Here is a 55,827-nt window from a genome sequence, read left to right as displayed (position 1 = left end):
CAGAGCTCCTGGTCCGCAGGCTGCTGCACGCCAAGGGCTACCGCTACCGCCTCCACGGCACCGCCCGGGGCGGCAAGCTCCCGGGCAACCCGGACCTCGTCTTCGCGGGCCGGCGCAAGGTCATCTTCGTCAACGGCTGCTTCTGGCATTTCCACGACTGTCGCGTGGGACAGCACGCGCCCAAGAGCAACGCCGAATTCTGGGACACCAAACGCAGCCGCACAAAGGCCCGCGACGCCGAACAGCGCCAGCGGCTCGAAGAGCTGGGCTGGGAGGTCCTCACCCTCTGGGAGTGCGGCATCAAAGATCTCCCCGCGCTGGAAGCCGAGCTGGAATCCTTCCTCGGCCCGGAAACGGCCGGCACCACAAAGCACCGCGCCCCGTTGCCAACGTGACGCACGACACGCCGTCGAACCCTTCGCGCACCGCCTCCGCGTCCTAGGCCCTACCGGCCGGTAATCTCGGCTTCGCCGGCACTGCCCCAGCGCCGGTTTGCTGCAACCCGCCGTCGTGGATTCGTGACGATTTCGGGGGAACTGATCTGTGCCGGTATGCTCGCGACGGAAATATCTGGGCTATGCCCAGAGACAGTCCTGCGCACCTGGGCTAAACTCGGCATTCGGGGAACTAGGACTCTATCGGTCAGTACGTGGGGGTACTACTCACTCCTCAGGAGAAGCACGATGCCACACCTATTGTTGTCCACCGAGGCCCGCCCGCTGCACGCGGTTCGCAGTCCGGAGGCCGCGTCGGAGCTCGATCCCCTCCGCAGGCAGGTGACCGACATCATCGACGCCATTCTTTCCGACGAGAACCCCGATGAGGCACTCGTCCGCGAACGTCTCCGCCAGCACGTGGCGGACAATCCGGGCCAGCCTGAGAAGGCCCTGCTGAACCACCTGCTCTCGGTTTCCACCACCGTGCAGGACGGCACGGCCTAAGCACAGGCCACCGGCCTAGCGGCTGATGGTTGCCTGACGCACGACTTCGCCCCAGGACTGCTGGGCCAGGTCTGCCACGGAGGCGAGAATCTGCGCCGGCGGCTGGGACAGGTCAAGCGGGAACTCCACGACGTCGATGTCCGTGTTCAGGATCCGACGCAGCTTAATTTCCCCCGACCCGGGGTAGATCAGCCACGCGGTGGGCACCCGCAGGGACGTGCAGTAGGCCAGCATCCGGTAGTGGTCCCCCGAGAGGGACGCGCCAACGTCGGAAGCGGCCTGGTACTTGGCGTCGTACACCATCACGGGGCGGCCGCCGAGCAGGTGCACCGCGCCTGGCTGGACCATGATCCGGTCCGCGTCGTCCACCGCCTCGTTCAGCATGGCGTTGTACCGCAGCCGCATCTCCCCCGGGAATGCACCCATCGCCTCGCGCAGGGCGACGCCCACGAAGTCGGAAAACACCTTGGACATGTCGACGACGAACGACGCCGCCTGCTGCTTTCCGTCGCCGGCCTCGGCCGAGGCGTTGCGCAGGATGAGTTCGGCCAGGCGCAGCGCCGGGTGGTAGCGGACATTCATCCGACTGGCCCGCCACGGCGGCAGCGGCGCCCCGGACTGCAGCCGGGTGACCGCGTCGAGCTTGCCCTTCAACCGCCGCAGCCGGCTCAATACGTCCGCCCGGACCCCCGGCACCTGCGACATCCGCTCCAACGCCGCGCGCAGGATCCGGTTTTCCGGGATGTCCTCGGTGAATTCGTCGTAGGAGACCTCCAGCGGCACCAGCATGCCGGGCCGGCGGGAAATCTGGTCCGAGATCCTGATCCGGCCCTTGACCGTCCGCAGCGATTCGTCCACGTTCAGGTACCCCTGCAGGACACCGCGACTCAACGCCCGGTCGGCGAGCTGGGCCAGGGACTCGGCCAGGGCGCTCCATAGTTCGGCGTCCTCCACCGCGGCGACGGCGTCATCGCGGAAGCCCTGGTTCTCGGTGTAGCCGAGCAGGAACAGCAGCCGGGCCAGGCCGAGGCGCTCCTTGGGCCGGACCTCCAGCTGGACGGTGGGGGTCCGGACCGAGCCGACCTTCCCGACCGGTTCGATCCGGAACAGGCCCATGCCCAGCGGCGACGCCTTGGCCAGGCCGCTGCCGTTGATGTACGCGGCGCTGCCGGGATCGAGGCGCTCCACCACACCCTGGGACAGCTCGTCCATGGCGATGTGCCGGACGGCCGGCTGCCCGGCGGCCAGCCCGGCTCCCGGCTTGGCGTACCCGTCCCGGAGGGCGCTAGACGCGGGCAAGGCGACCCATCAACTGCTCGAGCCCGAACCGCTCCTGCAGCTGGGCGCGGTTCAGCTGACCGTGGTAGTGCTCCTCGAGCAGCGGCATCAGTTCGTACTTCCAGATCCGCCGCAGCCCGGCGGGGGTCTGCGCAGCCTTCTTCATGAAGTAGGACGGCCCGATCATCAGGTCCCGGTCCCACTCGTCGATCGCGTTGTTCAGCTCATCGAGCAGCAGCGCCGGCGTCGTGTCGAGGCCGCGGGCCTGCAGGAACCGCAGCAGCGTCCCCTTCACCGGTTCGGTGCTGGGGTGCAGCTCGATGAAGGAGAACCGGCGCCGGATCGCGGCGTCCATCATGGCGATGGAGCGGTCTGCCGTGTTCATGGTGCCGATGATGTAGAGGTTGTCCGGCAGCGAGAACGGCTCGGTGGGGCTGTACTGCAGGTAGATCCGGTCGTCGCGGTACTCCAGCAGGAAGTACAGCTCGCCGAAGACCTTCGCCAGGTTGGCGCGGTTCATCTCATCGATGATCAGGAAGTAGGGCTTCTTCTCGTTGCCCGGCTTCGCGGCTTCCTCGGCCAGCCGGCGCAGCGGACCGGCCACCAGCTTGAAGGAGACCTGGCCCTCGTCGGTCTTGTCCGGCCGGTAGCCCTCGAAGAAGTCCTCGTAGGCGTAGGAGGGGTGGAACTGCACCAGCTTGACCCGCTCGTCCCCGGTGTCGCCGGCGAGTTCGGCGGCGAGGTGCTTGGCCAGGTAGGTCTTGCCGGTGCCGGGCGGGCCGTACAGCACCAGCTGCCGGTTCTCCTCCAGCATTTCGGCGATTTCCTGGAGCGGCTCCAGGTCCATGTGCAGGGTCGCGGCGAACTCCGGGGTCAGGGGACGGAAGCCCTCGCACGGGGGTTCGACGACGGCGGCCGGCTCGGCGCCGTCTGCGGCATCGCCCTCCGCCTCGGCCGGGAGCAGCGCCTCGAGCGCCTGGATCACGCGGGTGACGTCCACGACAACGCCGGAGCTGGCCAGCTGCCGCTGCACGTGCCGGGGCAGCTCGGCGAGCTGGTGGTCGCCGTCGAACCAGCGGACCTTGCGGCGCAGCCGGCGGTTGTCCTCGTTCTGTTCGGGTTCGCCCAGCACCACGCCCACGCGGACCGCGCCGGCGCTTTGGTAGAGCGTGAGGTCGCCCGGCTTCATGACGGTCAGAAAGGCGAAGACGGCGGTCTTGGTGTCCTCGCGCTCGACGTAGCTCAGGTGCTTGTAGTCCTCGTCAACGGCGTGCTGGACCAGGCCCGCGGTGACGCCCGGGTCGAGCTGGCGGAGGTGTTCGACGTCGAGCGTCACCGCTTCCTCGTCCTGCCACGCGGCGAGCAGCTCGGCATTGTCGTGGTGGCTGCGCAGCAACCAGGCGCGGCGGCCGGGGTCCCCCACCTTGCGCCACTGGCTGACCAGCTGCCGGGAGTACCAGTCGATCCGCTGGCCGGCCTGTTCGTCCAGGTGCAGGCGGATCCGGTGGATGTCGGCGGAAATCTCCTCATCCGTATCGCCCTTCGCGCCGCCGACCAGGGAGGCGAACGCGTCGCGGATCTCCTGGCGTTCGACGTCGGCCACGATCGGTTCGAAGTAGGCCGGCCAGACCAGGAATTCGATGCTGCGGCGAATCGCCGGCTGGTCATCCGGGGTGCCCATGGTCAGCTCGTGGAACGCCAGCGGGTCCTTGATGGCGGCCTGCACGACGCCGGCGGGACGCTGCGCGACGTGGCGGACGAAGCGGCAGAGCCACTTCAGGTGGTCCCAGATGGTCCAGTTGAACTCTGCGGTGCGGTCCCGGATCACACCGTGGTCCGTCATGCCGGCGTAGAGCTCCTCCGGCAGGTCCAGCGGAGGCTCAAGCCAGGACGCGGCCTCGGCCACGCGGGCACGCTTGACCTTGAGGGACTTCACCTCGTGGGCCAGCGGGAGGGACTGAAGGAAGAGCAGTTCGACGGCGAGCTGCTTCGCGCCGCGGGTAGCCCCCTCAAGGTTTTCCCGCAGGTTGGTCATCATGGGTGCCTTGGGGTCCGGGATGCCCCGTTCCAGCCGCTCCAGCAGCTCCGAGGCGGCGGCCACGGACCAGGTCCGGGTGCGGCCATCCAGCGGGGAGGCCTTGCCGAGCAGACCCGGGCCGAGCACAAACCACGCCGCGTCTTCGATTTCCTTGGAGATGCCGAGGGCGCGGTGCATGGCAGGCTTTTTGTGGGGGGTCATGCCCTCCAATTTACAGGCCTAAGCTGAACGCCCGCATCACGGGCCGGCCCGTCGCCGGGCCGTCCGGGGCGTTCTCCAGGCGCCCGGGCGGGCTACTTGCCGCCGGCCCTGCGCTTCACGCCGAAGGTGAAATAGCTGCCGGGTCCGACGAAGTTCACCAGCGTGGCTACCCGCCAGAGCGCCTTGCTGCCGCGGATTTCCTCCGCCGGCCGGCGGGAGATGTCCCGCTGCGCCGCGACCAAAAGGGAAAGCTGCACGAGGGCCGCCGTGACGGTGCCGAACTTCGCCATCGGCGAGAGTTCCTTCCACGTCTTCTTTTTGCCCGCCGCCTTGCTGCGCTTGGCCATGGTCCTGCTCCTCGCTCTGGTCGGTTCTGTGCCGATGCCCGTGGGGCGCGTCCAGTCTAGGGCGGGGCGGGCGGCCGGGGTAAGGGCCTCCCGCCCCATCCCTCTTGGTCAACTGACTCGCAGCCGGGGCCGTTCCGGAGCCTCAAAACGGCCTGAGGTGCGAGTCAGTTGGGGTCCGCGCGGTCAGCGGGCGGTGAACTGCTCCAGCTTGGCCTTCTGCTCCGGGGTCAGCCGCACCACCCGTCCGGTGGCTTCGTCCACGAAGGCCAAGTGGCTGCTGGCCTTGACGCAGTCCTCGCCGGTGACGGGGTCCTGGACCAGGTAATGGATGTCGAAGCTGGCACCCTTGACCGCGCCGATCCAGAGCTGCACGAGGGCCGGGATGTTGCGGTACTCCAGGGTCCGGACGTAGCGGATGCGGTGTTCGACCACCAGCGCCAGGATGCCGGCGGGGACCTCGCTGAAGAGCGGGACCACCGGCTCCAGGCCGGGCAGCCCAGTGCCGCCGGGCGGCCCGAAGGCGGCGATGCGCGCCTCCTCCAGGATCCGGACCAGCTGGACGTTGTTGATATGGCCGTAGGCGTCCATATCGCCCCAGCGCATCGGCACCCGCACCTCCAGCCGGCGCGGCTCCGCTCCCCCGGCCGCCGCGGCGCTCAGCTGCGCACCGGCGTCGGGCCGCCCGCGGCGTCGGCCAGGGCCGCCTCCGCGTCCTCACCGGCGAACTGGGACATGTACAGCCGGTAGTAGGCACCCTGGCTCTCGAGCAGCTCGGCGTGCCGGCCCTGCTCCACGATCCGGCCTGCCTCCATCACCAGGATGGTGTCCGCGTCCCGGATGGTGGAGAGCCGGTGCGCGATGACAAAGCTGGTCCGTTCGGTCCGCAGCGCGGCCATGGCCTTCTGGACCAGGGCCTCCGTTCGGGTGTCCACGGAGCTGGTGGCCTCGTCCAGGATCAGCAGCAACGGGTCGGCCACGAAGGCGCGGGCGATGGTGATCAGCTGCTTCTCGCCGGCGCTGACGTTGTTGCCTTCCTCGTCGATGACCGTGTCGTAGCCGTCCGGCAGCGCCCGGACGAAGCGGTCCACGAAGGTGGCCTTGGCGGCGGCCATAATCTGATCCTCGGTGGCGTCCAGCTTGCCGTAGCGGATGTTCTCGTAGATGGTGCCGCCGAACAGCCAGGCGTCCTGCAGCACCATTCCCACCTTGGAGCGCAGCTCGGCGCGGCTGAGCCGGGTGATGTCCACGCCGTCCAGGGTGATGGTGCCGGCGTTGAGCTCATAAAAGCGCATCACCAGGTTCACCAGCGTGGTCTTGCCGGCGCCGGTTGGTCCGACGATCGCGACGGTGTGGCCGGGTTCGGCGGTGAAGGACAGGTCCTCGATCAGCGGCTTGTCCGGCGTGTAGCTGAAGGTGACGTGGTTGAACTCCACGTGACCGTCGGTCCTGGCCGGCAGCTGGTCTGTGGCGGTCTCCGGATCCTGCTCGTCGGCGTCGAGGAACTCGAACACGCGCTCGGCGGAGGCGACGCCGGACTGCAGCATGTTGGCCATGCCGGCCATCTGCCCCAGCGGCTGGGTGAACTCGCGCGAGTACTGGATGAACGCGGTGGCGTCTCCCAGGCTCATCCCGCCGGAGGCCACGCGCAGGCCGCCGACGACGGCGATGCCCACGTAGCTGAGGTAGGAGACGAACTGCATGACCGGCATGATCATGCCGGAGACGAACTGGGCGCCGAAGCTGGCCTTGTAGAGTTCCTCGTTCCGTTCGTCGAAGCGGGCCAGCATGTCCGCGTCGCGGCCGAAGACCCGGACCAGGTCGTGCCCGGAGAAGGACTCCTCGATCTGGCCGTTGAGTTCGCCGGTGTTCTTCCACTGCGCGGCGAAGAGCTTCTGGCTGCGCGCGCCGATGACACCGGCGGCCACCCCGGAGAGCGGCAGCGCGATGAGGGCGATCAGGGCCAGCTGCCAGGACACGATGAACATCATGATGACGATGCCGATCACGGTCAGTGCCGAGTTCACCAGCTGCGCGAACGCCTGCTGCAGGGCCTGCTGGATGTTGTCGACGTCGTTGGTGACGCGGGAGAGGATGTCGCCCCGCTGGCGGGTGTCGAAGTAGTTCAGCGGCAGCGCGTTGAGTTTCTCCTCGGTGTCATCCCGCAGCCGGCGCACCACCCGCATGACCAGGACGTTGAGGACGTAGCCCTGCAGCCAGAGGAAGATGTTGGCGACGAAGTACATCACCAGCACCACGCTGATGAGGAACGCAAGCTTCTGGAAGTCGATGCCGACGCCGGGGATCACGTCCATCCGGGAGAGCATGTCCGCGAAGTTGTCCTGGCCCTGGGCGCGGAGCCCGGCGATGAACTGGTCCTTGGTGGCCCCGGCCGGCAGTTGCTTGCCGACGACCCCGCCGAAGATCACGTCCATGGCCTGGCCGAGGATCCGGGGTGCGACGACGTTGAGGACGACGGCGACCGTCACCATGGCCAGGACGGCGATGATGCCGGCGCGTTCGGGTTTCAGCAGGCCCATCAGGCGCTTCGCCGAGGGCCAGAAGTGCTGGGCCTTCTTTGCCGGGACCGCGCCGAACATGCCGCCGTCGGCCTCGCCGGGGGTGAATTCCTCCTCGACGAAGTCCTCGTCGGCGGTGTCCGGTGCGTCCTGCGGGCCGGTCACAGCGCCGGCCGTTTCGTCGGGCGCGTTGCGGCCGAGCTTTTCGTTGGTGCTCACGCGATGGCCTCCGCGGTCAGCTGGGATTCGACAATTTCCTGGTAGGTGCTGGAGCTCTCGAGGAGCTCCTCGTGGGTGCCGCGGTCCACGATCCGGCCCTTGTCCAGCACCAGGATCTGGTCCGCGTCGGCGATGGTGGAGACCCGCTGACCGACGATGATGACTGTGGCGTCAGCGGTCTTGGCCTTGAGGGCCTTGCGTAGCCGGGCGTCGGTGGCGACGTCGAGCGCGGAGAACGAGTCGTCGAAGAGGAAGACCTTGGGTTCGGTGACCAAGGCCCGGGCGATGCAGAGCCGCTGGCGCTGGCCGCCGGAGACGTTGGTGCCGCCCTGGGCGATCCGGGCGTCGAGGCCGTTCTTCTTCTCGCGGACGAAGTTGGCTGCCTGCGCCACGGTGAGGGCGTCCCAGAGCTCGGCGTCGGTGGCTTCGGACTTGCCGAACCGCAGGTTGTGCCCGATGGTTCCGGAGAACAGGTAGGGCCGTTGCGGGACCATGGCGACGCGGCTGGTGATCTCGGCCCGGTCCAGGTTGGTGACGGGGACGCCGTCCAGCAGGACCTCGCCCGAGGCGGCGTCGAACAGGCGGGGCAGCAGGGCCAGCAGGGTGCTCTTGCCGGCGCCGGTGGACCCGATGATGGCCACGGTCTGGCCGGGTTCGGCGGTGAAGCTGATGTCGCTGAGCACGGGGGCCTCGGCGCCGGGGTAGGCGAAGGAGACGTTCCGGAATTCCACCCGGCCGGCCCGGGCGGCGGGAGCCACGGGGGTGCCGGGCTCGTGGATGGAGGGTTCGACGTCGAGCACCTCGCCGATGCGGTCCGCGCAGACGGAGGCGCGCGGGATCATCATGGCCATGAAGGTGCCCATCATGACCGCCATCAGGATCTGGAGCAGGTACTGCAGGAACGCGGTCAGCGACCCGACCTGCATCTCCCCCGCGTCCACCCGCTGGCCGCCGAACCAGAGCACGGCCGCGGTGGAGATGTGCAGGATCATGCCGATTGCCGGGAACATCAGGACGAACAGCGAGCCGATCTTGAGCGAGACGTTGGTCAGGTCCTGGTTGGCGGCGCCGAAGCGCTGCTCCTCGTGCGGTTCGCGGACGAAGGCGCGGACCACGCGGATGCCGATGATCTGCTCCCGCAGGACGGCGTTGAGCCGGTCGATCTTGGCCTGCATGGAGCGGAACAGCGGCATCAGCCGGACCACCAGGTAGCCGACCACCACCACCAGCAGCGGGACGGCGACCCACACCAGCCAGGAGAGGTTCAGGTCCTCGCGGAGGGCCATCACGATGCCGCCGATGCACATGATGGGGGTGGCCACCATGAAGTTGAGCGCCATCAGCATCAGCATCTGCACCTGCTGCACGTCATTGGTGCCGCGGGTGATCAGCGACGGCGCCCCGAAGATGTTGACGTCGCGGGCGGAGAAGCTGCTGACCTTGCGGAAGACCCCGCGGCGCAGGTCGCGGCCGAAGGCCATAGCCGCGCGGGAGCCGAAGTAAACGCCGGCGATGGCCGTGACCACCTGGACCAGGGCGACACCGAGCATCAGGGCGCCGGTGCGCCAGATGTAGTCGGTGTCGCCGCGCGAGACGCCCTCATCGATGATCTGCGCATTGAGGCTCGGCAGGTACAGCGCGGCGATGGTGGAGGCCAACTGGAAGACGACGACGGCCGCGATGAACGGCAGGTACGGCCTCGAGTAGCGCCGGATGAGGGTGAGAAGCATGCCCACTGGTCCTTCTGGAAGAAGCGGTTAATCCAAATACATGACAAAAGTAAAGCAGCAGGGGCCGACAGCCTTAGCCGTCCAACTCTACGAGGTCTTGGGCGCCGGCGGAACAGCGTCCGGAAAGGGAGACCAACGGCCCCGCACCTCCCCTCGCGGGAAGGTACGGGGCCGCCGGATCCTGGCTGCGACGCCTGGCGGTGCGCGGGGCTATTCGCCGCGGTGCCGGCCGTGCGTGGCGATGTAGTCCGCGGCGGCGCGCTGCAGCTTCCGTTCCTTGGCCAGCTGGCGGCGGAGCGTGGTGAGCTGCTCGGCCACGCGGGCCTGTTCAGCGGCGATCGCGCGCTGCTCGGCGGCCTGGTCATGCACCGTGCGGAGGGCGTCCGCGAGCTGGACCTGCTGCTCGGCGAGCAGCCGCTGGGTCTGCATGAGCAGCTGCAGCACGTCGGCGTCGTCGGCCTTCGCGTCCGCCACCATGGTCCGGGACCGGAGGCGGGCACCCTCACGCTCCGCGCGGGCGTCGGCGTCGTCGGCCGGGCCCTGCTCGCGGGCCGCGGCGGGGAACCGGGTTCCGCCGTTCCGCTGCCGGCTCAGGACCTCGATGAACTCGCGGTCCAGGTCCACGATCCCGGTGGGGGTGGTGTCCGTGGACGGCTCGCCGGGACCCTGGGCGGAACCCCCGCCGGCAGGACCGTGGGCGGCGACGGCGTGGGCGGCAGCCCCGGCGTCGATGTCCGCACCGGATCCGGTGATGGCTCCGGACGCCGCGGTCTGGGCGGCGGGCTCGGGCTGGACATCCACGGTGCGGCGCAGCGGCTTCTCCTTGATGAACAGGACGGAAACCAGCGCTAGGATGCCCACGATCGCCGAGATCATGAAGATTTCCGCCGTGGCATCACCGTAGGCGGCGCGCATGATGTCGCGGATCTGCGGGGGCAGGTCCTTGAGGTCCAGGCTGCCACCGGAGGAGCCGCCCTGAACGGGGATGCCGGCCGCGGCCAGGCCTTGGGTGGCGAGTTCCTTGACCCGGTTGCCCAGGACGGCGCCGAGGACGGAGACGCCGATCGCGCCGCCGACGGAGCGGAAGAACGCGACCGAGGCGCTGGCGGTGCCGATGTCCGTGGCCCGGACGGTGTTCTGGACGGCGAGGACGAGGTTCTGCATCAGCAGGCCCAGGCCGAGGCCGAGGACCGCGGTGTAGAGGCCGGTGATCCAGAGTTCGGTGGTGTGGTCGATGGTGCCGGCGAGGCCCAGGCCGCCGATCAGCAGGATGGAACCGGCGATCAGGTAGCGCTTCCACTTGCCGGTGCGGCTGATCAGCTGGCCGGAGAGGACCGAGCCGATCAGGTTGCCGGCGATCATCGGCAAGGTCAGCAGGCCGGCCTCGGTGGGGCTAGCGCCGCGGGCCACCTGGTAGTACTGGCCCAGGAACGCGGAGGAACCGAACATCGCGACGCCGACGGCGACGGAGGCCAGGATGGCCAGGGCCGTGGTGCGCTCGGAGATGATCTTGAGCGGGATGACCGGCTGCGCGACGCGGCCTTCGACGAAGACCAGCAGGGCCAGGAGGGCGATGCCGCCGCCGACCATGGCGACCGTCTGCCAGGACCACCAGTCGTAGTAGTCCGGGTTGCCGGCGAAGGAGACCCAGATCAGCAGCAGGCTGACGCCGGAGGTGAGCAGGATCGAGCCCAGCCAGTCGATCTTGGCGGGGCGCTTGACGTGCGGGAGCTTCAGCGTGATCTGCAGCAGGATCAGCGCGATGATGGCGAGCGGGACGCAGACAAAGAAGGTCCAGCGCCAGCCCAGCGGGCTGTCCACGATGAAGCCGCCCAGGAGCGGGCCACCCGCGGTGCCGACGGCCATGACGGCACCCATGTAGCCGGAGTACTTGCCGCGGTCACGCGGCGGGATCATCGAGCCGATGATGGCCTGGGCGAGCGCGGTCAGGCCACCCATGGCGATGCCCTGGATGACGCGGGCTGTGAGCAGGAACGGGATGGTCTGGGAGAAACCCGCCATCACGGAGCCGGCGACGAAGACAACGATGCTCAGCTGGACCAGGAACTTCTTGTCGAAGAGGTCCGCGAGCTTGCCCCAGATGGGGGTGGTGGCCGCGTTGGCCAACAGCGCGGCCGTGATCACCCAGGCGAAGTCGGTCTGGGTGCCCTTGAGCTCCGACATGATGGTCGGCAGGGCGTTGGCGACGATGGTGCTGCTGATGATCGCGGTGAAGAACGCTGCCAGCAGGCCGGTGAGGGCCTCCATGATCTGGCGGTGCGACATCACCACCTGGGGTGCGGGCTGGGGATTCTGCGTGGCTGTCGGGGATGGCCCGGCGGCCGCTGCGTGACTGGCCATATCTTTACTCCTCAACAAAGGTGGTGGTATCGGTGGATCCGGCCGTCTTTGCCCGGGCCGAGTTCCGAAGGGACTCGGCAAGTTTTTTCAGTGAGCGGGCGGTCTCTTCAACGTCGTCCTCGCTCCAGTCCTGCAACAGGGACTGCAGGCTGGCCGCCCGGTGTTCCTCGATGACGCGGAGCTTCTCCACGCCCGCCGGGGACAGCGCCACGAGCTGGGCGCGGCCGTCCTCGGGATCGGGCCGGCGTACGACGTAGCCGTGGTCGACCAGCTCCGAGAGGTGCCGGCTGAGGACCGGGGCGCTGACGCCGAGCCGTTCCGCCAGGTGGGTGGCGCGGGTCTCGCCCTCCCCAACGAAGCGGAGGACGCCCTGAAGCGCGACGCCGGTATCGTCGCCGCGCAGGCTCGCGGCGGCAACGCACCGGACGGCGCGCTGAAGATCAAAAATGTGGTGGACCAACTTGGCTGCAGTGGTCGATGCGACTGACATGTGAGGATGCCCCCTTATTTGCTTGCCCGAAGCAACAATACATGAAAATGATTGCTTTGGGAAACTAAGGGCGTTCGTGATGGGCTTCGCGGACCTGCCATGGGGCTGCCATGAGGGTCCTCCGGAGACGGCGAAAGGCCCCGATCCGGGTGGATCGGGGCCTTTCGTTCTGCTGGTTTTAGACGTCCAAGTGGGTAGGGGCGAACATCTTGAGCAGGGTCTCGACGACGACGACGTTGGGGCCGTCCGCGGCGAAGCCGGCCTTGAGCGCCTCCCCCACGTTCTCGGGGGCCACCCGCACCGCGGGAACGCCGAACGCCTCGGCGAGCTTGACGAAGTCCGGCCGCGCGAGTTCGGTGGCGGTGGCCTTGCCGAAGGCGCCCACCATGTACTCGCGCAGGATGCCATACCCGCCGTCGTCGACGATCAGCCAGGTGACCGGGACGTTGTGCTGCTTGGCCGTGGCGAGCTCGGAGATGGAGTACATTGCCGAGCCGTCGCCGGAGACCGCCAGGACCCTTGCCGAGGCGCCGGACCGCCCTGTCGTCTCGAGGCCCACCGCCCCGCCGATCGCGGCGGGGAAGCCGAAGCCCAGGCCGCCGGCGCCCTGCGCGGAGTGGAACTGGCCCTCGCGGGCGTCCCAGCAGCTCCAGGCCCAGTAGGCGGAGATGGTCATGTCCCAGAAGGTCTGCATGGTGGCGGGGACCGCCTCGCGGATCTCCGCCATGAACTGCAGTTCCTTGCCGAGGTCCTGGGACTCCAGCCGGGCGCGGACCTTGGCGAGGGTGTCCTTGACCAGGGTTTCCGGCGGGGTGCCGTGCCAGTCGGCGCGTTCCCCGTGGGGTTCGGTCAAAGCCTCGTCCAGGGCGGCGAGGGCCTGCCCGGCGTCGGCCCGGATGCCCAGGCCCGGCCGGTTCGACTCGAGCACGCGGGGTTCGGCGTCGATCTGGATGATCCGGCCGCGCGGCTCGAAGGTGAAGTAGTTGGAGGTGACCTCGCCCAGCGAGGAGCCGATGACGATCAGCACGTCGGCGTCCTCGAGCAGCTCGGTCATGTGCTGGTCTTCGATCCAGGACTGCAGCGAGAGTTCATGGGTCCAGGGGAAGGCACCGTTGCCGCCGGGGGTGCAGATCACCGGAGCGCGGAGCTTCTCGGCCAGCGACAGCAGGGACTTCTCCGCGTGGCCGCGGCGGGTGCCGCCGCCGGCGATGATGGCCGGGCGTTTGGCGTCCTCGAGCCACTTCACGGCCTCGCGGACCAACTCCACCCGGGGCGGGTTATCGGCGGCCTCGGCGAGGGCGTCCTCCACCGGGGGCACCATGATCGGGTCCAGCAGCACGTTCTGCGGGATTTCGATCCAAACCGGGCCCTGCGGGGAGGAGATGGCCTCGGTCCAGGCGTCCTGGATGGCGGAAGGAATGCCGGAGGCGTGCTGGATCAGCCGCTGGCTCTTGGTGACGTTGGCGGCGGAGGCCTTCTGGTCATCGAGCTGGTGAAGCATGCCCTTGCGCCGGGCACCGAGTCCCTCCAACGGGATCTGGCTCGCGACCACGACCATCGGCACGCCGGTGGCGTAGGCCTCCTGCAGGCCGGCCAGGGAGGTCAGGGCGCCCGGGCCGGTGGAGAGGAAGAGCACGCCGACCTCGCCGGTGGCGCGGGAGTAGCCGTCCGCGGCGAAGGCGGAGTTGTTTTCCACCCGGGAGGAGACGAACTGGAGGTTGCCGCGGCCCATGGCGTCGAACAGGCCCAGGGCGTGCTGGCCGGGGATGCCGAAGACGGTTTTGGCGCCGAGCGCTTCCAGGGTTTCGACGACGAGGTCGCCGCCGTTGCGGACGCCGCTCATCGGGCCGCCTCCGCGGATGCGGCCGGGGCCTGGGCGGGAGCGGCAGCAAAGCCGGCCGGGCGGCGGTTTTCGCGGCCCAGCGCCTGCGCCCCGTAGCCGTTGCCCGACGTCGGGCCGCCGTCGGCCGCGTTGTCCGCCATCAGGGTCACCAGTTCGTAGGCGACGTGGCTGCCGGCGACGCCGGTGATGTCCGCGTGGTCGTAGGCCGGGGCGACCTCGACGACGTCGGCGCCCACGAGGTTCATGCCGCGGAAACCGCGGATGATCTCGATCAGCTCGCGGCTGGTGAGGCCGCCGGCCTCCGGGGTGCCGGTGCCGGGGGCGTGGGCCGGATCGAGGACGTCGATGTCAACGGAGATGTAGAGCGGGCGGTTGCCGATCCGGTCGCGGACCTTGGCGACGGTTTCCAGCACGCCCTGGTAGTAGACGTCCGCGGAGGTGACGATGCCGAAGCCGAAGCGGTGGTCGTCGTCGAGGTCCTTCTTGCCGTAGAGCGGGCCGCGGGTGCCGATGTGGCTGATCGCCTCGGTGTCGAGGATGCCCTCCTCGACGGCGCGGCGGAAGGGGGTGCCGTGGGTGTACTCGGCGCCGAAGTAGGTGTCCCAGGTGTCCAGGTGGGCGTCGAAGTGCAGCATGGCGACGGGCTGGCCGGAGCGTTCGGCGGCGGCGCGCAGCAGCGGCAGGGCGATGGTGTGGTCCCCGCCGAGGGTCAACAGCTTGCTGCCGGCGGCGGTCAGGTCCAGCGCGTTCTGCTGGATGGACTCGATGGCCTCGTTGATGTTGAACGGGTTGACAGCCATGTCGCCGGCGTCGGCCACCTGGAGGTTCTCGAACGGGCTGACGTCCCAGGCCGGGTTGTAGGGCCGCAGCAGGCGGCTGGCCTCGCGGACGTGGTTGGCGCCGAAGCGGGCGCCGGGCCGGTAGGACACCCCGGAGTCGAAGGGCACGCCCACCACCGTGACGTCCGCCTTGGCCACCTGGTCGAGGCGGGGCAGGCGGGCAAAGGTGGCCGCGCCGGCGTACCGGGGGATGCGGGCGGAATCGATGGGGCCAAGGTTTCCGTTGGCCTCGATGCGCAACTCTTCCAAGCGGGCGTCTCCTTCTGGATACAGGGGTGGATGTGACTGCCATCATACACTCGGAGTTGCCTGCTGCGCACCTGTTGTTTACTTCTGACTGGCTCCGGGTGGCTCCGCGCATCGCACGCTGGACCGGGCGGAGGAGGCCCCGGAGTTGTCCAGATAGGCCCGCTCCCCCTTTCCGGGCTGGCTCGTGGTCCGCGGGAGGCGCGCTCAAACAACGTACGCTCCCGCCCGGTTACCCGCTCCCGCGCCAGAGACCACCCGCGGAGCGGCGGGCGCCACCCATGACCGCCGCCCAACCCCAAACCCGGCCGGGAGGAGGTAACCGGGGAGGAACGTACGGGGAGGGGAGCTACTGGCTGGCGGCAGGGACCAGCACCCAGAGCACCTCGACGGGCTCGTCGGTGGGGTTGATCCAAGTGTGCGGTTCACGGCCCGGGAAGGTGACAGTGTCGCCGGCCGCCAGGTCGAAGGACTCATTGGTCAGGACCAGCCGGATGCTGCCCTTGACCACGTGCAGGACGTCGACGTCGCAGTCCACGGCGTACAGTTCGGACTCTCCGCGGCCGCGGGGTTCGATCACGGCCTGGATGATCTGCAGCCGCCGCTCGGAGCGGGCCGTGAGCAGCCGCTCAACGATTCCCTCGCCGCCGAGGGAGATCCGCGGACCCTCGCCTCGTCGGGTCAGGTGCGTCTCCGGGGCGGCGAAGAGGTCGCCGATGGAGATGGAGAGGACCTGGCAGAGCGTCACGAGGGAGCTCACCGACGGGGAGGTCAGGTCCCGCTCCACCCGGCTCAGGAAGCCCTTGGTCAGGCCGGTGGCGTCGGCGACCTGTTCGATGGTGAGCCGCTGGGACTGCCGCGCGGCGCGGATTCTGGAGCCGATGGCAACCGGAACGTTGCTCGGTTCAACAGGGAGAGCCTTCATTTGGGAACCTTTCACGGCCGGCCGCGCGGCCCCAGCATTGGTGCCAATCCTAGCCGTTGCCCCGAGGCCGTTCCCCGCTGGGACACACGGCGTTCACAGGTTGACTGTAAGCACCATCACAATCTAGCGTTTGGCAACAGGTGTTGCCTATTTGGCAATGAACGTTACACCTCGCACCCTCCGCATGTTCTTCCGTCCAGCAGATCCGGCGGCCGCTTCGCAGTGCCGCGGCCGGCCCGCGGGCTGCCACAACCGCTCCAAGGAGCCTCTATGGATGCACAATTCCTCAACATCGCCATCGTGGTGGTGTATCTGATCGCAATGCTGGCGTTCGGCTGGTGGGGCAAGTCCCGCACCAAAAACAACAGCGACTTCCTCGTAGCCGGCCGCCGGCTCGGACCCTTCCTCTACACCGGCACCATGGCCGCCGTCGTCCTGGGCGGCGCTTCCACCGTCGGCGGCGTCGGCCTCGGCTACAAGTTCGGCATCTCCGGCATGTGGCTGGTGGTGGCGATCGGCGCCGGCGTCCTGCTGCTGAGCCTCCTCTTCGCCGGGACCATCCAGAAGCTGAAGATCTACACCGTCTCCCAGATGCTGACCCTGCGCTACGGCAGCCGCGCCACCCAGGCCTCGGGCATCGTCATGCTGGCCTACACCCTGATGCTCTGCGCCACCTCCACGGGCGCTTACGCCACCATCTTCGTGGTGCTCTTCGGCTGGGACCGGGCGCTCGCGATCGCCGTCGGCGGCGCAATCGTGCTGATCTACTCCACGATCGGCGGCATGTGGTCCATCACTCTGGCGGACCAGGTCCAGTTCGTGATCAAGACGGTCGGCATCTTCCTGCTCATGCTCCCGTTCACCCTCAACGCCGCGGGCGGCCTGGACGGCATCCGCAGCCGCGTGGATGCCAGCTTCTTCCAGATCGACGGCATCGGCGTGCAGACGATCATCACCTACTTCGTCGTCTACACGCTGGGCCTGCTGATCGGCCAGGACATCTGGCAGCGCGTGTTCACGGCCAAGACCCCCTCCGTCGCCCGCTGGGGCGGCGCCACCGCGGGCATCTACTGCATCCTCTACGGTGCCGCCGGCGCCCTGATCGGCCTCGGCGCCCGCGTGGCCCTGCCCGCCATCGACGTGAAGGCGCTCGGCAAGGACGTGGTCTACGCGGAGGTCGCCACCAACCTGCTGCCGATCGGCATCGGTGGCCTGGTGCTCGCCGCCGCCGTCGCCGCCATGATGTCCACCGCTTCCGGCGCCCTGATCGCCGCGGCCACGGTGGCCCGCGCCGACGTCGTGCCCTTCGTCGCCGGCTGGTTCGGCAAGACCGTCAACACTGACGACACGGACAACCCGGAGCACGACGTCAAGGCCAACCGCGTCTGGGTCCTGGGCCTGGGCGTCGTGGCGATCGTCATCGCGATCATCACCAAGGACGTCGTCGCCGCGCTCACCATCGCCTACGACATCCTGGTCGGCGGCTTGCTGGTGGCAATCCTGGGCGGCCTGGTCTGGAAGCGCGGCACCGGGATCGCCGCCGCCGCGTCCATGGCCGTGGGATCGGTCATCACCCTTGGCACCATGATCATCCTCGAGATCAACGCAGAGGTCCCGCTGGACGGCATCTACGCCAACGAACCGATCTACTACGGCCTGATCGCTTCGGCGCTGGTCTACGTGGCGGTCTCGCTGCTGACCAAGCCAACCGACGCCGCCGTGATGCGCTCGTGGCAGCAGCGGGTCGCCGGCGGTTCGGCGGAGCAGGAACCGGACGAGGTCCCGGTTCTCACACACTAAGGGTCCGCGTGCACTAAAACGACGGATTAAGAACGACGGCGGCGCCTCCCGGGGGGGGCGCCGCCGTCGCGCTGTGTGGGGCCGGGGCTACCCGCCGTCCTCCGGGCCGCGGAACTCGTCCGCGTCCGGCGACCCGACGGGCTGGTCCTCACCCAGGAAGTCCTCCGTGTCCAGGGGCAGTCGCTGGTCGGCCTCCTCCAGCAGCTCCTCCTCGACGGTCTCCGAGTCCTCGACCGGTGCGTCGTCGGCGAAGTCGTAGTCGGGGTCGGACTCAACGGAGTCCCTCGACGGCCGGGCGGCCTGTGATCCGGTGTTGTCCATGGTGCGACCTCCGTGCGCTCGGGCTGGCAGCGGTGTGCGGTTGCTCCGCTCACGTTTCCGGGAGCGGCTGGCGGGCCTGCCGGGAATCCCGCCTGGCGTTTTCATTCGAACACCGGCCGCGCTTCCGGTCAAGGAAACGCCGCCGGTGCCGTAGGGGCGCCGGCGGCGGTTCGCGGGACTGCGCGGCTGGCGCCGCCCTCAGGAGACCGGGAGGGCCGACTGCCGGGGAAGGAGCGGGGCGAAGAAGGCGGCGAGTTCCGCCGTCGCCGTCAGCGGCAGCACCGTGGCGACGTACTGGTCCGGCCGGACCACGACGACGGCGCCGTCCCGGCTGATGCCGCGCAGGTCGAAGATGTCCGCGGACGGGTCCGTGCCGTAGACCTTCTCCAGGTAGGTCAGCGCGAAGGGGCCCACCTGTGGCTTGAATACGTCCGGGACGGCGGTGATGTCCACCTCCGTGTGGGGCTGCTGGTAGATGACCTTGACGTCGAACCAGGCATCCCGGTCCAGGCCTTCGGGCGTCGCGGCCACGGGCGATTCCGGGGCCCCGGCCAGCCAGGCCGCCAGGTCCGTGGTGGGCGAGGGGGCGCCGGCCACAGCGGGATCTGCGAAGACGTAGATCCGCCAGCGGCCGTCCGCCGTGGCCTGGTGGCCCAGGTGCAGGGGGTTGGTGTCGCAGACCCGGACGACGGGCGCGGATTTGAAGCGCTTGCCGATCGGGAACCCGGCGGCGAGGTCCTGGTGCACCGGCTCGCCGATCAGGATGGACGGGGCGTACTGGGTCATGAAGCCGGCCGGGAATTCGGCGGTGCTGACGTAGAAGTCCTCCAGCTCGGAGGGGCTGTTGAACTCCTCCGGCTTCTTGGCCATCAGGGTGGACCATTCCTTGTCGAAGTCGATGAGGTTCTTCGCCACCACCTGGCGCTCGGCCGAGTAGGTCGCCAGCAGCTCCTCCGGGCTGCGTCCCTCGAGCACGTGGCCCAGCTTCCAGCCGATGTTGAAGCCGTCCTGCATGGACACGTTCATGCCCTGGCCGGCCTTGGCGCTGTGGGTGTGGCAGGCGTCGCCGGTGATGAACACCCGCGGGGTGCGGGTCCCGCGGTCCGCGGGGACGACGTCGTCGAACCGGTCGGTGAGCCGGTGGCCCACCTCGTAGACGCTGTGCCAGGCGACGTTGCGGACGTCCAGCGTGTAGGGGTGGATGATGGCGTTGGCCTTGGCGATGATCTGCTCGATGCTGGTCTGCCGGACGGCGCCGGCGTCGCCCTCGGGGACCACACCCAGGTCCACATACATGCGGAACAGGTGTCCTCCCTCGCGCGGAATCAACAGGATGCTGCCGCCGGAGCCGGAGGTGATGGCGCACTTGGTGCGGATGTCCGGAAAGTCGGTGTTGGCCAGCACGTCCATGACGCCCCAGGCGTGGTTGGCCTTGTCCCCGGCCATGGTGCAGCCGATCGAGTCGCGGACGCGGCTGCGGGCGCCGTCGGCACCGACGACGTATTTGGCCCGGACGGTGCGCTCGGTGCCGGCGTCGGGCCCGGCGGTGCGGGTGAGGGTGACGGTGACGGGGTAGTCGCCCTCCCCCACCTCGAGGCGGACGAAATCCCAGCCGTAGTCGGGCCGCATCCGGGCCGGGGAGTTAGCCATGAACTCGGCGAAGTAGTCCAGGACGCGGGCCTGGTTGACGATCAGGTGCGGGAATTCGCTGATGCCGGCGGGGTCGTCCAGGGCGCGGGCGGAGCGGACGATCCGGGTGGCGTCGGCCGGGTCCGGCTTCCAGAACGCCATCTCGGTGATCCGGTACGCCTCGGCGATGATCCGCTCGGCGAAGCCGAAGGCCTGGAACGTCTCGACGCTGCGGGCCTGGATGCCGTCGGCCTGGCCGATGGCGAGGCGGCCCGGACGGCGTTCGATGATGCGGGTACTGACGCCGGGGAACTGGGCAAGCTGCGCGGCGGCCAGCATGCCGGCGGGGCCGGTACCGACGATCAGCACGTCCATCCGGTCGGGCAGCTCGTCGGGGCGGTCGAGGCCGACGCCGGCGGCGGGCTGGACCCGCGGGTCACCGGAAACGTATCCGTGGTGGTGGAAATGCACGGGCTGTCCTCACTTCGTTGTGTGGCGTTGGGCTTCGGGCGCCGGCTACGGCTCCACACCCAGGGTGTTCGATAATAGAATTTTGCGTTCGATAATAGAACGCTTCTGTCTGCTCATTGACTGTACGGCAGGTATGACGCAGCTTACAAGTGGCTCGAAATATCCCGCGGTGACGGGGTTGACAGGGCCCCACCCCCAGGGGGACAGTGATCGTATACGATTTCGTACTCGATGAGGAGTAGCTCTTGGAACAGGTCACCGACCACACCCTGGCCGCGGCACGGAAGGTCATTGCGGTCCACCTCAATTACCCCAGCCGGGCCGCCCAGCGCGGCCGCACGCCGGAGCAGCCCTCGTACTTCCTGAAGCCATCGTCCTCCCTGGCCCTCTCCGGCTCAAGCGTCGAACGTCCGGCAGGCTGCGAACTGCTCGGCTTCGAGGGCGAGGTGGCCCTGGTCATCGGCAAGGACGCCCGCCGCATCGGCATCGAGGACGCCTGGAGCTACGTCGCCGCGGTGACCGCCAGCAACGACCTCGGCGTCTACGATCTGCGCTACGCGGACAAGGGCTCCAACGTCCGTTCCAAGGGCGGCGACGGGTTCACCCCGGTGGGCCCGGCCCTGATCCCGGCCGACGCCATCGACCCGGCCGGGCTGCGGATCCGCACCTGGCACAACGGCGAGCTGGTCCAGGACGACACCACCGCGGACCTGCTCTTCCCCTTCGCCCGGCTGGTCGCGGACCTCTCCCAGCTGCTCACGCTGCAGGAGGGTGACATCATCCTCACCGGCACCCCGGCCGGAGCCTCCGTGGCCCGGCCCGGCGACGTCGTCGAGGTCGAAGTCAGCGGCGGCGCGCACAGCACCGGCCGGCTGCGCACCACAGTGACCGAGGGAGCGACGCCGTTCGCCGACTTCGGCGCCGGGCCCAAGGCCGACGACACCCAGCGCGAGGAGGCGTACGGCTCCCGCGCGGCGGCCGGCCTCCCCGAGTCCGGTACCGCCGAAAACACCGCACCTGCCCTGCCCCCGGAGCTGAAGGCGAAACTCGAGAGCGTCTGCACCGCCACCCTGTCCTCGCAGCTGCGCAAGCGTGGCCTGAACAACGTCAGCATCGACGGGCTCCAGTCCACCCGCCCCGGAAAGCGGATCGTGGGCCTGGCCCGGACCCTGCGCTACGTGCCCAACCGGGAGGACCTCTTCAAGACCCACGGCGGCGGCTTCAACGCCCAGAAGCGCGCCATCGACACGGTCAACGACGGCGAGATCCTGGTCATGGAGGCCCGGGGCGAGAAGGGCACCGGCACGGTCGGGGACATCCTGGCCCTCCGCGCCCAGGTCCGCGGCGCGGCCGCCATCATCACCGACGGCGGCGTCCGCGACCTGTCCGCCGTCGCCGCCCTGGAGATGCCCACCTACTTCGCCAACCCGCATCCCGCCGTCCTGGGCCGCCGGCACGTCCCCTGGGACACGGACATCACCATTGCCTGTGGCGGCACCACCGTCCAGCCCGGGGACATCATCGTCGCCGACGCCGACGGCATCCTGGTGATCCCGCCGGCCCTCGCCGAGGAACTGGCCGAGGACTCCATCGCCCAGGAACGCGAGGAGGCCTTCATCGCCGAGATGGTGGCGCAGGGGCACAGCGTGGACGGCCTCTACCCGCTCGACGCCGCCTGGCGCGGGAAGTACGAAGCCTGGGACGCGGAGCAGCCCCGTGACTGAGACCGCCGCTCCAGGCGCCGGAACCACCGCTGCCGCCAGCAAGTCCCAGCTTGCCTACGAGGCGGTCAAGGCCAGGATCGTGGACGGCAGCTACTCCCCCGGCTACCGGCTGGTGCTCGGCGCCATTGCCAAGGACCTGGGCGTCAGCGTGGTCCCGGTCAGGGAGGCGATCCGCCGGCTCGAGGCCGAGGGACTGGTGACGTTCGAGCGGAACATCGGCGCCACCGTCGCCGGGATCGACCCCACCGAGTACCTCTACACGATGCAGACCCTCAGCATCGTCGAGGGTGCCGCGACCGCACTGTCCGCTCCCCTGATCGGCGCCGCGGACGTGGCCCGGGCCCGGGCGGTCAACGCCGAGATGCGCGAGTGCCTGGAGCACTTCGACCCCGTCCGGTTCACCCGGCTGAACCAGGACTTCCACAGCGTCCTGTTCGAACACTGCCCCAACCCGCACATCCTGGACCTGGTGCACCGGGGCTGGAACCGGCTCGCCGCGCTGCGGTCCTCCACGTTCCGCTTCGTCCCGGGCCGGGCCAGCGAATCGGTCGAGGAGCACGAGGCGCTGCTGCGGCTGATCGAGGACGGTGCCGACGCCGACGAGATCGAGCAGGCTGCCCGCCGGCACCGCAGCGCCACCCTGGACGCCTACCTCGCCCAGACCAACCACTGACTGACCACCGATCACCAGATAGGACCTCAACGATGACGACTCCTTCAGAAACCACCGTCACCCGGCACGTGCCGGCAAACCTTCCCACCACCATCCAGCACTACATCAACGGCCGGTTCGTGGACTCCGTCTCCGGGAAGACGTTCGACGTCCTGGACCCGGCCTCCAACCAGACCTACGCCACCGCGGCCGCCGGCCAGAAGGAGGACATCGACCTCGCCGTCGCCGCCGCCCGCGAGGCCTTCACCAACGGCCCCTGGCCGACGATGAAGCCCCGCGAGCGCGCCCGGGTACTGAACAGGATCGCCGACGCCGTCGAGGCCCAGGAGGCCCGTCTCGCCGAGCTGGAAACCTTCGACACCGGCCTGCCGATCACCCAGGCCAAGGGCCAGGCCCTCCGCGCCGCCGAGAACTTCCGCTTCTTCGCGGACCTGATCGTGGCCCAGTTCGACGACGCCATGAAGGTCCCGGGCGCGCAGATCAACTACGTCAACCGCAAGCCGATCGGCGTCGCGGGCCTGATCACCCCGTGGAACACCCCGTTCATGCTCGAGTCCTGGAAGCTCGCCCCGGCCCTGGCCACCGGCAACACGGTGGTGCTCAAGCCGGCCGAGTTCACCCCGCTCTCGGCCTCCCTGTGGGCCACGATCTTCAAGGACGCCGGCCTCCCGGACGGCGTCTTCAACCTGGTCAACGGCCTGGGCGAGGAGGCCGGCGACGCCCTTGTCAAGCACCCGGACGTCCCGCTGATCTCCTTCACCGGCGAGACCACCACCGGCCAGACGATCTTCCGGAACGCCGCTGAGAACCTCAAGGGCCTCTCGATGGAGCTCGGCGGCAAGTCCCCCTGCGTCGTCTTTGCCGACGCAGACCTGGACGCCGCGATCGACTCCGCCCTGTTCGGCGTCTTCTCGCTCAACGGCGAGCGCTGCACCGCCGGGTCCCGGATCCTGGTCGAACGCCCCGTCTACGAGGAGTTCTGCGAGAAGTACGCCGCCCGGGCGAAGAACATCGTCGTCGGCGACCCGCAGGACCCCCGGACCGAGGTCGGCGCCCTGGTCCACCCCGAGCACTTCGCGAAGGTGGCCTCCTATGTCGAGATCGGCAAGACCGAGGGCCGGCTGCTGGCCGGCGGCGGCCGGCCGGAGAACCTTCCCGAGGGCCTGGACAACAGCAACTACATCGCCCCGACCGTCTTCGCCGACGTCGCCCCCAACGCGCGGATCTTCCAGGAGGAGATCTTCGGCCCCGTCGTCGCCATCACCCCGTTCGACACGGACGAGGAGGCCCTCGCCCTGGCCAACAACACCAAGTACGGCCTCGCCGCCTACATCTGGACCCAGAACCTGACCCGCGCGCACACCTTCTCACAGAACGTCGAGGCCGGCATGGTGTGGCTCAACAGCCACAACGTCCGCGACCTGCGCACTCCGTTCGGCGGCGTCAAGGCCTCCGGGCTGGGCCACGAGGGCGGCTACCGCTCGATCGATTTCTACACCGACCAGCAGGCCGTCCACATCACCCTCGGCAAGGTCCACACCCCCAAGTTCGGCGCCTGAGTCTTCCAGCCAGCGCTCACCTGCCCCCCCTTTCAACGAAGAGAGACCCCCATGACCGATTTCATCCCCACCCCCACCGTCCCGGCGCCGGACATCGTCCGCTGCGCTTACATGGAAATCGTCGTCACCGACCTCGCGGCATCCCGCGCGTTCTACGTGGACCTGCTCGGCCTGCACGTGACCGAGGAGGACGAGAACGCCATCTACCTGCGCTCCCTCGAGGAGTTCATCCACCACAACCTGGTGCTGCGCAAGGGACCGGTGGCCGCCGTCGCCGCCTTCGCCTACCGGGTGAAGTCCCCCGCCGAGGTGGACGCCGCCGAGGCCTACTACCGGGAGCTCGGCTGCCGGGTGGAGCGCCGCAAGGAGGGCTTCACCAAGGGCATCGGCGACGCCGTCCGGGTCGAGGACCCGCTGGGCTTCCCCTACGAGTTCTTCTACGAGGTGGAGCACGTCGAGCGCCTCACGCAGCGCTACGACCTGTACTCCGCCGGCGAACTGGTGCGCCTGGACCACTTCAACCAGGTCACCCCGGACGTCCCCCGCGGCCGCAAGTACCTGGAGGACCTGGGCTTCCGGGTCTCCGAGGACATCAAGGACTCCGACGGCGTCACCTACGCCGCCTGGATGCACCGCAAGCAGACCGTGCACGACACCGCCCTGACCGGCGGCAACGGCCCGCGCATGCACCACGTCGCGTTCGCCACGCACGAGAAGCACAACATCATCCAGATCTGCGACAAGATGGGCGCCCTGCGGATTAGCGACCGGATCGAACGCGGCCCCGGCCGGCACGGCGTCTCCAACGCCTTCTACCTCTACATCCTGGACCCGGACGGGCACCGGATCGAGATCTACACCCAGGACTACTACACCGGCGACCCGGATAACCCCACGATCACCTGGGATGTCCACGACAACCAGCGCCGCGACTGGTGGGGCAACCCGGTGGTCCCGTCCTGGTACACCGAGGCGTCCCTGGTCCTGGACCTGGACGGCAACCCTCAGCCGGTCATCGAGCGCACCGACGCCTCGGAAATGGCCGTCACGGTCGGCGCCGATGGCTTCTCCTACACCCGCAAGGACGGCTCCCCCGAGGGTGACCGGACCGGGTTCAAGCTCGGCGCGCAGCTCTGACCATGATGGAGCAGGCGGCGATCGAGGCGATCGCAGACGAACTGGTGGACGCGGGCCGGACCCGCACCCCGGTGCCCCGGCTGACGGCCCGGTACCCGGAGATGACGGTGGAGGATTCCTACGCCGTGCAGCGGCTCTGGCGGCGCCGCAACGAGGACGCCGGCCGGACCCTGGTGGGCCGGAAGATCGGCCTGACCTCCAAGGCGATGCAGGCGGCCACGGGCATCACCGAACCGGACTACGGTGCGATCTTCGATGACATGGTGCTGGAGACCGGCTGCTCCGTGCCGTGGGACCGGTACACCCACCCGCGGGTGGAGGTGGAGCTCGCGTTCGTGCTCAAGGACGGGCTCAAGGGCCCCGGCGTGACGCTCTTCGACGTGCTGCGGGCCACCGAATACGTGGTGCCGGCACTGGAGATCCTGGACTCCCGGATCGAGATGGAGGGGCGGACCATCGTGGACACCATCGCGGACAACGCCGCGATGGGCGCCATGGTGGTGGGCGGCAACCCGGTGAAGCCGGGCGACGTCGACCTCCGCTGGGTCTCCGCCATCCTCTATAAGAACCAGACCGTCGAGGAAACCGGCGTCGCCGCCGGCGTCCTGGACCACCCGGCCAACGGGGTGCACTGGCTGGCGAACAAGATCGCCGCCCACGGGGACGCGTTGGAAGCCGGGGACATCATCCTGGCCGGGTCCTTCACCCGCCCGCTCTGGGTCTACCGGGGCGACACCGTCCACGCCGACTACGGACCGCTGGGAGCCGTGACATGCCGTTTCGACTAGAAGAAACCTTCCGCGACGCCCTCCACCGCCGGGCCGAAGGGGTCCGGCCGCTGGCGGGCATGTGGGTCTGCTCCGGCAGCCCGCTGATCGCCGAACTCTGCGCCGGCTCCGGCCTGGACTGGCTGCTGGTGGACGCCGAGCACAGTCCCAACGGGCTGGAATCCATCCTGGCCCAGCTCCAGGCCATCCACGGCTACCCGGTCCACACTATGGTCCGGCCGCCGGTCAACGACACCGTCCTGATCAAGCAGTACCTGGACCTGGGCGTGCAGAACCTGCTGATCCCCATGGTCAACTCCGCGGCGGAGGCCGAAGCCGCGGTGGCCGCCACGCGCTACCCGCCGCAGGGGGTCCGCGGGGTGGGGTCCGCCCTTGCCCGCGCCGCGCGTTGGAACCGGGTCCCGGACTACCTCGCCCGGGCCGGGGAGACCATCAGTGTCACCGTCCAGATCGAGTCGACCGCCGCCGTGGACGCGGTGGCGGACATCCTCGCCGTCGACGGCGTGGACGCCATCTTCCTGGGCCCCTCGGACCTCGCCGCCTCGATGGGGCTGCTGGGACAGCAGGAGCACCCCGACGTCGTCGCCGCCGTCGAACGCTGCCTCGCCGCGGCGCGGGAGGCCGGGAAACCCGCCGGCGTCAACGCCTTCAACCCGGCGACGGCGGACCGCTACCGGGCGGCCGGAGCTGCCTTCATCCTGGTGGGCGCCGACGTCGCGCTCCTGGCCCGGGGTTCCGAGGCGCTCGCCGCACGGTTCTGCGTAAACGGCCCGCCTGGGGAACACACGGGGGCGGACGACGGCGCCGCGGCGGGCGGCGGGACGGCCAGCTACTGAGGCCGCCGGAGGGGGGCCGCCGGAGCCCGCAAATTTTACGGCGGCCCTAAACTTTTCGGTGAGGAATACCGGCCGAAAATCCGCGGAATACCGGGGTACGCTGGGAGCTGATCCGGGCCCGACGAGGCCACATCCAGCCAGGAGTTTTTCCGTGTCCCAGCACGCACCATCCAACCAAAACCACGCCCACGGCGACGCCCGGCCGGCCGGCTCCGGCCACACCCCGGCAGCGTCGATGACGGAGCACAAGCCCGCCGACATCCGGCGCTGGCGCCAGTACCTGGCCGACGAACGCGCCGAGGCCCGCGTCTACCGGGAACTGGCCCAGAACCGCAGCGGCGAGGAACGCGCCATCCTGCTGTCCCTGGCCGAGGCCGAGGGCCGGCACGAAGCACACTGGCTGCAGCTGCTCGGCGAGCACGCCGGCCGGCCGCGTCCGGCGTCGCTGCGCAGCCAGCTGCTGGGCTTCCTGGCCCGGCACTTCGGCTCGGTGTTCGTCCTGGCCCTGGCCCAGCGGGCCGAGAGCCGCTCCCCCTACGCCAACGACCCGTCCGCAACCCCGGCCATGGTCGCGGACGAACAGATCCACGAGGAGGTGGTCCGGGGCCTGGCAACCCGCGGCCGCAACCGGCTCGCCGGCAGCTTCCGCGCCGCCGTATTCGGCGCCAACGACGGACTGGTCAGCAACCTCTCCCTGGTCATGGGCATGGCGGCGTCCGGCGTCGGCAGCTCCGTGGTGCTGCTCAGCGGCGTCGCGGGCCTCCTGGCCGGTGCGCTGTCCATGGGCGCCGGCGAGTTCATTTCCGTCCGCTCCCAGCGTGAGCTGCTGGCCGCCACCCGGCCCACCCAGATCACCCTCGCCGCTGCGCCATCCCTGGACATCGAGCACAACGAACTCGTCCTCGTCTACCTGGCCCGCGGCATGTCCCGGGAGGCCGCCGAGCACCGCGTCGCCGAGCGGATGGGCCTGCTGGACTGCGACTGCGATCCGAGCCTCTCGCTCCAGCCGGAACTGCCCGAGGCCGAGGACCAGCACGAGGCCGTCGGCACGGCCTGGGGCGCGGCGGCCTCGAGCTTCTGCTTCTTCGCCTCCGGCGCGATCATCCCGATCATCCCGTTCGTCCTGGGCATGACCGGCGTCGCCGCCCTGGTGGTCTCCGCCGGCCTGGTGGGCATCGCGCTGCTGCTCACCGGCGGCGTCGTGGGCCTGCTCTCCGGCACCTCCCCGGTCACCCGCGGCCTGCGCCAGCTGGCGATCGGCCTGGGCGCCGCCGCCGTCACCTACCTGCTGGGCCTGGTCTTCGGCGCGGTGGTCGGCTAGTGGAAGACCCGGGCCCCCGGAACCGGCCGCCGCGGCACAGCCGTGCCGCCGGCGGCTTCCGGGCGGCCCGGAACCTGGCGGCCGTCGCGTTCATCGCGGTGGCCGCTTTCGCTACCGCCGGGCTGGTCTACAACGATCCCCGGCTGACCGAGCTGCTGGGGCTCTCCCACGACTCCACCGCCCGACGCGTGCCGGGGACCGGGCTGGGCACCGGGCCCGGCGCCGTCGGACACGCCACGGCCAGCAGCCCCGCCCGGCAGGCCGGGGTCCCGGCCGACGGCACGGCCATGGCCGTCCCGCCGCCCGGCTACGAGGAACAGGACCAGCCCCTCGGCCAGGCCCGAAAACCCGCGGCGGCCAGCAGCTCCTTCAAGTTCCTGGCCACGAACCCGGACGGCGGCCCCGTGGGCTACTCGCCCTGCCGGCCGCTGCACTACGTGGTCAACGCCGCCCTGGCCCCGGCCGGCGCGGAAACCCTAGTGGAGGACGCCATCAAGACAGTCGCCGCCGCGACCGGGATCAGGTTCGTCAGCGACGGCGCCACCACCGAGCTGCCGTCCCAAACCCGCGCCCCGTACCAAAAGGACGCCTACGGGGACCACTGGGCACCCCTGCTGATCGCCTGGACGACGCCGGAGCAGGCGCCGCAGCTGGAGGGCCCCGTGATCGGCACGGGCGGCAGCACGCACTTCAGTTTCGGGGGCGGCCCCAAGACCTACGTCACCGGCAGCCTGGAACTGGACGCCCCGCAGATCACCGAGGAACTGCGGCGCGGCGACGGATCCGCCTACGCCACCGCGGTCATCCTGCACGAACTGGGCCACGTCATGGGCCTGGAGCACGTCACCGACCCGGACCAGCTGATGTATCCGGAGATCGGCGCCCCGGACGGGCTCGCCGCCGGCGACCTGAACGGCCTCTACGAACTCGGCCGCGTCCCCTGCCGCAAGGACCTCTAGGGCTCAGGAGTCCAGGACGGCCAGCGCCTCTTCGACCGAGTCCACCAGGAAGATCCGCCGTTCCATCTGCCGGCCCGAGGCGATGCTCTGCAGCAACGGCCATGCCGGGTAGCGGCGCAGCCAGTGCTCCCGCCCCACCAAGACCATGGGCGGGATGGTTTCCGGCGCCCCGTAGTAGTTTTCGCAGGCGTCCTGGAAGATCTCCTGGATGGTGCCGCCGGAACCGGGCAGGAACACGATCCCGCCGTTGCACAGCTCCAGCAGGACCGTCTCGCGGATGGAGTTCGCGAAGTACTTGGCGATGTGGGTGGCGAAGTAGTTGGGCGGTTCGTGCCCGTAGAACCAGGTGGGAATGCCCAGCGACGGCGTCCCGTCCGGGTGGCGTTCGACGACGGCGGCGGCCGCCCGGGCCCAGGCCGACACGGAGGGCCGGAAACCCGGCACCGCGGCCAGGTCCGCCAGCGCCTGACGGAAGTCGGGTTCGGCCGCCCCGCTGAGGTAGGCGCCCAGGTTGGCGGCCTCCATGGCGCCCGGGCCGCCGCCGGTGGCCACCAGCCGCCCGGCGCGGGCGAGCAGCCGCCCGAGCAGCGCGGCCTCCATGAAGCCGGCCGATCCCCGGGTGGCGGCGTGGCCGCCCATCACCCCAACCAGGGTCTTTCCCCGGGCCGCGTCGGAGCGGGTGAATTCTTCCAGGGCGTCCCCGATCGCGTGGTCGTGGAGGGCGGCGGCGAGGGTGGCATCGAGGCGGCGGCGCTGCCCGGAGTGGATGCTCCAGTGGTAGATCCGGGCGTCCGGGGTGTCCTCGTAGCGGGTCTCCGCGATGCCGGCGTAGAGCTCCTCCGGGGTGTACAGCGTTCCGCGGTAAGGGTTGAACGGCACCTTTTCCAGCCTGGGGAAGATCAGCGCGCCGCCGGCCCGGAGCATGGCCTCGACCCCGTCGTCGAAGGTGCAGCCCAGGAAGACGGCGCCCTGGACGTCGGCGGCTTCCAGCGCCGCGCGCCGGCCGCGGAGGTCCAGGGACTGCAGGTGCCAGCCGTGGAGGGATCGGGCGCCGCCGGACACCAGCCGGTCAAAGCTCTCCAGGCTCTCGACCTCGAGGGTGCGGGGGCTGGGGTGCAGGCTGCGGGCGGCGCTCATCCGGCACTACGCCCGGACGTCCGGGGCGGGTACGTCCCGGGCGGGTACGTCCTGGGCGCGCCGCTCGGACAGGTACCGGTCCAGCCGGGCCAGGGTCTGCTCCAGGTTGGCGGGGTGCCGGCGCAGGTAGCCGGCCAGGCGCAGCAGGAACCGTCCCCGGACCGCGCGGGCGTCCCACTGTTCGGTGACCAGGGTGCCCGCGACCCCGGACTCGGTGGCCGGTTCCAGCAGGTACCGCCAGATGTGGCCGTAGAAGTGCCGCCAGGCGATGCGCCGGCCCTCCTCAAACTCACAGACGGTATTGAGGATCTTGTAGTCCACCCCGATCTTCATCTCCATGCCGAACCGGGCGCCGGGTCCCAGCCGTTCAGGGCCGCGCGGCTGGGCGCCCTTCACGGTGCCGGAGCCGTCGATCTCGCTGTGCAGGGCGGGAGTGGCCAGCACCTCGAAGATCTCCTCCGGGGAGGCGGCGATGAAACGGCTGCGGGAGACCAGGTACCGGTTGTTCATCCGGCAATCCTAGCCTCCGGCGCGCGGTGGGACGGGCGCCGCGGCGGGGCCCGAAACGTGGTGCAAAATGAGGCATGCAGATTCCGACCTCATCCGCCGGAGGACCCCGCATCGGGGTGCCCGTCCGGCTCAGCAGTTCCTCCGACCCGGACCCCAGGGTGGGCGAGGCGAACGACCTCTTCGACTACATCGTGGCGCTCCTGCGCGGGGCCGGCGGAGAGCCGGTGCTCCTGACGGATGCGACGGGCGTGCGCGGACTCGACGGCGTCGTCCTGCCCGGCGGCGGGGACCTGGACCCGGCGCTCTACGGGCAGACCGACGGCGGCACCTGCTACGACGTGAACGCGGCCCAGGACGAGCTCGACCTCGCGGTGGCGCGGGAGGCGATGGACGGCGGCGTTCCGGTGCTGGGCATCTGCCGGGGGCACCAGCTGCTGAACGTGCTCTACGGCGGCACCCTGGTCCAGGACATGGACCCGGGCGCGGTGCCGCACCGGGAGGCCGTCCCGTCCGACGATCCGGTCCACGACGCCGGGCCGTGGGCCTGGCACGACGTGGACATCGTGGCCGGTTCGAAGGTCGCCGCCCTGTACGCGGGCTGGAATCCGCAGCGGGTCAGGATCGCCTCCGGACACCACCAGGCCGTCGCCCGGGTGGGCAACGGCTTGGTGGTCACGGCACTCGCCGATGACGGGACCGTGGAGGCGCTGGAGGATCCGGCGCGCTGGTTGGCCTCGGTGCAGTGGCACCCCGAAGCCGCAGAACTTCCCGCGGGCGAGCGGCTGGCGCCGTTCGCGGCGTTCGTGGCGGTGTGCCGGCAGCGGCTGCCGGCGGACCGGACGGGAGCCTAGGCCCGGCCCGCGGCCACGGGTTCGGCGGTTTCCGCGGGGGCGGCGGCACCGGCGTCGTTCACGACGCCGTCGTTCATGGCCCCGTCGTTAGTGCCCGCGGTCCGGGCGGGGGCGTTCCGTGCCCGCTTCGCGGCGCCGGCGGCGGCGACGGCCATCACCACGAGCCCGGCCAGCGTGGTGGCCGCACCTGCCCAGATCGGGGAGGTGTAGCCCAGTCCGGCGGTGATGGTGACGCCGCCCAGCCAGGCGCCCAGGGCGTTGCCGACGTTGAACGCGCCGATGTTGGCGCCCGAGGCCAGCGTGGGGGCGCTGTCCGCGTACTTCATGACGCGCATCTGCAGGCCGGGGACGGTGGCGAAGCCGAAGCCGCCCAGCAGCACCATGGAGGCGATGGTCATCGGCTGGTTGGCGGCAGTGAGAGCGAAGACCACGAGCACCACTACGAGGGCAGCGAGCACCACCAGCAGGGTGCGGTCCACGTTCCGGTCAGCGGCCTTGCCGCCGATGGTGTTGCCGATGAAAAGTCCCACGCCGAAGAGGATCAGCAGCCACGGGACGGTGCCGGCGGAGAAGCCGGTGACCTCGGTCAGCGTGAAGGCGATGTAGGTGAAGGCGCCGAACATGCCGCCGTAACCCAGGATGGTGACCAGGATGGACAGCCAGACCTGTCCGGACCGGAAGGCACGGAGCTCACCGCGCAAACCGCCTGCGGTAGAACCAGCGCCGGTGTCGCCGGCACCGGTCCGCGGGACCAGGGCCAGGATGCCGGCCAGTGCCAGGACCCCGATGACGGTGATGGCCCAGAAGGTGGAGCGCCACCCCGCCGCCTGGCCCAGCATGGTGCCGAAGGGGACGCCCAGAACGTTCGCGGCGGTCAGGCCGGTGAACATGATGGCGATGGCGCCGGCCTTCTTGGTGGGCGCGACCATGCTGGCGGCGACCACCGCGCCGATGCCGAAGAAGGCACCGTGCGCGAGTGCGGCGATGATCCGGCCCACCATCATGACGGTGTAGCCGGGTGCGAGGGCGGAGATGAGGTTGCCGGCGATGAACAAGACCATCAGGGCGGCCAGCACGGGCTTGCGCTCGAACCGGGTCACGGCGGCGGTCAGGGCCAGCGCCCCCACGACGACGGCGAGCGCGTACCCGGAGATGAGCCAGCCGGCGACCGCCTCGGTGACGTGGAAATCCGCGGCGACCTGCGGCAGCAGGCCCATGATGACGAACTCGGTGAGTCCGATTCCGAACCCGCCGAGGGCGAGTGCTATCAGGCCGATAGGCATGGATGACTCCTTCGAAAACTGTACTGAAAGTGGGGGGACGCGTAAGCTATTAGTTGCAGACGCGTTATTTATTGTTGCACACGCAACTATAGCGCGCAAGCAACTACTTTAGGTTGGCCGGGCACGGGATGGCGCCGCGGGCGGTCCTATTGGGAAAGGAAGCACACGAATGGGCATCAAGGACGACGCCGTGGAGGTCCGCGCACAAGGCTGGCGCACCCTCGCGGCCCTGCATGGACTGATCGAGACGGAGCTGGAACGGGCCCTGCAGGCCGAGGCAAAACTCTCGGTGGTCGAGTACACCGTTCTGGACGCACTCAGCCGCCAGGACGGCTGGCACATGCGGATGCAGCAGCTCGCCCGCGCGACCGCACTGAGCGCGAGCGCCACCACCCGGCTGGTAAACCGACTCGAGGACCGGGCCCTGCTGACCCGGATCCTCTGCGACGACGACCGACGCGGCATCTACACCGAACTCACAGCCAGCGGCATCGCGCTCCTGGAGCAGGCCCGGCCCGTCCACGACAGCACACTGGAGCGCGCCCTGGCCGCGGCACAGGACATCCCGGAACTTGCCCCGCTGGTGGACGCCCTCCCCCGGCTGCACGCCGTCGCCTGAGGCCGGGGATTGACACGGCTCGGAGAGCCGGTCCCGCGCAAGGCATCCGCCACTCTGGGTCTGGCGCATGCGCCCTTGCAGCGGTACCGTTAAACAACCATCTGGTTGATCAAGCGTTGAGTTGATTACTCCTCGGTGACCAGTCGATGGCATGCCACGCACCGCGGCTGCACCTCCGTCTTTGAGGGGGCACTTCATGGTCCACGACGACGACCAGCTCGACTCCGCCTTCCTGGCGCTGGCCGATCCCGTCCGCCGCAGGATCATCGCCCGGCTCAGCCGGGGGCCGGCCACGGTGAACGAACTGGCGGAACCCTTCGCGATCACCAAGCAGGCGGTCTCGAAGCACATCCAGGTCCTCGAACAGGCGGGGCTCGTCACGCGCACACGCGACGCCCAGCGCCGGCCCGTCCACCTGGACCCCGCACGGCTGGAGGCACTCACCGCATGGATCGACCAGTACCGGCTGGTCCGCGAGGAGCAGTTCCGCAGCCTCGACGCCGCGCTCCACACCCAGGCCGCAGCACGCGGCACCCAGGCAAAGGACTCATCATGAGCAACGCCCTGAAACTCAGCGTCCCGGAAGGGTTGCCCTTCATCGACTTCGAACGGGACTTCGACTTCCCCGTGGCGGACGTGTTTCGCGCCCACAAAGACCCCGCCCTGATCGTGCAGTGGCTTGGCCCGCGCGGGATGAGCATGGAGGTGGACCACTACGACTTCCACACCGGCGGCAGCTACAGCTACACCCACACCGGGCACGACGGCGTCCCGCACGTTTTCAGCGGCGTCTTCCACACTGTCCGGGAGAACGAGTTCGCCATCCAGACCTTTGAATTCGACGGCTACCCGGACGTGGTCAGCATCGAATTCATGACCTTCACGGATCTCGGCGACGGCCGCACCCGGCTCAGCGCCCATGCGGTCTACCCCAGCATGGAGGCCCGGGACGGCATGGCCCAGTCCGGGATGGAGGGCGGCCTGAGCGAGGGCTACGAACGGCTCGAGGAACTGCTGGCCGGCGCCAGGGTCTGACCGCCTAGCAGCCCTCGAAGTCCGTCAGCACCCGGACCTTGGCCGCCGAGGCGGACTCCGGATCGAAGGTGTACCCGATCCACTCGGCGGCCAGGCGGCGGGCGAGTTCGATCCCGACGACACGCTGGCCCATGGTCAGGACCTGGCAGTCGTTGGACAGGATCGAGCGTTCCACGGAGAACGAGTCGTGGGCGGCGGTGGCGCGGATTCCCTCGACCTTGTTCGCGGCGATCGCCACCCCGATGCCCGTCCCGCAGAACAGGATGGCCCGGTCGGCGGCGCCGTCACGGATCATTTCGCCGGCGGCGATGCCGACGTAGGGGTAGGGCCTGGTGAAGTCGTCGGGGGCGTCGCCGCGGCGGACACCGATGTCGATGACCTCGCTGACCCGCGGATCGTTGCGCAGGTCCTCGAGGACCCGGTCCTTGTAGTCCACGCCGGCCTCGTCCGCGCCCACAATCAGTCGCAGTCCCATGCTGTGCTCCTTCGGTGTCATTGTCCGGCTCCCGCGGCGGCGGGGCTGGTGCTGTTGGTGGTGAGGTGCGGGCCCATCACGGCGAAGACCATGGCAAGGGAGGTCGCACCGGGGTCGGCGGTGCCGAGGCTTTTCTCGGCCAGCGGACGGGCGCGGCCCTTGAGCGGCAGCAGGTCCGCGGTGGCCTCCGCCGCCGAGGCCGCGTCGCGGGCCGCCGCCTGCCAGGCCCGGCCCGGGTCGGCGCCGCCCTCCACCGCGCGGGTGAAGGACGTGGCGAACGGCAGCAGAGCGTCCACCATGGTCTTGTCGCCCGGTTCGGCCTTGCCAAGCTGGATGATGCGGTCCGCGAAGGAATTCACCGCGGCCGCGACGGCGGCGGCGTCGGGTGCCGCGGTGTTTCCCACTGACTCGCCGAAGGCGCGCAGGCCCGCGCCCCAGAGCACCCCGGAGGTTCCACCGGCCTTGTCCGCCCACGCGTCGCCGGCGGCGGCTAGGACGTCCCCCGCCCCCGCGCCGCGCTCGGAAGCCCCGGTGGCGGCGGCGACGGCGGCATCGATGCCGCGGACCATGCCGCGGCCGTGGTCCCCGTCCCCGGCGACGGCGTCCATCCGGCCCAGGCGCTCCTCGGCCCCACGAAGCGACGCTTGGGCCGATGTCAGTGCTTCCACGCAGGCGGCGGCGAAGCCGCGGGAGGCGTCGGTGGCCTCAAAGGCGGCGGCCTGGGTGCCGGCGTCGTCCGTGTCCTCGTCGGCGACTTCCCCGGCGCCGGCGGCCACGGCACCGCGGCGGAAGGCCGGCGTTTCCGCCGGAGCCGCCCACAATGGCTCCAGCTCCTCGTCCAGCCAGGTGACCGTGAGCGACACCCCGGCCATGTCCAGGCTGGTGACCAGCTCCCCCACCTCCGGCATCACCAGGGCGTAGCCCTCGGCGCGGAGCAGCGGCGCTACCGCACCCCACAGCACGAAGAGCTCCTCGTGCTTGGTGGAGCCGAGCCCGTTGAGAATGACGGCCAGCCGGTTGCCCGCACGGTCGGGCGCCTCGGCCAGGACGCGGGCCACGAGTTCCCGGCCCAGTTCAGCAGCCGACGGCAGGTCCGTGTCATGCAGTCCGGGTTCGCCGTGGATCCCAAGCCCCAGCCCCATCTGGCCGGCCGGCAGGGAGAACAGCGGTTCCCCGGCGCCCGGGAAGGTACAGCCGCCGAACGCGCTGCCGATGGTCCGCGTCCGGTCATTGGCCTTGCGGCCCAGGCGAACCACCTCGGCCAGGCTGGCGCCCGCGTCCGCGGCCGCGCCCATCACCTTGAAGACGGTGAAGTCACCGGCGATGCCGCGGCGTTTGGCGGCCTCCGCCGCGGGGGCGCTGGCAATGTCATCGGTCACCAGGACGTTCTCCACGGCGATCCCCTCGGCGGCCAGGCGGTCGCTGGCCAGGCCGAAGTTCATCACGTCCCCGGCGTAGTTGCCGTAGGCGAAGACGACGCCGGCGCCTGATTCGGCGGCCTTCGCCACCGCGTAGGCCTGCTGGGCGGAGGGCGAGGTGAAGATGTTCCCCACCACGGCGCCGTCGGCCAGGCCCGCGCCGATCAGCCCGGCGAATGCCGGGTAGTGGCCGGAGCCGCCGCCGGCGAGGACGGCGACCTTGGGCTTGGCCGGGCGTCGCCGCCGGACCGCTCCGCCGGCAACGGGCCGGACCAGGTCCGAGTGGACGTCGCAGAAGCCGGCCAGGGCTTCCTCGGCGAACGCTGAGGGGTTGTTGAAGATTTTCGTCATGGTGGTCTCCGGCGTCCGGGTCGTGGGGTGGGGGCTGCTAGTGCAGGTGGCTGCCGCCGTTGATGTCGATGGTGGTGCCGGTGAGGTAGGCGGAATCCTCCGAGGACAGGAACGTGATGACGGAGGCGACCTCCTCGGTGGAGGCGTTGCGGCCGAGCGGGATGCCGGCGTTAATGGCTGCTTCCTGCTCCGCGGTGCTGCCCACCCGGATGTTGGTATCGACGGCGCCGGGGGTGATGGCGTTGATGGTGACCCCGGTGGTGCCCAGCTCGCGGGCCAGGGCCTTGGTGAAGCCCAGGATGGCCGCTTTCGCAGCGGAGTAGGGCACCTTGCCGAAGACGCCGCCGCCGCGCTGGGCGGAGACGGAGGACATGTTCACGATCCGGCCCCAGCCGTTGGCGATCATGTCCGGCAGGAATGCCCTGGTGACCAGGTAGGTGCCGGTGGCGTTGACGTCCATGATTTTGTGCCAGAGCTCCAGGGTGGTCTCCAGGAACGGAACCGGCGAGGTGATCCCGGCGATGTTCGCCAGGGCGCCCACCGGCGGGAGGTTCCCCGCAGCCACCTCGGCGGCGACCGCGGCCTGCGCGGCGGTTACGGAGGCCTCGTTGGCGACGTCGATCTCGTGGCCGAAGGCGGGGACGTCGAAGTCGTTGCCGATCTCGGCCGCGACCTTCGAGGACTTCTCCCCGTCGAGGTCGAGAATCACCACCGCCCAGCCTTCACGGGCGTAGCGGCGGGCGGTGGTGATGCCGATGCCCCGGTCGGAGGTGGCTCCGGTGAGGACGGCGGTGCGCTGGATGGTGGTCATGGTGGTGCTCCTTGGGTGTGTGCAGGTCAGATGAGGTCGGTGATGAAGCTGGCCGCCTTGGCGGTTGCGGCGGGGCGTTCGTCGTTGGTGACGTCCCGGGTTTCCAGTTCCAGGGAAAAGTGGCCGGCATAGCCGTCGGCGGCGAGCCGGCGCAGGCCGCCGGTGAAGTCGGCCGCGCCGTTGCCGATGCTGAGGTTGATGTTCCCGGGCACGGCGTCGCGCAGGTGGACATGGCTGATCCGTCCGCGGTGCCGGTCGAGGTAGGCGCCGAGATCCTCGCCGGCGGCGACGATGTGGCTGAAGTCCATGACGATCCCGACGCCGGAGCCGGCCAGGCGGTCGGCCAGCCGGCCGGCACGGTCCAGATTCCAGCAGAGCCGCAGGAAGTGCAGGGATTCGGTCCAGAGCTCGACGCCGAACCCGGCGGCACGCTCGGCGGCCTCGGCGAGCCGGGCAGCCACGAGGTCCAGGTCCCGGTCCAGGCTGCCGCCGATGGGCGCATGGCCCAAGGCGCCACACGGCAGGACCAGGGCCGTGGCTCCGACGGCGGCGCTGAGCGTGAGCAGGGCGTCGAGGTGACGATGCCGCCGTTGCTCCCCCGCCGCGTCCAGGACAGCGCTCAGGTCGCCGATGTCCCCGTTGACCGAGCGGGTCCGAAGCCCGGAGCCATTGACGGTGGCCGCGACCGCCGCCACCGCGGACGCGTCCAGGTCGTAGGGCACATGGTCGCAAACGCCGGGCAGGGCGCCCAGGTCAATCTCCTCGAAGCCCAGGTCCCCCATGGTGGCCAGGGCCGGCCCGAGCTTCAGGTGCCGGAAGCTGATGGATGAGCATCCGAGTCTTGTGTGGAACATCGCTGGTCCTTTGATGTGCGGCTGTCGTAGTGACGGGCACCACACTAACCCTGTCTACTGTCGACAGTCAACCGTCATAGTTGACTGTTGACAGTAATCATGATGAAGGTCACACTTGCCATATCATTTGTTAACAGTCGACAGCGGCGGACCTCCTTCAGCCGCTTTTCGAAAGGGAACCACCATGAGCAAAGATGCTCTGAGCATGCGAGGCCCGGTCCACGGCACCAAGGACGCCCGGCGGGTGGCCATCGGATCCGGCGTGGGGGCCGTGATTGAGACGTACGATTTCATCGGTTTCGGCACAGCTGCGGCGCTGTACTTCGGCACCGCCTTCTTCCCCGGCACGGATCCGGTGACCGGCACCCTCGCCTCCTTCGCCACCCTCGGCGTCGGCTTCGCCGCCCGCCCGCTCGGCGGCATCATCGGCGGGCACCTCGGTGACAAGGTCGGCCGCAAACCCGTCCTCGTGGCCTCCCTCATCCTGATGGGCCTCGCCACCTTCGCCATCGGCCTGCTGCCCACCTACGCCGCGGTGGGGCTGATGGCTCCGGCGCTGCTGGTGTTCGTCCGCATCGTCCAGGGCCTGGCCTTTGGCGCCGAGTGGGGCGGGGCCATCCTGATGAGCTACGAGCACGCGCCGTGGAAGGCCAAGGGCAAGTACACCGGCATCGTCCAGGCCGGCTTCCCCGTCGGCCTGCTGCTGGCCAACCTGACGTTCCTCTTCAGCGTCCAGCTCGGCGGCGAACTCGCCTGGCGCATTCCGTTCCTGGCCAGCATCCTGCTGGTGGCCGTGGGCCTGGTCATTCGGTCCAAGGTTCCCGAGTCCCCGGTCTTCGATGAGGTCAAGGACAGCGGGGCAATCGTGAAGGCCCCCATCGTGGAGGTCATCCGGACGGACTGGCGCAACATCGTCAAGGGCATCGGCCTCCGGATCGCCGAGACCGCCGGCTACGCCGTGTCCATCACGTACATGATTTCTTACCTCAACAGCCAGCACCTGGCGGATAAGAGCCAGACACTGATCGCTCTCTGCATTGCCTCGGCCATCGGCATCTTCGCCACCCAGGCCTGGGCGGCGCTGACCGACCGGATCGGCCGCCGCCCGCTCTACGTCTGGTCCACCGCCTTCGCGGCCCTGTTCGCGATCCCGATGTTCCTGCTGGTCAACACCGGCCTATTCATCGCCATCATCCTCACCATCGTCATCTCCTACGCGGTGTGCCAGAACTCGCTGGCCGGCGCCCAGGGCGCCTGGTTCCCGGAGCTCTTCCAGGCCAAGACCCGCGCCTCCGGTGCCAGCCTGGCCTACCAGATCTCCGCCATGGTCTCCGGCTTCACCCCGTTCATCACCACCCTGCTGTTCGTCAGCTTCGGCTGGATGGGTCCAGCGCTGCTCTTCGGTGCCTACGCCCTGATCGGCCTCTGGGCCGCGATAGCCACCCGCGAAACCTGGGGCAAGCGGGAACGCGAACTGGCCGACGAGGCCACCAAAAACACCCCCAGTACCGTCAACGCCTGAATGACCGGCACGGACCACACCACCACGGAGTCAGCAATGCCTACAGAAACCCTCCAGGACGCCGCCCCTCCGGGACAACCACAACAGGGACAACCACAGCAGGGCCAAACACCGCAGCGACACACACCGACCACCGCGGTGAGCGCCGAGCGGGCGCAGAAGATCGCCGCCGCCGCCTACCGGATCCGGCACCACGCCCTCATGATGGGCGAGGTACAGGGCCAGGGCTACGTCGGCCAGGCCCTCGGTGCCGCCGACATGCTCGCCACCGTCTACCGCGACCAGCTCCGGTTCCGGCCCGAGGACCCGCATTGGGAAGCCCGCGACCGCTTCCTGCTCTCCACCGGCCACTACGCGATCGGTCACTACGCGGCCCTGGCCGAGGCCGGAGTCGTCCCGGTCGAGGAACTGGAGACCTATGGCTCGGACGACTCGCGGCTGCCCATGTCCGGGATGTCCACCTACACCCCGGGGATGGAAATCTCGGGGGGCTCCCTGGGCCACGGCCTGACCATCGCCGTCGGCATGGCCCTGGGCCTGCGCTACCAGGGATCCACCGCCCGGATCTTCAACTTCCTCTCCGACGGGGAGCTGGATGAGGGCTCCACCTGGGAGGCCGCCATGGGGGCGCACCACCACCAGCTGGGCAACCTCACGGCCATGGTCGACATCAACGCCCTGCAGGCGGACGGCAAGACCGACACGGTGCTCCGCACCGAACCGGTCACCGAGAAGTGGGAAGCCTTCGGCTGGTACACCCAGCGGGTGGACGGCAACGACGTCGGCGCGCTGCTGGGGGCGTTCGACAACGCCGCCGCCCAGGCCGCCGCCGTCGGACGCCCCTCCGTCATCCTGTGCGACACCAAGGTGGGCCGCGGAGTCCCGCTGCTGGAGAACCGCGAAAAGGCGCACTTCATGCGCATCGAGGAACACGAATGGCAGATCTGCCGCGAGCAGCTCACCGCCGGATACGAAGGAGAAGCGTCAGCATGAGCACCACCACCCCTGCCGCCCCGGCGTCCGCGGCCGGCACGGCCAAACCGAAACTGAAGACCTCGGCCATGATCGCCTCCTTCGCCGACCCGGGCCAGAAGACCGCCAGCGCCCCGTTCGGGCACGCCCTGGTCAAGGCTGCACAGGAGAACGACAGGATCGTGGGCCTCACCGCGGACCTGGGCAAATACACGGACATGCACATCTTCGCCCAGGCGTTCCCCGAACGGTTCTTCCAGCTGGGCATGGCCGAGCAGTTGCTCTTCGGCGCCGCGGCCGGCCTGGCCGAGACCGGGCTGGTCCCCTTCGCCTCGACGTATTCGGTGTTTGCCGCCCGCCGCGCCTACGATTTCCTGTGCCTCGACGCGGCCGAACCGAACCTTAACGTCAACATCGTCGGCGGCCTGCCGGGCCTGACCACCGGCTACGGCCCCAGCCACCAGGCCACCGAGGACATGGCAATCTTCCGCGGCATGCCGAACCTGACCATCGTGGACCCCTGCGACTCGGTGGACATCGAGCAGGCCGTCCCGCAGCTGGCCGCCTCGGACGGGCCCACCTACCTGCGGTTGCTGCGCGGCAACGTGCCCACGGTGCTGGATGAGTACGGCTACACCTTCGAGCTGGGCAAGGCCAAGGTGCTGCGCGGCGGCAACGACGTCGTGTTCGTCTCCTCCGGCCTGATGACCATGCGGGCGCTGCAGGCGGCGAAGGCGCTGGCGGCGCACAATGTGGACGTCGCCGTCGTCCATGCCCCGACGATCAAGCCGTTCGACGCCGCCACCGTCCTCACGGAAATCAACACCGATCGGCTCGCCGTGACGCTGGAGAACCACTCGGTGGTGGGCGGGTTGTTTGAAACGGTGGCCTCCGCCGTCGTCACCGCCGGGCTCGGCAAGCGGGTGGTTCCGGTGGCCCTGCCGGACCAGTTCCTCGACGCCGGCGCGCTGCCCACCCTGCACGAGCGCTACGGCCTCGCGGTGGACCGGATCGTTGCCAAGGTGCTGGCGGAACTCGGCTGATACCCGGCGGGGACAAGGGGCACGGCGTCGGGAGGTCCCGATCCGTGCCCCTTGTCGTACTATCGGAGCACAGGCAACTGTAGACAGTCGACCATTAACACAGAGGACCCCCCATGACCGGAGCATCCACCTCCCTCCCCCTCCTCGGGCTGGAGAAGAAGAGCCTGCGGGAACAGGCCGTGTCCTCCCTGCGCACCGCCATCACCAGCGGCGACCTGGAGCCGGGCCGGCATTTGGTCGAAACCGAGCTCTCCGAGATGCTGCACATCAGCCGCGGAACGCTGCGGGAGGCGCTGCGGCAGCTGGAGCAGGAGGGCCTGCTCTCGGCCGGCCCGCGGGGCCGGCTGTCCGTCCGCCACCTGGACGAGAAGGAAATCCGGGACATCTACGCCGTCCGCGCGGCGCTGGAAAGCCTGGCCGCCCGCAGCCTCTGCGAACTCCATGACCGTGAGCAGGTGATCGCTGCGCTGCGGACCGCGGTCGACGCCATGCGCACCGCCGAGGCGGAAGGGCTGCAGGCCCGGGTGGAGCGGGATCTCGACTTCCACCGCACCCTCTGCCGCCTCACCGGCAACGAAACCCTGCTGCACACCTGGGAATCCCTGGAGGGATCCATCCGGATGTCCATCATGTTCGCCGGCCTGGATAAGGGCGTGCGGAATATGAGCGTGGACCGGCACCACGACATCGTCGCCGCCATCGAGACCGGTGACGCGTCCCTGGCCCGAAAAACCATCCGCGAGCACATGGACCAGGCGGCAGACAACCTGGTCGGCTAGGACCCGCCGCTTAAACCACAAACGCGGGGCCACCCCGGCCCGCCCGGCGAAACCGGACGGGCGGGTGGCCCCGCGTTGTGGTGCTGTGGCCTAGAGCGCGGCGAACACTTCGCGCAGCAGCTTGGCGGTCTCGGACGGCGTCTTGCCGACCTTCACGCCGGCAGCCTCGAGGGCTTCCTTCTTGGCCTGCGCCGTACCCGCGGAGCCGGAGACGATGGCGCCTGCGTGGCCCATGGTCTTGCCCTCGGGGGCGGTGAAGCCGGCCACATAGCCGACAACCGGCTTGGTGACGTGGGCCTTGATGTAGTCGGCCGCGCGCTCCTCGGCGTCGCCGCCGATTTCGCCGATCATGACGATCGCCTTGGTCTCGGGGTCGGCCTCGAAGGCCTCGAGAGCGTCGATGTGGGTGGTGCCAATGACCGGGTCGCCGCCGATGCCGATGGCGGTGGAGAAGCCCAGGTCGCGCAGTTCGTACATCATCTGGTAGGTCAGGGTGCCGGACTTGGAGACCAGGCCGATCGGGCCCTTGCCGGTGATGTTGGCCGGGGTGATGCCGACCAGGGCCTCACCCGGGGTGATGATGCCGGGGCAGTTCGGTCCGATGATGCGGGTGACCTGCTTGCCGTTGGCGTCCACCTTGGACTGGGCCAGGGCCCAGAATTCGGCGGAGTCCTGAACCGGAACGCCCTCGGTGATGACGACGACCAGGCCGATGCCGGCCTCGATGGCTTCGACGACGGCGTCCTTGGTGAAGGCCGGCGGTACGAAGACGATGGAAACGTCGGCGCCGGTCTCCGCCATGGCTTCCTTGACGGTGCCGTAGACGTTGATTTCCTTGTCGCCGTGGACGACGGTGGTGCCGGCCTTGCGGGCGTTGACGCCGCCGACGACGTTGGTGCCGGCCTTGAGCATCAGGGCGGTGTGCTTGGTGCCTTCGCCGCCGGTGATGCCCTGGACGATGACCTTGGAGTCCTTGTTGAGGTAGATAGACATGTCGCGTCCCTTACTTCGCTGCGTTGGCGAGCTCGGCGGCCTTGTCGGCGCCCTCGTCCATGGTGGCGGCCAGGGTAACCAGCGGGTGGTTGGCCTCGGCCAGGATGCGGCGGCCTTCCTCGACGTTGTTGCCGTCGAGGCGGACGACCAGCGGCTTGTTCGCGGAGGAGCCCAGTTCGGCGAGAGCGCCGACGATGCCCTTGGCGACGGCGTCGCAGGCGGTGATGCCGCCGAAGACGTTCACGAACACGGCCTTGACCTGCTCGTCACCGAGGATGACGTCCAGGCCAGCGGCCATGACCTCGGCGGAGGCTCCACCGCCAATGTCCAGGAAGTTGGCGGGCTTGACGTTGCCGTGCTTCTCGCCGGCGTAGGCGACGACGTCGAGCGTCGACATGACCAGGCCGGCACCGTTACCGATGATGCCCACCTCGCCGTCGAGCTTGACGTAGTTCAGGTCCTGCGCCTTGGCCTTGGCTTCCAGCGGGTCCGCTGCGTCCTTGTCCTCCAGGGCGGAGTGCTTCGGGTGGCGGAAGTCGGCGTTCTCGTCCAGCGAGACCTTGCCGTCCAGGGCGACGATGTCGCCGGCGCCGGTCTTGACCAGCGGGTTGACCTCGACCAGGGTGGCGTCTTCCTTCTTGAAGACGTCCCAAAGCTTGAGGATCACGGCGGCGACCTTGCCGCGCAGTTCCTCGGCGAAGCCGGCGGCGTTGACGATTTCGTCGGCCTTGGCCTGGTCGATGCCGACGGCCGGGTCGATGGCAACCTTGGCCAGCGCTTCCGGGCGTTCGACGGCGAGCTGCTCGATTTCCATGCCGCCCTCAACCGAGCACATGGCCAGGTAGTTGCGGTTGGCTCGGTCCAGCAGGACGGAGAAGTAGAATTCCTCGGCGATGTCGGCACCCTGGGCGATCATCACCGTGTTGACGGTGTGGCCCTTGATGTCCATGCCGAGGATGTTGGTGGCGTGTTCCAGAGCCTCGTCGGCGGTCTTGGCGACCTTAACGCCGCCGGCCTTTCCGCGGCCACCGACCTTAACCTGTGCCTTGACGACAGTTACGCCGCCGATCTTCTCGGCAGCTGCCTTTGCTTCTTCAGGGGTGTGCGCCACGATGCCAGCAAGCACGGGTACACCGTGCGCCTCGAACATATCGCGCGCCTGATATTCAAACAGGTCCACGGTTTAGTGTCCTTCTACGTCGAAGTAGTTTCTGTACAGCCGCTCGCCGCGGATTCGCGGTGACCGGGCTGCGGATTAAAGGCACCCTGCGACAGGTCCGGAGACGAGCCGCACGACGCAATGCTCCTTGTGGAACTCTAGTCCTTTGGAGCGGGCAGCCCGACCCACAGTACAGGTTATGTGAGTAACGACACTATTCTATTGAGCGTAGAAAAACCCCTACATTACGGGGATTTTGAGGCCTTCGGAGCCGCCGCGGAGGGCGTCGCGCCGGGTCCCTTAATGAGCTCGTAACGGTCGCGGGAAACGAAGAAAGCGACCTGCGCGGAGACGTTTCCGCAGGCCACGCCACCGTCGTAGGCGGAGCAGCGCAGGCCGTTCCGCTCCACGTTGCCGCCCTCCGGCAGGACCGCCAGCTGGGAGATCGGCCCGGTGGGGCTCCCCTTTGGCCCGTATTCGGCTTCCTGGGCGGTGACGCCTGAGCGGCATTCACCGTAGACGGCCTTGTCCGGGATGAGCAGCGCCGTGCCGCCGAGGTAGCCCAGCCCGGTGCCGGCGCAGTCATCGGTGATGTCCTGGGCGGCGGGGCGGGGGTAGGCGGAGAGTTCGCAGTGCGCAACGGGGACGGTGGCCAGCTTGGCGTTGGCCGGCGCGGTGAAGCTGTTGGGCTCGTAGGGGAGGTTGATGCTGGTACCCCGGGCCGAGGTGAGGCTGCAGGCGACCGTGTGGTCCGCAGTCACGAAGCTGACGGCGTCCGTGGCCGCCCCGAGGGTGGCCGGGTCCGTCAGCGGCGCCTGGCGGAGCTGCTCGAGGACCGGCAACGGCGCCGGCGGGACGTAGTCCGGGTCCTGCCGGGTGACGCTGCAGCCGCTGGCCGCGAGCAGCACCAGGGCGGCGAGGGCGGCCTGCTTGGTTCGACGCATGGGCTTCATTATGCCAATCACGGGAGCCGGCGCCGGGCGAAGCCCCGCCGGACTGTGGCGCCGGTCAGGCCGTGATCTTGGTCAGCGGCGCGTAGCGGAGCAGGAGGCGCTTCTCCCCCACCGCGAAGGTCACCTTCGCGACGGTCTTGTCCCCGGCGCCCTCGACGGCCAGCACGGTGCCGTCGCCGAAACTCGTGTGATTGACCCGGTCCCCCACGCTGACGGCCACGATCTCCTTCTGCGGCTGGACCCGGTTCCGGGCGATCGCCGCCGGGACATCCGCATTAAAACCGGCAGCGGAGTCGGCCCCGGTACCGCGGGCTGTGCCCGCGCCCCAGAAGGATCCGCTGTAGCGGCTGGAGCCGATGGACCCGCCGCCCCAGCTGGCCGCCTGGCGGCTGGTGCCCTCGCGTTTCCACTCGACCAGCTCGGCCGGGATCTCCTCGATGAACTGGCTGGCGGGGTTGTACTGGCTCTGCCCCCACATGTTCCGGACCTCGGAGCGGGTGAGGTAGAGCCGCTTCCGGGCCCGGGTCAGGCCCACGTAGGCGAGCCGGCGTTCCTCCGCCAGTTCCTTGGGGTCCGTGGCCGAACGCTGGTGCGGGAACAGCCCGTGTTCCATGCCGGTCAGGAACACCACCGGGAATTCCAGGCCCTTGGCGGTGTGCAGCGTCATCAGGGTGACAACGCCGAGCCGCTTGGCCTCGGCGACCGCGGCGTCAATATCCGCCCCGGGGGCGTCCGGGATCTGGTCGGCGTCCGCCACCAAAGAGACCTGCTCCAGGAAGGCACCGAGCGAACCTTCCGGGTTGTCGCGTTCGTATTCACGGACGACGGCGACCAGTTCGGCGAGGTTTTCGACCCGGGATTCGTCCTGTGGGTCCGTGCTGGAGCGCAGGGTGGCGAGGTATCCGGTCTGTTCCAGCACCGCCTCGAGCGCCGCGGCCGCACCGGAGCCGGCGGCCACCTCTGCCAGGTCATCCAGCATCTTCACGAAGCCGAGGACCGCATTCACGGAGCGGGTGGCCATGCCGGGCGCCTCGTCGGCCCGGCGGGCGGCGGCCATGAAGGAGGTGCGGTCGCGCTGGGCCAGCGAGGCGATGGCACCCTCGGCCCGGTCGCCGATGCCGCGCTTGGGCTCGTTGAGGATGCGGCGCAGGTTGACGTCGTCGTCGGGGTTCACCAGGACGCGCAGGTAGGCCAGGGCGTCCTTGATTTCCTTGCGCTCGTAGAAGCGGGTGCCGCCGACCACCTTGTAGGGCAGGCCGACGCGGACCAGGACGTCCTCGATGGACCGGGACTGGGCGTTGGTGCGGTAGAAGATCGCGACGTCGCCGGGGCGGAGGTTGCCCTCGTCCTGCAGCCGGTCGATCTCCTTGGCGATGAACTGGGCCTCATCGTGCTCGTTCTCACCCACGTAGCCGACGATCTTCTCGCCGTCGCCCTCGGCCGTCCAGAGCCGCTTCTCCGGCCGGTTGGGGTTGCGGGAGATGACCGCGTTGGCGGCGCTGAGGATGGTCTGGGTGGAGCGGTAGTTCTGCTCCAGCTTGATGGTGCGCGCGTCCGGGTAGTCCTTTTCGAACTCCACAATGTTGCGGATGTCCGCCCCGCGGAAGGCGTAGATGGACTGGTCCGAGTCGCCCACCACCGTCAGTTCCGCCGCGCCGTCGCCCTCGCCGACGATCTCGCGGACCAGGGCGTACTGGGCGTGGTTGGTGTCCTGGTACTCGTCCACCAGCACGTGCCGGAAGCGGCGCCGGTAGGAATCCGCGAGCGCCGGGAAGGCCCGGAACATGTAGACGGTCTCGGCGATCAGGTCGTCGAAGTCCATGGCGTTGGCCTGGCGCAGGCGCTGGGTGTAGCCCTTGAAAACCTCAGCCACGGCCTGTTCGAACGGGTCGTTGTGGTTGGCGCTGGAGGAGTAGCTGTCCGCGTCGATCAGTTCGTTCTTGAGCGCGGAGATCTTGTGCTGGATGGCCTTGGGCGCGAACTTCTTGGGGTCCAGGTCCAGGTTCTTGGCCACCAGGGTGATCAGGCGGAGCGAGTCGGCCGAGTCGTAGATGGAGAAATTGGAGTTCAGGCCTACGTTGGCGGCCTCGCGGCGCAGGATGCGGACGCAGGAGGAGTGGAACGTGGAAATCCACATGGTTTTTGCCCGGCCGCCGACGAGTGCCTCGATCCGCTCGCGCATCTCGGCGGCGGCCTTGTTGGTGAAGGTGATGGCCAGGATCTCGCCGTGGTGCGCACGCCGGGTGGCGATCAGGTAGGCGATGCGGTGGCTGAGCACCCGGGTCTTTCCGGACCCCGCTCCGGCCACGATCAGCAGGGCGCCGCCGGCGTGCTTGACGGCCTCTTCCTGCTGCGGGTTCAGGCCCTGGAGGAGGTCCTCGGCACTGGGCAGCCGGTGCCGTTCGCCGTCGGCGTGGCCCTGTCCGCCGTCGCCCCCGTGCCCGTGCGCCAGGGCGGGCATCCCGGTGCCGGCGCCTGCGTGAGCCGCCGCTTTCGCGGGCGCGCCTGGGGTCGCAGCTGCTTGGAAGGGTCCGTCGGCATAGGGGTCAAACAACATATCCATGGTGATAACAAGTCTAGGTGGTGCCACCGACGGTGAGGTTCGGGGCTACTGCACGGACCCCCGCTGGAGCGCGGCGCGGAGCTCCCGCACCGCCGTCGCTCCCCCGGCGATGAACCACTCGAGGCCGTTGACGCGGACGACGTCGGTGCTGCCGCCGGCCGCCCGCACGATCGCCTGGCCGGGCAGCCAGTCCCATTCCGGGCAGCTGTGCTGGAACCAGCAGTCGAGTTCGCCGTCGGCCACGCGGGCCAGGTCGCAGGAGCCGGATCCGAACATCCGCAGCGATGCCGCGGAGACGGCGGCCGCGTGCCAGGGCATGGCGCACATCGGGTCCGCGAGCCAGGTGGGGTGGATGTAGGTGGCTGCGCCCTGCTCCGCGAGGGGGGCCTGGTCCCGCACCGGAGCTACTCCTTCGGGGGCGAAGCCGGTCAACCGTTCCCCGTTCAGGGTGGCGGGGTGGTCGGTGCCGCCGAGCCAGAGCTTGTCCGCCTCGGGCTGGAAGATGGCACCGAGGATCGGCCCGGTTGCGTCCTTGAGCGCCAGGGCGGAGCACCAGTAGCTGGAGCCGTGCAGGAAGTTGTAGGTGCCGTCCACGGGGTCGATCACCCAGGTCCGGCCGCTGGTGCCGGTCTTGGCGGCGCCCTCCTCGCCGAGGATGCCGTCCTCGGGCCGGCACCGCTGGAGCTGTTCGAGGACGTAGGCTTCCGCGGCGTGGTCGGCGGCGGTGACGACGTCGGACACGGAGGTCTTCTGGTGGCCTTCCAGCCCGGCGTGGCGCATCAGCAGGGCCAGGTTTCCGGCCTCCCGGACTAGGGTCGCGGCCAACTCGGCGTCGTCGAGGTCTGGGCTGAGGTCCGCGGCGCTGTGCCGTCCGAGCCGGTGCCGGCCGAGCTCGCTGTGACCGGGATCGTTGCTGTGGCCGAAGTCATTGCTGCCTGTTTCGCTCATTCGTTCAGCCTACCGGCGCCGGGCACCGGGGCGGGGTGCAGGGGCGATAATGGGTCCATGGCCAAAACACCCGCCCAGCGGCTCAAAAAACACGGCGCCAACGCTGCCCTCCCCCAGCATCAGCTGCCTCCGGTGATCAACCCCAGCACCTCCCGGACGCCGCAGAAGGCGCAGAGCAACGGCAACCTGATCCTGATTGCCGGCGTGGTGGCGAGCCTTTTCCTGTTTTGGTACCTGCATCTGCTGACCCTGAACCAGCTGACTCAGCTCAGCGGCGGACTGCCGATGCCCGATTCCCTGATCGGCGGCTTTGACCAGGGGTTCGTTGACCAACTTCGCACGGCCATGGATAACGACGCCCGCGGACAGTTGAGCTATGTGCATAAGACAGCCGGGACGCTCTTCCCGCTGATCTTCGGGTTCACCTGGCTGCTGTTGGTCGGGGTGAACGTGGCCAGGAAGCCGCTGCGTTGGGCGTTCTGGGCACTGCCGCTGCTGTTTGCCGTGGTGCGGCTCTGGGGGAATGCCGCGATCGACGGCATGATGTCGGCCAGCACCCTCGACGGCGGCCAGGTGGCGCTGGCTTCGGCACTCACGGTGGCCGGGTGGGTCCTGTTGCTGCTCAACTTGCTCGCCGGCGGCGGGGCCGTGTTCCTGAACCGGAAGTCGGCCCCGGCGCGCGGAGCTGCCGCGGTCTAGTGCCGGCCGAAGCCGGCCGCTCGCCACAGCCGTGACCACAGGGACACGGGGCCCAGTTCGACGGCGATGAACTCCCGGGTCTGCTCGGCGCGCAATGTCGCGCCGGCCCGGTCGAAGTGGTCGGCGGCGTCTTCCAGGGCCCGCCTAGCCTCGGCCTCGTCACCGCTCTCCAAATAGGCCCTTCCCAGCAGGAAGCAGGCATCACCGGTATTTTGCGGCGTCATGCCCCCACTGCGGCAGAGGTCCTGCAACATTTCGGCAGCCGCCTGCGGGTCGCCCGCCAGGAGGGTCCAGTGTGCTCGGTTGCGGCGCAGAAGAAGCAGGTCGTTTTCGCTGCCGCCGGTGATGTCAGTGGCCAGCTCGGCTCGCTCTATGCACCGAAGCGTTTCCCCGTCGGCAATGTTGGCCGCAAGCCGCATGGCAGCAGATGCCTTGTTGAACTTGGCCCATATATCGAGGTCGCGTGCCGGTGAAAAAGTCGCCGCTGCCAGCTCGTGATACCGCAGTCCTTCTGAAACCTTGTCGCAAAGAAAAGCCACATTACCGATAACCCAGTAGGCCTTCCCAGCCTGCTGGTCATCAACTTCATCGGAGATGACTGCGGCGAGACTTTTACTCTCGCTCCATGCCTCTTCCATTTGTCCGGCATCTGCCAGGGCGGCGATGAGAGCCTGGCGTGCTTTGACGTTGATATCTATGTGAGCTTCATCGTCAGTAAGCATGACCGCTGCCCGGGCCTCCTGTGCAGCGGATTCAAGCAAACCCGTGCCCTGGCTGGCACGGGCCATAAGGATGTGTGCCCGCGCTACGTCGTGCGGCTGCCTGGGACCCGTCGTGTCGGAGAGCAGGTGGGCAGCCAACGCCGCGCAGTCCTCGAACCGATCGGCGTCAAGGAGATTCTCGGCTTGAAGGAACGTCATATTCCACGAGGAAGTGTGGTCACCTTCTCGGTGCGCGATCTCCGCGGCCTGCCGCGCGCTGTCCGCCGCCTCAGCGAAGGCGTGGTTGCTCCGATGCTCGTGCGCTTGGAGCTCAGCGGCTGCATACAGCGGCGATACGGAGTGCATGAGACCAGTATCGAGTGCATCCGAAGAAAAAGAGAACGCGGCACGCGAACTATGCCGTCTCGTGACCACCCGCAACGCACGATTAGCACAGTATTTAAAAAGATCCACGAATTCTTGCTGTGCGGCGTGTCCGGTACCCCTATACTGAACCTGCATTACACATGAGTCACTTCAGCCACTTACGTAACAGGAGCCCTTCATGAAGAAAACCCTTGCAACCCTCCTCGTCGCCGGCGCCTTGGCTGCAGCGGGCGTCTCCGCGGCTTCCGCCGTGTCCGCCAACGGCTCCAACACGGGCTCCGTCGAGGCAGTCGGCTACTGGCCGAACTCCACCCCGAAGAACTAACACTCGGGTTAGCCGCTGAGGGCGGGTGCCGGATCTCGATCCGGCACCCGCCTTTTGTTTTGTTCTCCCGAAAGAAAGTAGCGGCTTACTCCGCGGCCGCACTCCAGGAAAGAATGTTCTCCGCAACGGTCTCGGCCGGGGCCGGCCTGCTGAAGTAATAGCCCTGGCCGCTGGAGCAGCCCAGCCGCACCAGTTCCTCGGCCTGCTCCACCGTCTCGATTCCCTCCGCCACGGCCCGCAGCCCGCAGGCGTGAATCAGGTGCAGCACGGCCTCGACAAACCGACCCTGCTCCTCGTCGGTACCCAGCCCATCGATGAGGCTCCGATCAATCTTGACGACATTCACCGGTAACCGCCGCAGGTAGCTGATGGACGAGTAGCCGGTGCCGAAATCGTCGATTTCGAGCTGGACACCCAACTGCCGCAGGCCGCTGAGCGAGTACTTGTCCACGTCGCCGCCGGTCACCGCCATGGACTCGGTCAGCTCGATGATGAGGTTGGCGGCACCCACGCCGGTCTCGCGGAGAATGTCCTGGACGTGCTCGATCAGCTCCAGGTTCTGCAGCTCGGTGGTGGAGATGTTGACCCGCATGGAGAAGTCCTCATCCAGCGGGAGCTCCTCCTGCCAGGTCCGCAGCTGGCGCACCGCGGTCTTGAGCACCCAGTGGCCCAGGTCCACAATCATCCCGGTCTCTTCGGCCAGCGGGATGAACTGGTCGGGCATCAGCAGTCCGCGCTCGGGGTGGTTCCACCGCACGAGCGCCTCGACGCCCTCCATTCGGCCGGTCGCGAGCTCCACGACGGGCTGGTAGTGCAGCACCAGCTGGTCCTCGAGGATGGCCGTGCGCATCTCGGTCACCATCAGGCTCTGCAGCCGGCGGGCGTAGAGCAGCGCCGGTTCGAAGACCTTAATCCCGCTGTGCGGCTGGGCCTTAGCCGCGTACATCGCGGTGTCCGCCTCCATCACCAGGTCGTCCACGGACTGGCCGGGTTCGGCTACCCGCACGCCGATGCTGGTGCCGCAGGTGATCCGCAGGTCGCCGATCTCCAGGCTTTCGTTCAGTGCCTTCAGGATCCGGTTCGCCACCCGGCGGGCGCGGACCAGGTTCGATTTGGGCAGCATGACGGCGAACTCGTCGCCGCCCAGCCGGGCGACGGTATCCGTGACGCGCACGGCGTCCTGGAGGCGTCGGGCGATGACCCGCAGGACGTCGTCGCCGGCGCTGTGGCCCAGCGTGTCGTTAATGCCCTTGAAGGAGTCCAGGTCAAGGATCAGCAACGCGGGCGGGGCCTCGCCGCGGGAGGTCTCGGCCAGGGCGTGGCTCAGGACGGAGTTCAACGCGGTGCGGTTCGCCAGCTGGGTGAGCGGGTCCGTCAGGGCCATCCGCTCGAGTTCCACCTGGGCTTCGCGGAGCATGGCGGTCCGGCTGTCGACCCGCTCTTCCAGCTCCTGGTAAATAGTCTGCAGGTCATCGGCCATCAGGTTGATGCCGGCAATGACGGCGGCGACGTCGTCCCGCGCGCCCGAGTGGGGAATGCGGGTGCTCAGATCGCCGCTGGCGATCCGGACAATGCCCTCGACCAGGTTATGGAGCCTGGGATCCGGTTCACTTTTCACTCGGTGTACTGCCTTAACCATTCGAGGGCCGCTGGACGGGAAAGAAAAAATTGGGCCGGGATGCTCTCGCTGCGGGAGCGCAGCAGGTAGTGCGCGATCACCCGGTCCACGGGGCCCTCCCCAACGATGGCGACGGCGCGGGCGGCGATCGACTCGGAGTAGGCGTGCCGGGCCTCGGGGCTGACGCCGATGACACCGGAGATGTTGAGCATGACGCCGACGCGGTTGCGTCCCGCGATCGCCTGGACGGCGGCGGCAGCCCGCCGCGCCTCGGGGCCGCCGATTTCGACGTCGCGCGGCATTTCCAATTCAACGAGCGACGGAGTGACGAGCGTGACGGTGATCTCCGACGTCGTCGTTTCGGGAGAGATATCCAGCGGCGGGGCCACCGGGGGTGCTGCCGTCATGGGCGTCCCTCCGGCGCAACAACTACGCGCCCGCAGGCGGGGGCGGGGTCGCCAAATGCCGTCGCTGCCGTGACCGGCACAACCCTTGGTTCAGACATTCGTCCCCAGCACTGCTCAGTCGTTGATTTCGCATGCGCCGAATGGAACCCGGCACAAGAATCCCGGCGTTCCGGCGAATGACCCCATGATAGTGCACGCCAGCGGCCGAATGAGATGCACGACACCCCGTCGCCTGGACGTCCCGGCCGCCCGCAGTCCAACCAGCCAGCGTCCAACCAGCCAGCGTTCAGCCAGCCAGTCTCCAGCCGGCCAGCGCCCCGCCGGCCGCTTACCCTCTGGAACGCAGGGTCTGCGCCTTGCGCGTCGTCCGTTCCTTCCGCACCCGCTGGGCCACGACTAGACCCACCGCCGCGGTGCCGATGGTGATCGGGTAGCCCATCAGCCGTTCGAGGGTTCCCGGCTCGGGGACGGCCATCCCTGTGATGCCACCGGTGATCAGGGCGGCGATTCCCATTGCACCGCAGGCCAGGATGAACCAGCCCAGCGGCGTCCGGCGCCGCCAGAGCCAGCCGATCAACCCCAGGGCCAAGCCGCCGGCCGAGAAGTACGCCACGGCGCCGATGTAATGCCACGGGGAGCCGGCGTCCTCGGGCACCAGCCCCACCACCACGGTCCCGGCACCGGCGATGGTGGTGAGAGCCCGGGCGATGAACGCCGGCACGGACGCCGGGCGCCGGCCCCTGGTGAGGGGCAGCCGTTCGCCGGCACGGGCCGCCACGCCGATCACCGCGGAGGTGAGCAGCATGGCCCCCACCATCATGCCGATGCCCTGAACGATGAAGGAGGCGTTCATGAGCAGGTGGGCCGGGGAGCAGACGTCGCGGCCCGAGTAGGTGCCGCAGTGCAGGGCCCCGAGGTCGCTGATGTAGCCCGTGCGGCGGCTGTAGGCCTCCCTGCCGGCCCAGGCGCCGATCACGGCGGTCTCGGCCACGAAATATTGGAGGACACTCAGTTTGGCCAGCGCCCCGGCGTAGAACCGCGTGGACGCCACATCCGGAAGGTAGAGGAGCTCTCGGTCTGCTGCGCGTGCGGGGGCGGTCATGCCTTGAGCGTAGTACGCGGCCCCACCTTGTATGCTGGTATCCGTGTTCGGACGGGTCGGCTGTGGCCGGCCGCGACGGACGCCCGCCCTCGTAGCTCAGTGGATAGAGCACGGCTCTCCTAAAGCCGGTGTCGTTGGTTCGATTCCAATCGAGGGCACGTGGATTCCCAGAGCCCCGGCACTTCTGCCGGCAGCCACGCCACCGGTCATCACGGGGCGGTCGAGGACATGCACTCTTACCTCGCGGGCACCTGGACCGTGGCCCGCACCATGCTGGACCGCGCTACGGGCACCCGCGGCTCCTTTGCCGGCGTCGTGCGCTTCACCGCGACGGACGACGGCGGCCTCCGCTTCCGCGAAGAGGGCACGGTGACCTGGAACCCGGCCGGCGCCCTGCCCTTCACCGGGCCCGCGAGCCGCGAGTACCTGCTCCGCCCCACCGCCGCCCCCGGCGTCATGGACATGCACTTCGCCGACGGCCGCCCCTTCCACCGGATGGGTTTCGGGCCTGACACCGCCAGCGACAGCCACTGGTGCGATCCGGACACGTACCGGGTCCGCTACACCCGGCTCGGCCCGGACGCCTTCCACTACACCTGGGATGTCACCGGCCCCGCCAAGGACCTGCTGCTGGAGTCGGAACTGCGCCGGGACCCCGTTTCCGGCTCCGCACCGCCGCCCGGCACCAACCCGGACATCGTGGTCTCCGCCGTCTGCGTCTACGACGCCCGCGGCCGGCTGCTCACCGTGCGCAAGCGCGGGACGGACAAGTTCATGCACCCCGGCGGCAAGCCCGAAGCCGGGGAATCAGCGGCGCAGGCCGCGGCCCGCGAACTGGCCGAGGAGGTCGGCATCGTCCTGCCGCCCGAGGCCCTGCAGCCCCTGGGCCGGTGGCTGGCCGACGCCGCCAACGAGGCCGCCACCCGGATCGACGCGACGGTCTTCACCGCGCCCGGGACCTGGACCGCGGCGCCGTCGGCCGAGATCGCGGAGATCCGCTGGCTGGACCTGGCCGGCGAGCTTCCGGGCGACCTGGCCCCGCTTCTGACCGACCACGTGCTGCCTCTGCTCGCGGCGGCGCGCGACGCCGGGGCCTAGGCGGGCCCGGGCCCGGGTCCCC

Annotated in this window: 51 protein-coding genes, 1 tRNA gene and 1 pseudogene (1 of these 53 only partly in view); 24 read left to right on the top strand and 29 right to left on the bottom strand. The window is 69.1% G+C overall.

Features of this window, described 5'->3' with window-relative positions; all coding sequences use genetic code 11:
* Both AB0305_RS08860 and AB0305_RS08855 read left to right on the top strand, forming a co-directional pair.
* Positions 1–395, top strand: partial view of a very short patch repair endonuclease gene (locus AB0305_RS08860; protein ID WP_364138630.1) — the 3' portion only. It extends 70 nt beyond the left edge of the window; 395 of the gene's 465 nt are visible here — the last part of the coding sequence; the start codon falls outside the window, past its left edge; it ends in the stop codon at positions 393–395.
* Positions 396–683: 288 nt separating this feature from the next.
* Positions 684–941: a hypothetical protein gene (locus tag AB0305_RS08855; RefSeq protein ID WP_290258644.1), complete on the top strand. Its 258-nt coding sequence runs from the start codon at positions 684–686 to the stop codon at positions 939–941.
* A gap of 15 nt (positions 942–956) precedes the next feature.
* Here the strand turns inward: AB0305_RS08855 and AB0305_RS08850 are convergent, their stop codons facing one another.
* From AB0305_RS08850 to AB0305_RS08800, 11 genes are all read right to left on the bottom strand, one after another.
* The gene (locus tag AB0305_RS08850; RefSeq protein WP_364138847.1) at positions 957–2,153 is read right to left on the bottom strand and encodes a restriction endonuclease; all 1,197 of its coding nucleotides are present in this window, start codon (positions 2,151–2,153) and stop codon (positions 957–959) included.
* A gap of 73 nt (positions 2,154–2,226) precedes the next feature.
* Positions 2,227–4,458: an AAA family ATPase gene (locus AB0305_RS08845; protein ID WP_364138634.1), complete on the bottom strand. Its 2,232-nt coding sequence runs from the start codon at positions 4,456–4,458 to the stop codon at positions 2,227–2,229.
* A gap of 92 nt (positions 4,459–4,550) precedes the next feature.
* On the bottom strand, positions 4,551–4,805 hold the full coding sequence (locus AB0305_RS08840; protein WP_290258646.1) for a hypothetical protein: 255 nt from the start codon (positions 4,803–4,805) through the stop codon (positions 4,551–4,553).
* A gap of 183 nt (positions 4,806–4,988) precedes the next feature.
* A complete protein-coding gene (locus tag AB0305_RS08835; RefSeq protein ID WP_364138637.1) occupies positions 4,989–5,408 on the bottom strand; it encodes a thioesterase family protein in 420 nt (139 codons plus the stop codon).
* 53 nt (positions 5,409–5,461) lie between these two features.
* A complete protein-coding gene (locus tag AB0305_RS08830) occupies positions 5,462–7,402 on the bottom strand; it encodes an ABC transporter ATP-binding protein (RefSeq protein ID WP_364138849.1) in 1,941 nt (646 codons plus the stop codon).
* Between the two features lie 134 nt (positions 7,403–7,536).
* Positions 7,537–9,270 (bottom strand): ABC transporter ATP-binding protein, encoded by a 1,734-nt coding sequence (locus tag AB0305_RS08825; protein ID WP_364138639.1) that lies wholly within the window; start codon positions 9,268–9,270, stop codon positions 7,537–7,539.
* 210 nt (positions 9,271–9,480) lie between these two features.
* Positions 9,481–11,631, bottom strand: a complete 2,151-nt coding sequence (locus AB0305_RS08820) for an MFS transporter (RefSeq protein WP_364138642.1) — start codon at positions 11,629–11,631, stop codon at positions 9,481–9,483.
* A 4-nt stretch (positions 11,632–11,635) separates the two neighbouring features.
* Positions 11,636–12,121 carry a MarR family transcriptional regulator gene (locus tag AB0305_RS08815; RefSeq protein WP_290258649.1) on the bottom strand — a complete coding sequence of 162 codons (486 nt, stop codon included), beginning with the start codon at positions 12,119–12,121 and terminating at the stop codon, positions 11,636–11,638.
* Positions 12,122–12,299: 178 nt separating this feature from the next.
* Positions 12,300–13,964 (bottom strand): thiamine pyrophosphate-binding protein, encoded by a 1,665-nt coding sequence (locus AB0305_RS08810; protein WP_364138645.1) that lies wholly within the window; start codon positions 13,962–13,964, stop codon positions 12,300–12,302.
* Positions 13,961–15,052 carry an agmatinase gene (speB, locus tag AB0305_RS08805; RefSeq protein ID WP_364138648.1) on the bottom strand — a complete coding sequence of 364 codons (1,092 nt, stop codon included), beginning with the start codon at positions 15,050–15,052 and terminating at the stop codon, positions 13,961–13,963. The genes AB0305_RS08810 and speB overlap by 4 nt, the downstream gene beginning before the upstream one ends.
* A 346-nt stretch (positions 15,053–15,398) precedes the next feature.
* Entirely contained in the window at positions 15,399–15,974 is a 576-nt protein-coding gene (locus AB0305_RS08800) for a cupin domain-containing protein (RefSeq protein WP_364138650.1), read from the bottom strand.
* A 270-nt stretch (positions 15,975–16,244) separates the two neighbouring features.
* On the opposite strand from AB0305_RS08800, the gene AB0305_RS08795 reads away from it, so the two are divergent.
* Positions 16,245–17,774 carry a sodium:solute symporter gene (locus AB0305_RS08795; RefSeq protein WP_364138652.1) on the top strand — a complete coding sequence of 510 codons (1,530 nt, stop codon included), beginning with the start codon at positions 16,245–16,247 and terminating at the stop codon, positions 17,772–17,774.
* An 87-nt stretch (positions 17,775–17,861) separates the two neighbouring features.
* Here the strand turns inward: AB0305_RS08795 and AB0305_RS08790 are convergent, their stop codons facing one another.
* Both AB0305_RS08790 and AB0305_RS08785 read right to left on the bottom strand, forming a co-directional pair.
* Complete coding sequence (locus tag AB0305_RS08790; protein WP_364138655.1) at positions 17,862–18,095, bottom strand: hypothetical protein; 234 nt, start codon at positions 18,093–18,095, stop codon at positions 17,862–17,864.
* A gap of 198 nt (positions 18,096–18,293) precedes the next feature.
* Positions 18,294–20,195, bottom strand: a complete 1,902-nt coding sequence (locus tag AB0305_RS08785) for an FAD-binding monooxygenase (RefSeq protein ID WP_364138657.1) — start codon at positions 20,193–20,195, stop codon at positions 18,294–18,296.
* A gap of 245 nt (positions 20,196–20,440) precedes the next feature.
* Here AB0305_RS08785 and AB0305_RS08780 point away from each other — a divergent pair, with 245 nt between their 5' ends.
* The 8 genes from AB0305_RS08780 (at position 20,441) to AB0305_RS08745 (ending at position 29,192) form a co-directional block, all read left to right on the top strand.
* Positions 20,441–21,919: a fumarylacetoacetate hydrolase family protein gene (locus AB0305_RS08780; RefSeq protein ID WP_364138659.1), complete on the top strand. Its 1,479-nt coding sequence runs from the start codon at positions 20,441–20,443 to the stop codon at positions 21,917–21,919.
* Positions 21,912–22,592 carry a GntR family transcriptional regulator gene (locus tag AB0305_RS08775; protein ID WP_364138661.1) on the top strand — a complete coding sequence of 227 codons (681 nt, stop codon included), beginning with the start codon at positions 21,912–21,914 and terminating at the stop codon, positions 22,590–22,592. The genes AB0305_RS08780 and AB0305_RS08775 overlap by 8 nt, the downstream gene beginning before the upstream one ends.
* 32 nt (positions 22,593–22,624) lie before the next feature.
* Positions 22,625–24,151: a 5-carboxymethyl-2-hydroxymuconate semialdehyde dehydrogenase gene (gene hpaE / locus AB0305_RS08770; RefSeq protein ID WP_364138663.1), complete on the top strand. Its 1,527-nt coding sequence runs from the start codon at positions 22,625–22,627 to the stop codon at positions 24,149–24,151.
* A 51-nt stretch (positions 24,152–24,202) separates the two neighbouring features.
* A complete protein-coding gene (gene hpaD, locus AB0305_RS08765) occupies positions 24,203–25,288 on the top strand; it encodes a 3,4-dihydroxyphenylacetate 2,3-dioxygenase (RefSeq protein ID WP_290258660.1) in 1,086 nt (361 codons plus the stop codon).
* Positions 25,289–25,290: 2 nt separating this feature from the next.
* The gene (gene hpaH, locus AB0305_RS08760) at positions 25,291–26,076 is read left to right on the top strand and encodes a 2-oxo-hept-4-ene-1,7-dioate hydratase (RefSeq protein ID WP_290258661.1); all 786 of its coding nucleotides are present in this window, start codon (positions 25,291–25,293) and stop codon (positions 26,074–26,076) included.
* Positions 26,061–26,912, top strand: a complete 852-nt coding sequence (locus AB0305_RS08755; protein ID WP_364138667.1) for an HpcH/HpaI aldolase/citrate lyase family protein — start codon at positions 26,061–26,063, stop codon at positions 26,910–26,912. The genes hpaH and AB0305_RS08755 overlap by 16 nt, the downstream gene beginning before the upstream one ends.
* Positions 26,913–27,063: 151 nt before the next feature.
* Complete coding sequence (locus AB0305_RS08750; protein WP_364138670.1) at positions 27,064–28,233, top strand: VIT1/CCC1 transporter family protein; 1,170 nt, start codon at positions 27,064–27,066, stop codon at positions 28,231–28,233.
* Entirely contained in the window at positions 28,233–29,192 is a 960-nt protein-coding gene (locus tag AB0305_RS08745; protein WP_364138673.1) for a matrixin family metalloprotease, read from the top strand. Before AB0305_RS08750 ends, AB0305_RS08745 begins: the two co-directional genes overlap by 1 nt.
* A gap of 3 nt (positions 29,193–29,195) precedes the next feature.
* Here AB0305_RS08745 and AB0305_RS08740 read toward each other — a convergent pair whose 3' ends face one another.
* Together AB0305_RS08740 and AB0305_RS08735 are read right to left on the bottom strand one after the other, a co-directional pair.
* Entirely contained in the window at positions 29,196–30,329 is a 1,134-nt protein-coding gene (locus tag AB0305_RS08740; RefSeq protein ID WP_366172407.1) for a Rossmann fold nucleotide-binding protein, read from the bottom strand.
* Positions 30,330–30,335: 6 nt separating this feature from the next.
* Positions 30,336–30,839, bottom strand: coding sequence for an SRPBCC family protein (locus AB0305_RS08735; protein ID WP_364138679.1), 504 nt, complete (start codon positions 30,837–30,839; stop codon positions 30,336–30,338).
* Between the two features lie 74 nt (positions 30,840–30,913).
* On the opposite strand from AB0305_RS08735, the gene AB0305_RS08730 reads away from it, so the two are divergent.
* On the top strand, positions 30,914–31,690 hold the full coding sequence (locus AB0305_RS08730; RefSeq protein WP_364138682.1) for a gamma-glutamyl-gamma-aminobutyrate hydrolase family protein: 777 nt from the start codon (positions 30,914–30,916) through the stop codon (positions 31,688–31,690).
* On the opposite strand, the gene AB0305_RS08725 is transcribed toward AB0305_RS08730, so the two are convergent.
* A complete protein-coding gene (locus tag AB0305_RS08725) occupies positions 31,687–32,973 on the bottom strand; it encodes an MFS transporter (RefSeq protein ID WP_364138685.1) in 1,287 nt (428 codons plus the stop codon). The two genes, AB0305_RS08730 and AB0305_RS08725, sit on opposite strands and share 4 nt — an antisense overlap.
* Before the next feature lie 169 nt (positions 32,974–33,142).
* On the opposite strand from AB0305_RS08725, the gene AB0305_RS08720 reads away from it, so the two are divergent.
* From AB0305_RS08720 to AB0305_RS08710, 3 genes are all read left to right on the top strand, one after another.
* A complete protein-coding gene (locus tag AB0305_RS08720; RefSeq protein ID WP_364138688.1) occupies positions 33,143–33,592 on the top strand; it encodes a MarR family transcriptional regulator in 450 nt (149 codons plus the stop codon).
* 196 nt (positions 33,593–33,788) lie between these two features.
* Positions 33,789–34,148: a metalloregulator ArsR/SmtB family transcription factor gene (locus AB0305_RS08715; protein ID WP_364138691.1), complete on the top strand. Its 360-nt coding sequence runs from the start codon at positions 33,789–33,791 to the stop codon at positions 34,146–34,148.
* Positions 34,145–34,627, top strand: a complete 483-nt coding sequence (locus AB0305_RS08710) for an SRPBCC family protein (RefSeq protein WP_364138693.1) — start codon at positions 34,145–34,147, stop codon at positions 34,625–34,627. The genes AB0305_RS08715 and AB0305_RS08710 overlap by 4 nt, the downstream gene beginning before the upstream one ends.
* A gap of 4 nt (positions 34,628–34,631) precedes the next feature.
* Here AB0305_RS08710 and AB0305_RS08705 read toward each other — a convergent pair whose 3' ends face one another.
* The 4 genes from AB0305_RS08705 to AB0305_RS08690 are packed head-to-tail and all read right to left on the bottom strand — an operon-like array spanning position 34,632 to position 38,536.
* A complete protein-coding gene (locus AB0305_RS08705; protein WP_364138695.1) occupies positions 34,632–35,123 on the bottom strand; it encodes an RpiB/LacA/LacB family sugar-phosphate isomerase in 492 nt (163 codons plus the stop codon).
* Complete coding sequence (locus AB0305_RS08700) at positions 35,120–36,871, bottom strand: dihydroxyacetone kinase family protein (RefSeq protein ID WP_364138697.1); 1,752 nt, start codon at positions 36,869–36,871, stop codon at positions 35,120–35,122. The genes AB0305_RS08705 and AB0305_RS08700 overlap by 4 nt, the downstream gene beginning before the upstream one ends.
* A gap of 37 nt (positions 36,872–36,908) precedes the next feature.
* On the bottom strand, positions 36,909–37,682 hold the full coding sequence (locus tag AB0305_RS08695; protein WP_364138700.1) for an SDR family NAD(P)-dependent oxidoreductase: 774 nt from the start codon (positions 37,680–37,682) through the stop codon (positions 36,909–36,911).
* 26 nt (positions 37,683–37,708) lie between these two features.
* A complete protein-coding gene (locus AB0305_RS08690; RefSeq protein ID WP_364138702.1) occupies positions 37,709–38,536 on the bottom strand; it encodes a sugar phosphate isomerase/epimerase in 828 nt (275 codons plus the stop codon).
* 184 nt (positions 38,537–38,720) lie between these two features.
* Between AB0305_RS08690 and AB0305_RS08685 the strand changes: the two genes are divergently transcribed.
* The 4 genes from AB0305_RS08685 to AB0305_RS08670 all read left to right on the top strand — a co-directional run bounded on the left by AB0305_RS08685 (position 38,721) and on the right by AB0305_RS08670 (position 42,852).
* Complete coding sequence (locus tag AB0305_RS08685; RefSeq protein WP_364138704.1) at positions 38,721–40,058, top strand: MFS transporter; 1,338 nt, start codon at positions 38,721–38,723, stop codon at positions 40,056–40,058.
* Between the two features lie 36 nt (positions 40,059–40,094).
* Positions 40,095–41,051, top strand: coding sequence for a transketolase (locus AB0305_RS08680; RefSeq protein WP_366172401.1), 957 nt, complete (start codon positions 40,095–40,097; stop codon positions 41,049–41,051).
* Positions 41,048–42,073 (top strand): transketolase C-terminal domain-containing protein, encoded by a 1,026-nt coding sequence (locus tag AB0305_RS08675; RefSeq protein WP_364138708.1) that lies wholly within the window; start codon positions 41,048–41,050, stop codon positions 42,071–42,073. Before AB0305_RS08680 ends, AB0305_RS08675 begins: the two co-directional genes overlap by 4 nt.
* 113 nt (positions 42,074–42,186) lie before the next feature.
* A complete protein-coding gene (locus AB0305_RS08670; RefSeq protein ID WP_364138709.1) occupies positions 42,187–42,852 on the top strand; it encodes a GntR family transcriptional regulator in 666 nt (221 codons plus the stop codon).
* A gap of 90 nt (positions 42,853–42,942) precedes the next feature.
* On the opposite strand, the gene sucD is transcribed toward AB0305_RS08670, so the two are convergent.
* From sucD to AB0305_RS08645, 5 genes are all read right to left on the bottom strand, one after another.
* Entirely contained in the window at positions 42,943–43,845 is a 903-nt protein-coding gene (gene sucD / locus AB0305_RS08665) for a succinate--CoA ligase subunit alpha (protein WP_290258672.1), read from the bottom strand.
* A gap of 10 nt (positions 43,846–43,855) precedes the next feature.
* Positions 43,856–45,025 (bottom strand): ADP-forming succinate--CoA ligase subunit beta, encoded by a 1,170-nt coding sequence (gene sucC, locus AB0305_RS08660; protein WP_290258673.1) that lies wholly within the window; start codon positions 45,023–45,025, stop codon positions 43,856–43,858.
* A 224-nt stretch (positions 45,026–45,249) separates the two neighbouring features.
* The gene (locus tag AB0305_RS08655) at positions 45,250–45,957 is read right to left on the bottom strand and encodes a hypothetical protein (RefSeq protein ID WP_364138711.1); all 708 of its coding nucleotides are present in this window, start codon (positions 45,955–45,957) and stop codon (positions 45,250–45,252) included.
* A gap of 55 nt (positions 45,958–46,012) precedes the next feature.
* Positions 46,013–48,520 carry a DNA helicase PcrA gene (gene pcrA / locus AB0305_RS08650; RefSeq protein ID WP_364138713.1) on the bottom strand — a complete coding sequence of 836 codons (2,508 nt, stop codon included), beginning with the start codon at positions 48,518–48,520 and terminating at the stop codon, positions 46,013–46,015.
* Between the two features lie 45 nt (positions 48,521–48,565).
* Entirely contained in the window at positions 48,566–49,468 is a 903-nt protein-coding gene (locus AB0305_RS08645) for an inositol monophosphatase family protein (protein ID WP_364138715.1), read from the bottom strand.
* A gap of 57 nt (positions 49,469–49,525) precedes the next feature.
* Between AB0305_RS08645 and AB0305_RS08640 the strand changes: the two genes are divergently transcribed.
* A complete protein-coding gene (locus tag AB0305_RS08640; protein ID WP_364138716.1) occupies positions 49,526–50,167 on the top strand; it encodes a hypothetical protein in 642 nt (213 codons plus the stop codon).
* On the opposite strand, the gene AB0305_RS08635 is transcribed toward AB0305_RS08640, so the two are convergent.
* On the bottom strand, positions 50,164–51,234 hold the full coding sequence (locus AB0305_RS08635; protein ID WP_366172396.1) for a hypothetical protein: 1,071 nt from the start codon (positions 51,232–51,234) through the stop codon (positions 50,164–50,166). The two genes, AB0305_RS08640 and AB0305_RS08635, sit on opposite strands and share 4 nt — an antisense overlap.
* 199 nt (positions 51,235–51,433) lie before the next feature.
* Here AB0305_RS08635 and AB0305_RS08630 point away from each other — a divergent pair, with 199 nt between their 5' ends.
* Positions 51,434–51,580, top strand: a complete 147-nt coding sequence (locus AB0305_RS08630) for a hypothetical protein (protein ID WP_364138719.1) — start codon at positions 51,434–51,436, stop codon at positions 51,578–51,580.
* An 85-nt stretch (positions 51,581–51,665) separates the two neighbouring features.
* Here AB0305_RS08630 and AB0305_RS08625 read toward each other — a convergent pair whose 3' ends face one another.
* The 3 genes from AB0305_RS08625 to AB0305_RS08615 form a co-directional block, all read right to left on the bottom strand.
* Positions 51,666–53,198, bottom strand: a complete 1,533-nt coding sequence (locus tag AB0305_RS08625; protein ID WP_364138721.1) for an EAL domain-containing protein — start codon at positions 53,196–53,198, stop codon at positions 51,666–51,668.
* Entirely contained in the window at positions 53,195–53,605 is a 411-nt protein-coding gene (locus tag AB0305_RS08620; RefSeq protein WP_364138722.1) for a hypothetical protein, read from the bottom strand. Before AB0305_RS08620 ends, AB0305_RS08625 begins: the two co-directional genes overlap by 4 nt.
* Before the next feature lie 328 nt (positions 53,606–53,933).
* Positions 53,934–54,707 carry a DUF998 domain-containing protein gene (locus AB0305_RS08615; protein WP_364138724.1) on the bottom strand — a complete coding sequence of 258 codons (774 nt, stop codon included), beginning with the start codon at positions 54,705–54,707 and terminating at the stop codon, positions 53,934–53,936.
* 85 nt (positions 54,708–54,792) lie between these two features.
* On the opposite strand from AB0305_RS08615, the gene AB0305_RS08610 reads away from it, so the two are divergent.
* From AB0305_RS08610 to AB0305_RS08600, 3 genes and pseudogenes are all read left to right on the top strand, one after another.
* A tRNA-Arg gene (locus tag AB0305_RS08610) sits at positions 54,793–54,865 on the top strand.
* A 70-nt stretch (positions 54,866–54,935) separates the two neighbouring features.
* Positions 54,936–55,358 (top strand): annotated as a pseudogene (locus AB0305_RS08605) (DUF6314 family protein); the annotation flags it as partial.
* A 48-nt stretch (positions 55,359–55,406) separates the two neighbouring features.
* The gene (locus AB0305_RS08600) at positions 55,407–55,805 is read left to right on the top strand and encodes an NUDIX domain-containing protein (protein WP_364138850.1); all 399 of its coding nucleotides are present in this window, start codon (positions 55,407–55,409) and stop codon (positions 55,803–55,805) included.
* The last annotated feature ends 22 nt before the right edge of the window (positions 55,806–55,827 follow it).

The sequence above is a fragment of the Arthrobacter sp. NPDC080086 genome, from assembly GCF_040702285.1.
Note: the sequence above shows the minus strand (reverse complement) of the source record. Positions and strands in the feature narration are given on the sequence as shown.

What these genes read in the sequence shown, in the direction of transcription:
- AB0305_RS08645 (WP_364138715.1), bottom strand. Translation starts at nt 49,468, where the DNA reads ATGAGCGAAACAGGCAGCAATGACTTCGGCCACAGCAACGATCCCGGT.
- AB0305_RS08795 (WP_364138652.1), top strand. Translation starts at nt 16,245, where the DNA reads ATGGATGCACAATTCCTCAACATCGCCATCGTGGTGGTGTATCTGATC.
- pcrA (WP_364138713.1), bottom strand. Translation starts at nt 48,520, where the DNA reads ATGGATATGTTGTTTGACCCCTATGCCGACGGACCCTTCCAAGCAGCT.
- AB0305_RS08700 (WP_364138697.1), bottom strand. Translation starts at nt 36,871, where the DNA reads ATGACGAAAATCTTCAACAACCCCTCAGCGTTCGCCGAGGAAGCCCTG.
- AB0305_RS08810 (WP_364138645.1), bottom strand. Translation starts at nt 13,964, where the DNA reads ATGAGCGGCGTCCGCAACGGCGGCGACCTCGTCGTCGAAACCCTGGAA.
- AB0305_RS08790 (WP_364138655.1), bottom strand. Translation starts at nt 18,095, where the DNA reads ATGGACAACACCGGATCACAGGCCGCCCGGCCGTCGAGGGACTCCGTT.
- AB0305_RS08755 (WP_364138667.1), top strand. Translation starts at nt 26,061, where the DNA reads ATGCCGTTTCGACTAGAAGAAACCTTCCGCGACGCCCTCCACCGCCGG.
- AB0305_RS08690 (WP_364138702.1), bottom strand. Translation starts at nt 38,536, where the DNA reads ATGTTCCACACAAGACTCGGATGCTCATCCATCAGCTTCCGGCACCTG.
- AB0305_RS08675 (WP_364138708.1), top strand. Translation starts at nt 41,048, where the DNA reads ATGAGCACCACCACCCCTGCCGCCCCGGCGTCCGCGGCCGGCACGGCC.
- hpaD (WP_290258660.1), top strand. Translation starts at nt 24,203, where the DNA reads ATGACCGATTTCATCCCCACCCCCACCGTCCCGGCGCCGGACATCGTC.
- AB0305_RS08835 (WP_364138637.1), bottom strand. Translation starts at nt 5,408, where the DNA reads ATGCGCTGGGGCGATATGGACGCCTACGGCCATATCAACAACGTCCAG.
- hpaE (WP_364138663.1), top strand. Translation starts at nt 22,625, where the DNA reads ATGACGACTCCTTCAGAAACCACCGTCACCCGGCACGTGCCGGCAAAC.
- AB0305_RS08845 (WP_364138634.1), bottom strand. Translation starts at nt 4,458, where the DNA reads ATGACCCCCCACAAAAAGCCTGCCATGCACCGCGCCCTCGGCATCTCC.
- AB0305_RS08635 (WP_366172396.1), bottom strand. Translation starts at nt 51,234, where the DNA reads ATGCACTCCGTATCGCCGCTGTATGCAGCCGCTGAGCTCCAAGCGCAC.
- AB0305_RS08620 (WP_364138722.1), bottom strand. Translation starts at nt 53,605, where the DNA reads ATGACGGCAGCACCCCCGGTGGCCCCGCCGCTGGATATCTCTCCCGAA.
- AB0305_RS08630 (WP_364138719.1), top strand. Translation starts at nt 51,434, where the DNA reads ATGAAGAAAACCCTTGCAACCCTCCTCGTCGCCGGCGCCTTGGCTGCA.
- AB0305_RS08850 (WP_364138847.1), bottom strand. Translation starts at nt 2,153, where the DNA reads ATGGACGAGCTGTCCCAGGGTGTGGTGGAGCGCCTCGATCCCGGCAGC.
- AB0305_RS08710 (WP_364138693.1), top strand. Translation starts at nt 34,145, where the DNA reads ATGAGCAACGCCCTGAAACTCAGCGTCCCGGAAGGGTTGCCCTTCATC.
- AB0305_RS08670 (WP_364138709.1), top strand. Translation starts at nt 42,187, where the DNA reads ATGACCGGAGCATCCACCTCCCTCCCCCTCCTCGGGCTGGAGAAGAAG.
- AB0305_RS08695 (WP_364138700.1), bottom strand. Translation starts at nt 37,682, where the DNA reads ATGACCACCATCCAGCGCACCGCCGTCCTCACCGGAGCCACCTCCGAC.
- sucD (WP_290258672.1), bottom strand. Translation starts at nt 43,845, where the DNA reads ATGTCTATCTACCTCAACAAGGACTCCAAGGTCATCGTCCAGGGCATC.
- AB0305_RS08725 (WP_364138685.1), bottom strand. Translation starts at nt 32,973, where the DNA reads ATGCCTATCGGCCTGATAGCACTCGCCCTCGGCGGGTTCGGAATCGGA.
- AB0305_RS08655 (WP_364138711.1), bottom strand. Translation starts at nt 45,957, where the DNA reads ATGAAGCCCATGCGTCGAACCAAGCAGGCCGCCCTCGCCGCCCTGGTG.
- AB0305_RS08705 (WP_364138695.1), bottom strand. Translation starts at nt 35,123, where the DNA reads ATGACACCGAAGGAGCACAGCATGGGACTGCGACTGATTGTGGGCGCG.
- AB0305_RS08855 (WP_290258644.1), top strand. Translation starts at nt 684, where the DNA reads ATGCCACACCTATTGTTGTCCACCGAGGCCCGCCCGCTGCACGCGGTT.
- AB0305_RS08720 (WP_364138688.1), top strand. Translation starts at nt 33,143, where the DNA reads ATGGGCATCAAGGACGACGCCGTGGAGGTCCGCGCACAAGGCTGGCGC.
- AB0305_RS08730 (WP_364138682.1), top strand. Translation starts at nt 30,914, where the DNA reads ATGCAGATTCCGACCTCATCCGCCGGAGGACCCCGCATCGGGGTGCCC.
- hpaH (WP_290258661.1), top strand. Translation starts at nt 25,291, where the DNA reads ATGATGGAGCAGGCGGCGATCGAGGCGATCGCAGACGAACTGGTGGAC.
- AB0305_RS08825 (WP_364138639.1), bottom strand. Translation starts at nt 9,270, where the DNA reads ATGCTTCTCACCCTCATCCGGCGCTACTCGAGGCCGTACCTGCCGTTC.
- AB0305_RS08615 (WP_364138724.1), bottom strand. Translation starts at nt 54,707, where the DNA reads ATGACCGCCCCCGCACGCGCAGCAGACCGAGAGCTCCTCTACCTTCCG.
- AB0305_RS08735 (WP_364138679.1), bottom strand. Translation starts at nt 30,839, where the DNA reads ATGAACAACCGGTACCTGGTCTCCCGCAGCCGTTTCATCGCCGCCTCC.
- AB0305_RS08800 (WP_364138650.1), bottom strand. Translation starts at nt 15,974, where the DNA reads ATGAAGGCTCTCCCTGTTGAACCGAGCAACGTTCCGGTTGCCATCGGC.
- AB0305_RS08715 (WP_364138691.1), top strand. Translation starts at nt 33,789, where the DNA reads ATGGTCCACGACGACGACCAGCTCGACTCCGCCTTCCTGGCGCTGGCC.
- AB0305_RS08640 (WP_364138716.1), top strand. Translation starts at nt 49,526, where the DNA reads ATGGCCAAAACACCCGCCCAGCGGCTCAAAAAACACGGCGCCAACGCT.
- AB0305_RS08815 (WP_290258649.1), bottom strand. Translation starts at nt 12,121, where the DNA reads ATGTCAGTCGCATCGACCACTGCAGCCAAGTTGGTCCACCACATTTTT.
- AB0305_RS08820 (WP_364138642.1), bottom strand. Translation starts at nt 11,631, where the DNA reads ATGGCCAGTCACGCAGCGGCCGCCGGGCCATCCCCGACAGCCACGCAG.
- AB0305_RS08830 (WP_364138849.1), bottom strand. Translation starts at nt 7,402, where the DNA reads ATGTTCGGCGCGGTCCCGGCAAAGAAGGCCCAGCACTTCTGGCCCTCG.
- AB0305_RS08740 (WP_366172407.1), bottom strand. Translation starts at nt 30,329, where the DNA reads ATGAGCGCCGCCCGCAGCCTGCACCCCAGCCCCCGCACCCTCGAGGTC.
- AB0305_RS08680 (WP_366172401.1), top strand. Translation starts at nt 40,095, where the DNA reads ATGCCTACAGAAACCCTCCAGGACGCCGCCCCTCCGGGACAACCACAA.
- AB0305_RS08840 (WP_290258646.1), bottom strand. Translation starts at nt 4,805, where the DNA reads ATGGCCAAGCGCAGCAAGGCGGCGGGCAAAAAGAAGACGTGGAAGGAA.
- AB0305_RS08685 (WP_364138704.1), top strand. Translation starts at nt 38,721, where the DNA reads ATGAGCAAAGATGCTCTGAGCATGCGAGGCCCGGTCCACGGCACCAAG.